General features: G+C 61.8%; 53 protein-coding genes and 1 pseudogene (1 of these 54 only partly in view). 16 read left to right on the top strand and 38 right to left on the bottom strand.

The genetic code is table 11. From position 1 onward, the window contains the following. Window positions 1-368: 368 nt before the first annotated feature. Complete coding sequence (locus ASE71_RS08920) at window positions 369-2,336, top strand: M23 family metallopeptidase (protein WP_060518351.1); 1,968 nt, start codon at window positions 369-371, stop codon at window positions 2,334-2,336. 83 nt (window positions 2,337-2,419) lie between these two features. Here the strand turns inward: ASE71_RS08920 and clpB are convergent, their stop codons facing one another. Both clpB and ASE71_RS08930 read right to left on the bottom strand, forming a co-directional pair. Then, window positions 2,420-5,026, bottom strand: coding sequence for an ATP-dependent chaperone ClpB (clpB, locus tag ASE71_RS08925; protein WP_060518353.1), 2,607 nt, complete (start codon window positions 5,024-5,026; stop codon window positions 2,420-2,422). A gap of 240 nt (window positions 5,027-5,266) precedes the next feature. Next, window positions 5,267-6,286 (bottom strand): hypothetical protein, encoded by a 1,020-nt coding sequence (locus ASE71_RS08930; RefSeq protein ID WP_060518355.1) that lies wholly within the window; start codon window positions 6,284-6,286, stop codon window positions 5,267-5,269. A 130-nt stretch (window positions 6,287-6,416) separates the two neighbouring features. Between ASE71_RS08930 and ASE71_RS08935 the strand changes: the two genes are divergently transcribed. Further along, window positions 6,417-7,001, top strand: a complete 585-nt coding sequence (locus tag ASE71_RS08935; RefSeq protein WP_060518357.1) for a TetR/AcrR family transcriptional regulator — start codon at window positions 6,417-6,419, stop codon at window positions 6,999-7,001. Between the two features lie 105 nt (window positions 7,002-7,106). On the opposite strand, the gene ASE71_RS08940 is transcribed toward ASE71_RS08935, so the two are convergent. The 5 genes from ASE71_RS08940 to ASE71_RS08960 form a co-directional block, all read right to left on the bottom strand. Then, on the bottom strand, window positions 7,107-7,769 hold the full coding sequence (locus tag ASE71_RS08940; protein ID WP_034797687.1) for a DUF4167 domain-containing protein: 663 nt from the start codon (window positions 7,767-7,769) through the stop codon (window positions 7,107-7,109). Between the two features lie 327 nt (window positions 7,770-8,096). After that, a complete protein-coding gene (gene prmC, locus ASE71_RS08945) occupies window positions 8,097-8,966 on the bottom strand; it encodes a peptide chain release factor N(5)-glutamine methyltransferase (RefSeq protein ID WP_060518359.1) in 870 nt (289 codons plus the stop codon). A 3-nt stretch (window positions 8,967-8,969) separates the two neighbouring features. Further along, complete coding sequence (prfA, locus tag ASE71_RS08950; RefSeq protein WP_060518361.1) at window positions 8,970-10,052, bottom strand: peptide chain release factor 1; 1,083 nt, start codon at window positions 10,050-10,052, stop codon at window positions 8,970-8,972. A gap of 69 nt (window positions 10,053-10,121) precedes the next feature. Then, window positions 10,122-12,389: a phosphoenolpyruvate--protein phosphotransferase gene (gene ptsP / locus ASE71_RS08955; protein ID WP_034797694.1), complete on the bottom strand. Its 2,268-nt coding sequence runs from the start codon at window positions 12,387-12,389 to the stop codon at window positions 10,122-10,124. Window positions 12,390-12,476: 87 nt separating this feature from the next. Beyond that, on the bottom strand, window positions 12,477-13,751 hold the full coding sequence (locus tag ASE71_RS08960; protein WP_034797696.1) for an aspartate kinase: 1,275 nt from the start codon (window positions 13,749-13,751) through the stop codon (window positions 12,477-12,479). A 327-nt stretch (window positions 13,752-14,078) separates the two neighbouring features. Between ASE71_RS08960 and ASE71_RS08965 the strand changes: the two genes are divergently transcribed. From ASE71_RS08965 to ASE71_RS08975, 3 genes are all read left to right on the top strand, one after another. Further along, window positions 14,079-14,879 carry a hypothetical protein gene (locus tag ASE71_RS08965; protein ID WP_060518643.1) on the top strand — a complete coding sequence of 267 codons (801 nt, stop codon included), beginning with the start codon at window positions 14,079-14,081 and terminating at the stop codon, window positions 14,877-14,879. Between the two features lie 136 nt (window positions 14,880-15,015). Beyond that, the gene (locus ASE71_RS08970) at window positions 15,016-16,032 is read left to right on the top strand and encodes a linear amide C-N hydrolase (RefSeq protein WP_413814631.1); all 1,017 of its coding nucleotides are present in this window, start codon (window positions 15,016-15,018) and stop codon (window positions 16,030-16,032) included. A gap of 389 nt (window positions 16,033-16,421) precedes the next feature. After that, window positions 16,422-17,954 (top strand): ABC-F family ATP-binding cassette domain-containing protein, encoded by a 1,533-nt coding sequence (locus ASE71_RS08975; RefSeq protein ID WP_060518365.1) that lies wholly within the window; start codon window positions 16,422-16,424, stop codon window positions 17,952-17,954. A gap of 64 nt (window positions 17,955-18,018) precedes the next feature. Here ASE71_RS08975 and ASE71_RS08980 read toward each other — a convergent pair whose 3' ends face one another. Continuing rightward, window positions 18,019-18,591, bottom strand: a complete 573-nt coding sequence (locus ASE71_RS08980; protein ID WP_156400701.1) for an SAM-dependent methyltransferase — start codon at window positions 18,589-18,591, stop codon at window positions 18,019-18,021. Window positions 18,592-18,681: 90 nt separating this feature from the next. Here ASE71_RS08980 and ASE71_RS08985 point away from each other — a divergent pair, with 90 nt between their 5' ends. Next, the gene (locus tag ASE71_RS08985) at window positions 18,682-19,230 is read left to right on the top strand and encodes a dihydrofolate reductase family protein (protein ID WP_060518369.1); all 549 of its coding nucleotides are present in this window, start codon (window positions 18,682-18,684) and stop codon (window positions 19,228-19,230) included. A gap of 211 nt (window positions 19,231-19,441) precedes the next feature. Further along, window positions 19,442-20,188, top strand: a complete 747-nt coding sequence (gene ubiG, locus ASE71_RS08990) for a bifunctional 2-polyprenyl-6-hydroxyphenol methylase/3-demethylubiquinol 3-O-methyltransferase UbiG (RefSeq protein ID WP_060518371.1) — start codon at window positions 19,442-19,444, stop codon at window positions 20,186-20,188. 16 nt (window positions 20,189-20,204) lie between these two features. Here ubiG and ASE71_RS08995 read toward each other — a convergent pair whose 3' ends face one another. From ASE71_RS08995 to ASE71_RS09015, 5 genes and pseudogenes are all read right to left on the bottom strand, one after another. Next, window positions 20,205-20,771, bottom strand: coding sequence for a GNAT family N-acetyltransferase (locus ASE71_RS08995; RefSeq protein WP_060518373.1), 567 nt, complete (start codon window positions 20,769-20,771; stop codon window positions 20,205-20,207). A 104-nt stretch (window positions 20,772-20,875) separates the two neighbouring features. Continuing rightward, window positions 20,876-21,304, bottom strand: a complete 429-nt coding sequence (locus tag ASE71_RS09000) for a DUF1178 family protein (protein WP_034797716.1) — start codon at window positions 21,302-21,304, stop codon at window positions 20,876-20,878. Continuing rightward, window positions 21,301-22,158 (bottom strand): carbon-nitrogen hydrolase family protein, encoded by an 858-nt coding sequence (locus ASE71_RS09005; RefSeq protein ID WP_060518645.1) that lies wholly within the window; start codon window positions 22,156-22,158, stop codon window positions 21,301-21,303. The genes ASE71_RS09000 and ASE71_RS09005 overlap by 4 nt, the downstream gene beginning before the upstream one ends. Window positions 22,159-22,224: 66 nt before the next feature. Then, window positions 22,225-22,482 carry a glutaredoxin 3 gene (gene grxC, locus ASE71_RS09010; protein ID WP_034797718.1) on the bottom strand — a complete coding sequence of 86 codons (258 nt, stop codon included), beginning with the start codon at window positions 22,480-22,482 and terminating at the stop codon, window positions 22,225-22,227. A 47-nt stretch (window positions 22,483-22,529) separates the two neighbouring features. Continuing rightward, window positions 22,530-23,260: pseudogene (locus tag ASE71_RS09015) on the bottom strand (ComF family protein). A 101-nt stretch (window positions 23,261-23,361) separates the two neighbouring features. Here ASE71_RS09015 and ASE71_RS09020 point away from each other — a divergent pair. Next, the gene (locus ASE71_RS09020; RefSeq protein ID WP_060518375.1) at window positions 23,362-24,240 is read left to right on the top strand and encodes a methyltransferase domain-containing protein; all 879 of its coding nucleotides are present in this window, start codon (window positions 23,362-23,364) and stop codon (window positions 24,238-24,240) included. A 32-nt stretch (window positions 24,241-24,272) separates the two neighbouring features. On the opposite strand, the gene ASE71_RS35015 is transcribed toward ASE71_RS09020, so the two are convergent. The 6 genes from ASE71_RS35015 to ASE71_RS09045 form a co-directional block, all read right to left on the bottom strand. Next, window positions 24,273-24,440, bottom strand: coding sequence for a Flp family type IVb pilin (locus ASE71_RS35015; protein WP_082566310.1), 168 nt, complete (start codon window positions 24,438-24,440; stop codon window positions 24,273-24,275). A 69-nt stretch (window positions 24,441-24,509) separates the two neighbouring features. Next, window positions 24,510-24,830 carry a hypothetical protein gene (locus ASE71_RS09025; RefSeq protein ID WP_034797725.1) on the bottom strand — a complete coding sequence of 107 codons (321 nt, stop codon included), beginning with the start codon at window positions 24,828-24,830 and terminating at the stop codon, window positions 24,510-24,512. Between the two features lie 179 nt (window positions 24,831-25,009). After that, window positions 25,010-25,423, bottom strand: a complete 414-nt coding sequence (gene mutT / locus ASE71_RS09030; RefSeq protein ID WP_060518377.1) for an 8-oxo-dGTP diphosphatase MutT — start codon at window positions 25,421-25,423, stop codon at window positions 25,010-25,012. Between the two features lie 4 nt (window positions 25,424-25,427). Then, window positions 25,428-26,246 carry a GNAT family N-acetyltransferase gene (locus tag ASE71_RS09035; protein WP_060518378.1) on the bottom strand — a complete coding sequence of 273 codons (819 nt, stop codon included), beginning with the start codon at window positions 26,244-26,246 and terminating at the stop codon, window positions 25,428-25,430. Window positions 26,247-26,302: 56 nt separating this feature from the next. After that, window positions 26,303-27,544, bottom strand: coding sequence for a bifunctional glutamate N-acetyltransferase/amino-acid acetyltransferase ArgJ (argJ, locus tag ASE71_RS09040; protein WP_060518380.1), 1,242 nt, complete (start codon window positions 27,542-27,544; stop codon window positions 26,303-26,305). A gap of 211 nt (window positions 27,545-27,755) precedes the next feature. After that, on the bottom strand, window positions 27,756-28,622 hold the full coding sequence (locus ASE71_RS09045) for a peptidylprolyl isomerase (protein WP_034797733.1): 867 nt from the start codon (window positions 28,620-28,622) through the stop codon (window positions 27,756-27,758). A gap of 243 nt (window positions 28,623-28,865) precedes the next feature. Between ASE71_RS09045 and secA the strand changes: the two genes are divergently transcribed. After that, window positions 28,866-31,574, top strand: a complete 2,709-nt coding sequence (gene secA / locus ASE71_RS09050) for a preprotein translocase subunit SecA (protein ID WP_060518382.1) — start codon at window positions 28,866-28,868, stop codon at window positions 31,572-31,574. 119 nt (window positions 31,575-31,693) lie between these two features. On the opposite strand, the gene ASE71_RS35685 is transcribed toward secA, so the two are convergent. Next, complete coding sequence (locus ASE71_RS35685) at window positions 31,694-31,837, bottom strand: hypothetical protein (protein WP_156400702.1); 144 nt, start codon at window positions 31,835-31,837, stop codon at window positions 31,694-31,696. Between the two features lie 186 nt (window positions 31,838-32,023). Between ASE71_RS35685 and ASE71_RS09055 the strand changes: the two genes are divergently transcribed. Next, a complete protein-coding gene (locus tag ASE71_RS09055; protein ID WP_060518384.1) occupies window positions 32,024-33,415 on the top strand; it encodes a lipopolysaccharide biosynthesis protein in 1,392 nt (463 codons plus the stop codon). Then, entirely contained in the window at window positions 33,412-34,686 is a 1,275-nt protein-coding gene (locus ASE71_RS09060) for a GNAT family N-acetyltransferase (protein ID WP_034797746.1), read from the top strand. The genes ASE71_RS09055 and ASE71_RS09060 overlap by 4 nt, the downstream gene beginning before the upstream one ends. Window positions 34,687-34,770: 84 nt before the next feature. Here ASE71_RS09060 and ASE71_RS09065 read toward each other — a convergent pair whose 3' ends face one another. Continuing rightward, entirely contained in the window at window positions 34,771-36,432 is a 1,662-nt protein-coding gene (locus ASE71_RS09065) for an AMP-binding protein (RefSeq protein ID WP_060518386.1), read from the bottom strand. A 496-nt stretch (window positions 36,433-36,928) separates the two neighbouring features. On the opposite strand from ASE71_RS09065, the gene ASE71_RS09070 reads away from it, so the two are divergent. Together ASE71_RS09070 and ASE71_RS09075 are read left to right on the top strand one after the other, a co-directional pair. Further along, a complete protein-coding gene (locus ASE71_RS09070; RefSeq protein WP_060518388.1) occupies window positions 36,929-38,035 on the top strand; it encodes a protein kinase domain-containing protein in 1,107 nt (368 codons plus the stop codon). 100 nt (window positions 38,036-38,135) lie between these two features. Further along, window positions 38,136-39,578 carry a tetratricopeptide repeat protein gene (locus tag ASE71_RS09075; protein WP_162251839.1) on the top strand — a complete coding sequence of 481 codons (1,443 nt, stop codon included), beginning with the start codon at window positions 38,136-38,138 and terminating at the stop codon, window positions 39,576-39,578. A 185-nt stretch (window positions 39,579-39,763) separates the two neighbouring features. On the opposite strand, the gene ASE71_RS09080 is transcribed toward ASE71_RS09075, so the two are convergent. Both ASE71_RS09080 and ligD read right to left on the bottom strand, forming a co-directional pair. Next, window positions 39,764-40,603, bottom strand: coding sequence for a DNA adenine methylase (locus ASE71_RS09080; protein ID WP_060518392.1), 840 nt, complete (start codon window positions 40,601-40,603; stop codon window positions 39,764-39,766). Window positions 40,604-40,798: 195 nt separating this feature from the next. Next, the gene (gene ligD, locus ASE71_RS09085; protein ID WP_060518394.1) at window positions 40,799-41,782 is read right to left on the bottom strand and encodes a non-homologous end-joining DNA ligase; all 984 of its coding nucleotides are present in this window, start codon (window positions 41,780-41,782) and stop codon (window positions 40,799-40,801) included. A gap of 57 nt (window positions 41,783-41,839) precedes the next feature. Here ligD and ASE71_RS09090 point away from each other — a divergent pair, with 57 nt between their 5' ends. Beyond that, window positions 41,840-42,103, top strand: a complete 264-nt coding sequence (locus tag ASE71_RS09090) for a hypothetical protein (RefSeq protein ID WP_060518396.1) — start codon at window positions 41,840-41,842, stop codon at window positions 42,101-42,103. Between the two features lies 1 nt (window position 42,104). On the opposite strand, the gene ASE71_RS09095 is transcribed toward ASE71_RS09090, so the two are convergent. The 6 genes from ASE71_RS09095 to ASE71_RS09115 all read right to left on the bottom strand — a co-directional run bounded on the left by ASE71_RS09095 (window position 42,105) and on the right by ASE71_RS09115 (window position 45,285). Beyond that, on the bottom strand, window positions 42,105-42,398 hold the full coding sequence (locus tag ASE71_RS09095) for a hypothetical protein (RefSeq protein WP_060518398.1): 294 nt from the start codon (window positions 42,396-42,398) through the stop codon (window positions 42,105-42,107). Window positions 42,399-42,751: 353 nt separating this feature from the next. Beyond that, window positions 42,752-43,609 carry a hypothetical protein gene (locus tag ASE71_RS09100; protein ID WP_060518402.1) on the bottom strand — a complete coding sequence of 286 codons (858 nt, stop codon included), beginning with the start codon at window positions 43,607-43,609 and terminating at the stop codon, window positions 42,752-42,754. A 98-nt stretch (window positions 43,610-43,707) separates the two neighbouring features. Further along, on the bottom strand, window positions 43,708-44,034 hold the full coding sequence (locus ASE71_RS09105; RefSeq protein WP_060518404.1) for a phage holin family protein: 327 nt from the start codon (window positions 44,032-44,034) through the stop codon (window positions 43,708-43,710). Window position 44,035: 1 nt separating this feature from the next. Beyond that, the gene (locus tag ASE71_RS36880) at window positions 44,036-44,281 is read right to left on the bottom strand and encodes a hypothetical protein (protein WP_082566312.1); all 246 of its coding nucleotides are present in this window, start codon (window positions 44,279-44,281) and stop codon (window positions 44,036-44,038) included. Then, window positions 44,178-44,396: a hypothetical protein gene (locus ASE71_RS09110; protein ID WP_060518406.1), complete on the bottom strand. Its 219-nt coding sequence runs from the start codon at window positions 44,394-44,396 to the stop codon at window positions 44,178-44,180. Before ASE71_RS09110 ends, ASE71_RS36880 begins: the two co-directional genes overlap by 104 nt. Before the next feature lies 1 nt (window position 44,397). Continuing rightward, entirely contained in the window at window positions 44,398-45,285 is an 888-nt protein-coding gene (locus tag ASE71_RS09115; RefSeq protein WP_060518408.1) for a hypothetical protein, read from the bottom strand. A gap of 251 nt (window positions 45,286-45,536) precedes the next feature. On the opposite strand from ASE71_RS09115, the gene ASE71_RS09120 reads away from it, so the two are divergent. Then, window positions 45,537-45,791 (top strand): hypothetical protein, encoded by a 255-nt coding sequence (locus ASE71_RS09120; RefSeq protein WP_060518410.1) that lies wholly within the window; start codon window positions 45,537-45,539, stop codon window positions 45,789-45,791. Window positions 45,792-45,797: 6 nt separating this feature from the next. On the opposite strand, the gene ASE71_RS09125 is transcribed toward ASE71_RS09120, so the two are convergent. Further along, window positions 45,798-46,277, bottom strand: a complete 480-nt coding sequence (locus tag ASE71_RS09125; RefSeq protein WP_060518412.1) for an NUDIX hydrolase — start codon at window positions 46,275-46,277, stop codon at window positions 45,798-45,800. A 423-nt stretch (window positions 46,278-46,700) separates the two neighbouring features. Here ASE71_RS09125 and ASE71_RS09130 point away from each other — a divergent pair, with 423 nt between their 5' ends. Continuing rightward, the gene (locus ASE71_RS09130) at window positions 46,701-47,168 is read left to right on the top strand and encodes a hypothetical protein (RefSeq protein ID WP_060518414.1); all 468 of its coding nucleotides are present in this window, start codon (window positions 46,701-46,703) and stop codon (window positions 47,166-47,168) included. A 115-nt stretch (window positions 47,169-47,283) separates the two neighbouring features. Here ASE71_RS09130 and ASE71_RS09135 read toward each other — a convergent pair whose 3' ends face one another. The 8 genes in view from ASE71_RS09135 to ASE71_RS09170 are tightly spaced (at most 21 nt apart) and all read right to left on the bottom strand, a layout consistent with a single transcriptional unit that may run on beyond the window. Next, window positions 47,284-47,814, bottom strand: a complete 531-nt coding sequence (locus ASE71_RS09135) for a hypothetical protein (protein ID WP_060518416.1) — start codon at window positions 47,812-47,814, stop codon at window positions 47,284-47,286. Window positions 47,815-47,824: 10 nt separating this feature from the next. Continuing rightward, on the bottom strand, window positions 47,825-49,018 hold the full coding sequence (locus ASE71_RS09140) for a hypothetical protein (RefSeq protein WP_060518419.1): 1,194 nt from the start codon (window positions 49,016-49,018) through the stop codon (window positions 47,825-47,827). A 12-nt stretch (window positions 49,019-49,030) separates the two neighbouring features. Further along, a complete protein-coding gene (locus ASE71_RS09145) occupies window positions 49,031-50,569 on the bottom strand; it encodes a hypothetical protein (protein WP_060518420.1) in 1,539 nt (512 codons plus the stop codon). Next, window positions 50,569-53,196, bottom strand: a complete 2,628-nt coding sequence (locus ASE71_RS09150; protein ID WP_060518422.1) for a DUF1983 domain-containing protein — start codon at window positions 53,194-53,196, stop codon at window positions 50,569-50,571. Before ASE71_RS09150 ends, ASE71_RS09145 begins: the two co-directional genes overlap by 1 nt. After that, window positions 53,197-53,604 (bottom strand): DUF6950 family protein, encoded by a 408-nt coding sequence (locus ASE71_RS09155; RefSeq protein WP_060518424.1) that lies wholly within the window; start codon window positions 53,602-53,604, stop codon window positions 53,197-53,199. It lies immediately after the preceding gene. Then, window positions 53,605-54,249 carry a DUF2163 domain-containing protein gene (locus ASE71_RS09160; RefSeq protein WP_060518425.1) on the bottom strand — a complete coding sequence of 215 codons (645 nt, stop codon included), beginning with the start codon at window positions 54,247-54,249 and terminating at the stop codon, window positions 53,605-53,607. Continuing rightward, window positions 54,246-54,863, bottom strand: coding sequence for a hypothetical protein (locus tag ASE71_RS09165; RefSeq protein WP_060518427.1), 618 nt, complete (start codon window positions 54,861-54,863; stop codon window positions 54,246-54,248). The genes ASE71_RS09160 and ASE71_RS09165 overlap by 4 nt, the downstream gene beginning before the upstream one ends. Before the next feature lie 21 nt (window positions 54,864-54,884). Then, on the bottom strand, window positions 54,885-56,328 hold the 3' portion of the coding sequence (locus ASE71_RS09170) for a tape measure protein (protein ID WP_060518430.1). The gene runs 1,340 nt beyond the window's last position; only the last 1,444 of its 2,784 coding nucleotides appear in the window; the start codon falls outside the window, past its right edge; its stop codon occupies window positions 54,885-54,887.

Genomic DNA, 56,328 nt, shown 5'->3' on the forward strand with positions numbered 1-56,328 from the left:
GCCGCCCTCGTCAGTGATCGGGCTTATAGACCCCCATCCTCACAGACGTCAACAGGGATTTTCGGAAAAAATGACAGATTTCTGACAAAGCCCACAAACGCAGGGCTTTGCGCCCCCAAAAAAGTTTTACCCCCTCCCCCGGGCCTGTGGAGACACAATTTGGCCCTACCTTTTTCACAATCGGCCTATCTAAGCGAAAACGAAGATGCGTCGCGGATGCGGGCGCGCGGACAGGCTTGGGATATATAGGATATCGCCCTTGCAGCTCCGCGCGTGATTTGACTCCGCCGCGTGAAAGATGCACACCTTCGCGCAACGTATCGCAGGCAAGAATACGGTTTAGAGAAATCGGGGACCCTCAGTTCGGCATGATCACCGACAAGAACATGGTCAGGTCGCTTGGCGACCAGCCACCGATCCTGGCGCATGGCCGGCGCGCGCCCGACAGGCGCGAGATTTCGCTGCGCTGGCTATCCGGCACCTTCCTGACGGGGATCACCTCGAGCCTTCTGATGGGTGTCGCGCTCTTTGCAGCGCTTGACGGACGCCAGCAGCTGGCAATCCCGGCCGAAGCCTATGCCGCACTCGATGCCGGTTCGAATGGCGACGAGCAAGCGATCGCCGTTCGCGGCGGCCGCATCCTGTCGCCAAAGCTCGTTGCCAAGCCGGCCGACAAGACGATCATGGAAGTCTCGACGATGACCCATGACGGCGAGAAGGAAGTGGTGCGCAAACAGCCCTTCGTTCACGTAAAGATGGCGCTCGCCGCCAATCATCAGGCCTCGGAAAGCTACCCGGACTTCGATCCTCTGGCGATCTTCTCGACGGAAGAGGCCGAGGAAGAATCCCCCGTTTCGCGAACCGGCACGCTTTACGGCTCGAACGTCGATTCCGAAGTGGCGCTGAAAACCGTCGACTTCCCGCTGCGCGGCGGCCCCACCTTCGACAGTTCGATGTCGCTAGAAGAGGTCGAGGAAAATGTCCGCACCAACGGCTCTGTCCTGACCGAGGGCAGCACCCAGGTCGCCTCGCTCTATTATGTCGATCCGCAGCGCTTCGCCTCGGAGAGTGACGGGCTCGATCTTCTCCAGGGCCTGACCGCGCGCATCGTCGAGCAGAACAAGAGTGACGCCGCCTACGAGACGATCGACGAAGAAACCACCGAATACGCCGACGACATCATTCCGGTGCGGCGCCAGACCGACATCGCGACAGTCATGAGCAGTGCCGGCTACACCAAGGCGCAGGCCGAGGACGCCGCCAGCTATCTCGGCCAGGCGCTCGGCGCCAGCGAGCTTTCCGAAGGCGATGTCCTGCGCATCGGCATCATCCAGAACGGCGAGACGCAGAAGGGCCAGGACGCACGCATCGTGCGGGCCACGATCTATTCGCGCAACCGGCATGTGCTGACGATGGCGGTCGATGACAAGGGCCGCTTCGTCCCCGGCGCCGAGCCACCGAGGCTCGACGCGGTCGCCACCGCCTTCGACGACAACGGCGCGCCGGTCATGACCAGCAGCCACGACCTGCCGCGGGTCTATGACGGCATCTACCGTGCGGCACTTTCCTACGGCATGAACGCCGACATGGTCGGCCTCGTCGTCAAGCTGCTCGCCAGCAATGTCGATTTCCAGGCGCAGCTAAAGCCGACGGATTCTCTTGAAGCCTTCTTCTCCGTGACCGACGAACGCGGCATGGCGACGGAGGAATCCGAGCTCCTCTATGTTCGCGCCAAATTCGGCGATGCTGTTACCGCCTTCTACCGGTTCCAGGATCCGAGCGACAACACGATCGACTATTTCGACCAGGACGGCAAAAGCATCCGCCAGTTCCTGCTGCGCAATCCCGTGCCGAATGGCCATTTCCGTTCGGGCTTCGGCATGCGCCGGCACCCGATCCTCGGTTTCTCGCGCATGCACACCGGCGTCGACTGGGCAGCCCCGCGCGGCACACCGATCATCGCCGCCGGCGGCGGTGTCGTCGAAAAGGCCGGCTGGGATTCCGGCGGCTATGGCAACCAGACGCTGATCCGCCATGCCAACGGCTACGTGTCCTCCTACAACCACCAGAGCGCGATCGCCAAAAACGTCAAGGTCGGCAACAAGGTCGTTCAGGGCCAGGTGATCGGCTGGGTCGGAACGACCGGCCTTTCGACCGGACCGCACCTGCACTACGAGCTGATCGTCAACGGCAACAAGGTCGATCCCTTGCGCATCCGACTGCCCGGCGGCAAGTCGCTTTCTGGCGACGCGCTGGCGAAGTTCGAGAAGGAACGCGACCGCATCGACGAATTGCTGAACAAGGACGGCACGGGCGCAGAGGTCGCGAGCAACTAACCGCTCCCCTCCCCTGGTCGAAAATCGGCACAAACAGAAAGGCCGCCCCGAAGGGCGGCCTCTTGATTTGTGCGCTGCTGGACTTAGGCGGCTTCCTTGTCCGGCCCCGCCCCACGCTTGAAGTTGAGGCGGTCCGAGCCCGAAAGCACCTTGACGGTCGAACCATCAGGGAACTCACCCTGCAGGATCTTCTCGGCGAGCGGATCCTGCACGAACTTCTGGATCGCCCGCTTCAGCGGACGGGCGCCGTAGGCCGGGTCGTAGCCCTTGTCGGCCAGGAACGCGCGGGCATCGTCGTCGAGTTCCAGCGTGATCTTGCGCTCGGCAAGCAGCTTGCGCAGCCTTTCGAGCTGGATATCGACGATCGCCCCCATCTCCGACCGACGCAGCCGGTGGAACAGGATGATCTCGTCGACGCGGTTCAGGAACTCCGGCCGGAAGGCGGACTTCACCACCTCCATCACCTGGTCGCGAACCGCATCACTGTCCTCATTTTCGCCAAGCCCGACCAGATACTCCGCGCCGAGGTTCGAGGTCATGATGATCATCGTGTTGCGGAAGTCGACAGTGCGACCCTGACCATCGGTCAGGCGGCCGTCGTCGAGCACCTGCAGCAGCACGTTGAAGACATCCGGATGCGCCTTCTCGATCTCATCGAACAGCACGACCTGATAGGGCCGGCGCCGAACGGCTTCGGTCAACGCACCGCCTTCCTCATAGCCGACATAGCCCGGAGGCGCACCGATCAGCCGGGCGACGGAGTGCTTCTCCATATATTCCGACATGTCGACACGCAGCAACGCGGTCTCGTCGTCGAAGAGGAACCGGGCAAGCGCCTTGGTCAGCTCCGTCTTGCCGACGCCGGTCGGGCCCAGGAAGATGAACGAGCCGATCGGCCGGTTCGGATCCTGGAGACCCGCACGGGCACGCCGGACGGCACGGGAAACTGCCTGCACGGCGTCACCCTGGCCGACGACCCACTTCGCCAATTCGTCTTCCATGCGAAGCAGCTTGTCGCGTTCGCCTTCCAGCATCTTGTCGACCGGAATGCCCGTCCAGCGCGAAACGACATGCGCGATGTTGTCGGGGGTCACGACCTCCTGCACCATCGGGTTGGCATTGGCGTTCTCCTGGCTTTCGGCGTCCGAGAGCTCCTTTTCGAGCTTTGGAATGACACCGTAGGTCAGTTCGCCGGCACGCTGGAACTCACCCTTGCGCTGGACGATCGCCAGCTCGTTGCGAGCTTCGTCGAGCTGCTTCTTGAGATCGGCGGCACGCCCGAGCTTCTGCTTTTCCGCCTGCCAGCGGGCCGTCAGCGCGGATGCCTGCTCTTCGAGCGAAACAAGATCAAGCTCGAGCTTCTCGAGCCGATCCTTCGACGAGACATCCGTTTCCTTCTTCAGGGCCTCGCGCTCGATCTTCAGCTGGATGATGCGACGATCGAGCTCGTCGAGCTCCTCGGGCTTGGAATCCACCTGCATGCGCAGCCGCGACGCGGCTTCGTCCATCAGGTCGATCGCCTTGTCCGGCAGGAAGCGGTCGGTGATGTAGCGGTTCGAAAGGGTCGCGGCGGCAACCAGCGCCGAATCCGAAATCCGGACCTTGTGGTGCTGCTCGTACTTTTCCTTCAGACCGCGCAGGATCGAGATCGTGTCTTCGACCGTCGGCTCCTCGACCATGACCGGCTGGAAGCGACGGGCAAGGGCCGCGTCCTTTTCGACATGCTTGCGGTACTCGTCGAGCGTGGTCGCACCGACGCAATGCAGCTCGCCGCGCGCCAGCGCCGGCTTCAACAGGTTGGAGGCGTCCATGGCGCCATCGGCCTTGCCGGCCCCGACCAGCGTGTGCATCTCGTCGATGAACAGGATGATCTCGCCGTTTTCGGCCTGCACCTCGTTGAGCACGGCCTTCAGCCGCTCCTCGAACTCGCCGCGGAACTTCGCACCGGCAATCAGCGCGCCCAGGTCGAGCGCCATCAGCCGCTTGTCCTTGAGGCTTTCCGGCACGTCACCATTGACGATGCGCAGTGCCAGGCCCTCGGCGATCGCGGTCTTGCCGACGCCGGGCTCACCGATCAGAACCGGGTTGTTCTTGGTGCGGCGCGACAGCACCTGGATGGTGCGGCGGATCTCGTCGTCGCGGCCGATGACCGGGTCGAGCTTGCCTTCTCGCGCGTCGGCCGTCAGGTCGCGCGCGTATTTCTTCAGGCTGTCGAAGCCCTGTTCGGCAGTGGCGCTGTCGGCGGTGCGGCCCTTGCGGATGTCGTTGATCACCTGATTGAGCTTGGTCGGCGTGACGCCGGCCTTCTTCAGGATGTCAGCAGTGGCCGCAGAGCTTTCGATCGCCAGCGCCAGCAACAGGCGCTCGACGGTGACGAAGCTGTCGCCAGCCTTCTTGGCTGCGTCTTCGGCGCTCGAAAACACCCGCGCAAGCGGCTGCGACAGATAGACGGAACCGTTGCCGCCGGAAACCTTGGGAAGCTTTGCAAGCGCTGCGTCATTGCCGGCGCGCGCTTCACGGGCATCACCACCGGCCCGCTCGATCAGCGAGGCGGCCATGCCTTGGTCGTCATCGAGCAGTACCTTCAGCACATGCTCCGGCGTGAACTGCTGGTGTCCTTGCGCCAGCGCATAGGTCTGCGCCGACTGCAGAAAACCGCGCACGCGCTCGGAATATTTTTCGATATTCATACTCTACCTCCATAGCCCGGCAGGCCCATCATGGCACCCGTCGGTGTTTCAGGATCAGGCTCCCGCATTCGGCAAGCCTGTCAGTGTGGCGCGATCCCCGCTTTGCGTCGGATCAACGCGTCCGAAGCGAATATGGGGCAGCGATTTTGGAAATTAAAGAGCCTCCCGGCGCTCGTGAGACGGAAATCTGCAACCACGAGGCGGCCGCGCACCGAAAGGGTAACGCGGCCGCGGGATCGTCTATGCCGCGGGGGTCCGCTCGGCGAAGGACGCGCCGAATTCCTTCATCCGCCGCACATAGTAGGCCGGCTCGATCAGGACCTCCGGCAGATAGAGGCCCGGCGCCGGGGCGGCCCCTCCTTCAAGGCCGAGCATGCGCTCGACCGCAAGGGCGACGCCAAGCGCCGTCAGTGGGGCCTGGCCCTGAGGGTGCACGATCTCATAGCGACGGTCGACCAGTTCGCCGTGTTTGTCGCGGCCCTTGATATCGATGGCGATCTCCGTCGAGAACGGTTCGCCGCGCCGCCTGCTCGCGGACACGCTATAGGCAAGATCCAGGCGGATATCGCTGGCGTTGGTACGGGCCGAAAGCGCCATGACGTCGAAGGGCGAATAGGCGGTCGCTTCGAGTTCGACGCCGTCAACGCTTCTGAAGCGCGCCTTGGAATCCTCGCCGCCGGCCCAGTGGAACTTGCCATCCGCGACGGTCAAAGCGGCGGGCGCAAGGCCGGTGATGCGGTTGTAATCCGCAAGTGCTGCCGGCCCACCCATGTCCTCTTCGTCGAGCAAGACGCCGATGCGGATCGTGTCGATCGCCTCATAGGCTTTGGCAAAATCGAGGATCGGGAAGATCGCGGCGCCGGCGAGCCAGTGGCTGGCGAGCAGGATCGGCGCACTGTCCGGCGCGTGGATATACTGCGCCATCTCCGGACCGACCTCGAAGGTGCCGCTCGATAGGCTGATATAGGGAATGCCGTGGCGCTGGGCGTAACGCATCGAACTCAGCTTTTCGTCTTTCAGGAAGATGACGACGGCGCTGAAGCGGGGCGCATCGCCAAGGCCGAGATCCGGGCGACTGAGGTCGACGCTGACCCCGACCGCGCCGCCAACCTCACGTGCGACCGCCTCGGCCCTGCCAAGATCGCGGCCACCGATCGCGATCGGCAACGTCGGGTGCAGACGACGAATGATCCTTGCGGCCTGCGACCCGACGACACCGGAACCACCGACAATCAAAACGGGCAGAAACTTGCTCGACATCTTCCTATCTCCTAAACGAGAGGTAAGCGGCACCTACCGAACTTACCATTAGTAACTTACTATTGGTAAGTAAGATGCCGAATACCACTTTCAAGAGGCATGGGCCGACGCGAAAAGAGGATTGTGATCGATGAGCCGGACGAAAGGCCGAAAGCTTGCGAAGCCCGAGCGGCGCGCCCAGCTGCTCGAGACCGCCAGGGAGATCCTGCGCGAACGGGGCGCCGACGCGCTGACGCTTGGCCATCTCGCCGAAAGCGCTGGCGTCAGCAAGCCGATCGCCTATGAACATTTCGGCACGCGCGAGGGGCTCTTGATCGCGCTCTCCCAGGAAATCGAAGACCGGCACACGGAAAAACTGAAGGTCGCGCTGAAGAGTGCATTAAATCGGCTCGAAGCGGTCGCCGATATCATCAGTTCCGTCTACATCAACTGTGCTGTCGAAAGCGGCGAGGAATGGCAGGCGATCTCCGGCGCGCTGCGCGGCAATGCGGACATGATCGCCACGCAGCAACAGCAGGCTGACGATTACGTCGCCATGATCAAGGCAGCCCTCTCTCCTTTCTCGGAAGTCCCCGAGGACGATCTGAGGCTTCGCTGCACGGGTATCGCCGGCGCGGCCGAGGCGATCGGCCGCGAACTGATCCGCGGGCGCACAAACGAGACCGCTGCGAGCAGCAACCTAACTGCACTCATCATCGACAGTGCCAAAAGCTGACCAGTGCAACTGGCTGATCAGCGTTTGCCGTGCAAAGAAAAACCCGGCCGCGATGGGCCGGGTTTTTGATGCCTGCACCGGGCAGGCTGACTAAAGCGACTTCGCTTACTCGGAAGCAGCCAGAGCCGGCGCTTCCGGAGCGTCATCGCCTGACGGCTGAGCCTCGTCGGCAGCACCTTCCTGGGCGCTGCGGCGGGGACGGCGCGGACGCGGCGCGTTGCGGCGGCGCGTTGCGGCACGGCCGGAAGCGGCAGGAGCTTCTTCTTCCATCGCAACTTCGGCCGGCGTGCCTTCGATCACCGGCTGCGGGCCGGTACCGTCGATGACAACGGGCTGCGGCTCGGCAACAGGCGTTACGGCTGCGGCACCCGAAGCCGGCATGTCGTCGGCGTAGCCCTGATCCAGATCGTCCTGGTCCTGGTCGGCTGCGTCGTGGCCGCGGAAGTCCTGACGGTCGTCACGCTGGAAACGATCCTGCATCTGCGCCTGCGCGGCAGCAATGATGCGGTTGTAGTGTTCGGCGTGCTGCAGGTAATTTTCCGCCATGACCCGGTCGCCGGAGCTCTGGGCGTCGCGCGCAAGTGCAGAGTACTTCTCGGCGATGTGCTGGGCCGTACCGCGAATCTTCACATCCGGACCGGAGCTGTCGTAGGTCCGCGTCAGCGGATTCGAGCCCTTGCGGTTGTGATTGTTGTTGCTTCCATTGTTGTTGTTATTGTTGTTGTTATTTCGCCCGCGGCCGCGCTTGTTTTGCTGTCCTGGCCTCATAGTACATTCACCCGAATTCTCTTGATAATGATGATCATGTGGTTTCGTCTTCCGGCCGGATCCGCCCGACAGAGCACGCACCGTTGCGCTCGCACAATGGCGGCTTCGGCGCCGACTGACGTCAAATTAACAGGTACCCGCACAAGGCACGTGTTGAACCCTAGCAACTCTTTCTTGAGAGCAATCCCCGTGGCCAGGTCATACCGGAACGAATCTTAGGTCCATGACCTTCTGCCCAGTGCGCGGGCAAACTAGCCCGCTTCCTCTGGGATTCCAAGCCCTTTCTTTGCCTCTGCAAGAAAGAAGATGCGCCAGTGCAGCATTTTTTCAACGGTTTGTGTCGCGTTCGAAGATCAGGACGCGGTCATTGCCGCCGAGATCCTTCGCCTCTTCACGCAGACGGAATTTTTCGGCGTAAAACAACGCCGTTACCGCCTCTTTCTGGTCGAAACCGATTTCCAAGCCTATCACGCCGTTTGTCTCAAGATGATGACCAGCTTGAGAAGCGATGGCGCGATAGGCATCTAGCCCATCTTCTCCGCCATCAAGCGCTGCGACCGGGTCGTGAAGTCTCACCTCCGGCTCAAGCTCTTCGACCACACTGGACCGGATATACGGCGGATTTGAGACGATAACGTCGTAACGACCGTCCACCTTTTCGTACCAGTTGCTGAGCAACGGCCGAAAGCGATCCGCAAGTCCGAGAGCGACGGCATTTGCCGTCGCCGTTGCCAGCGCGTCTCCGGATATATCGGTAGCCGTGCCCCTGGCTTCAAGAACCTCAGACAGAAGCGCGAGACAAATCGCGCCCGTGCCGGTCCCGAGATCGATGATCTCGCAACCTCCCTTTCGCGCGACCACCGCGCGCAGATAGGGGATCATGCGGTCGACCAAGGTCTCGGTGTCCGGGCGCGGCTCCAGGGTTTCCTTCGACAGCCTCAGCGGCAGACCGAAAAACTCGCGTTCACCGAGGATGCGATAGACCGGCTCGCGCGCCAGCCGGCGCGCAACCGCCGCCCGGATCCGCTGGGCATCCTCATCCGAAACCGGGTCCCTGCCCCGCGACACGACCGCGCTCAACGACAGGTCGAGCAGGCCCGAGATGAGGTGCCGGACGTCGAGCGCCGCATGCTCGATGCCGCCCGCCTGCAGGCGATCGCGACTTTCGGCAACCAGGCTCGCGAGCGTCTCGGCCATCTCTTAGCCCCGCTGCTCGCCGAGCTGCGCCAGCTGGCTCGCCTGGTAGTCGGCAAGCAGCGCATCGACGACTTCGTCGATCTCGCCCATCATCATCCGGTCGAGCTTGTATAGCGTCAGGTTGATGCGGTGGTCGGTAAGGCGTCCCTGCGGGAAATTGTAGGTGCGGATGCGTTCGGAGCGGTCGCCCGATCCCACCTGGCTCTTACGGTCGGCCGAGCGTTCGCTGTCGGCGCGCTGGCGCTCCATGTCGTAGAGGCGCGAGCGCAGCACCTGCATCGCTTTCGCACGATTCTGGTGCTGCGACTTTTCCGAGCTGGTGACGACAAGCCCGGTCGGCAGGTGGGTGATGCGCACGGCCGAGTCCGTCGTGTTGACGTGCTGTCCGCCGGCGCCCGACGAGCGCATCGTGTCGATGCGGATATCCTCGGGCCGGATCTCGATATCGATGTCTTCGGCCTCGGGCAGCACTGCGACGGTTGCCGCCGAGGTGTGAATGCGACCGCTCGCCTCCGTCTCCGGCACGCGCTGTACGCGGTGCACACCAGATTCGAACTTCAGCCGCGCGAACACGCCGCGCCCGGAAACTGTAGCGATGATTTCCTTGAAACCGCCGGCTTCGCCTTCGCTCGACGACAGCACTTCGACCTTCCACCCCTTGCCCGCCGCATAACGCTCGTACATCCGGAACAGGTCGCCGGCAAACAGCGCCGCCTCGGAACCACCGGTTCCGGCGCGGATTTCAAGGATCGCGCTCTTTTCGTCGGCTGCATCCTTCGGCAGGAGCAGGATCTGGATCTCCTGTTCCAGCTGTTCGATCGCGTCGACGACCTCGGGCTTTTCCATTTCGGCGAGATCACGCATCTCGCGGTCGGTCGATTTGTCGGCGAGCATGGCGGTGATGTCGGCAAGCTCCGCCGTCGCCTTTTCGTAGGCGCGGATCTTCGTCACCACCGGCTGCAGTTCGGAATACTCCGAGGCGAGCTTGACGTAGACGTCCGCGGCCGGGCCGGCGGACATGCGCGCCTCGATTTCACCGAACCGCCGTTCCAGTTCGCGCATCTTTTCAACGGGAAGCTTTGCCAAGTCTCACTCCAATGCGTCTCGCCCCGGCCGGATCAGCTCCGGACGAGGGTTGCGACGCGTCACTTCAATCTAAACCGGAATGCCGTTTTCCGCGGCGAAATCCACCAGCATCTGGCGAACGGGCGTCTGATCTCGCGTGTCGTCCAGTGCAGCGTTGAGCAGTGCGCCGAGCTTGGACGCGTCAAGCGCCAGAAGCATCGCCTTGATCGGTCCGACGGCCGTCGGCGACATCGACACCGAACGGAAGCCAAGACCCAGCAGCGCCATGGCCGAGAGCGGCTTGCTCGCCATCTCGCCGCAGAGCGTCACCGGCGTATCGTGCCGGTCGCCGGCGCGCACGATATCACGCAGGATCCTGAGGAACGGGCGCCCGAGCACGTCGAAACGATCGGACACGCGGGCATTGCCGCGGTCGACGGCCATCGCGAACTGGAAGAGGTCGTTGGAGCCGACCGAGACGAAGTCCACCTCGGTCATCAGCTCGTCGAGCTGCCAGAGCAGCGCCGGCACTTCCAGCATGGCGCCGAATTGCAGCTTGCGCGGCAACTGTTCGCCGAGCTTCGACTGCCGCTCGATTTCCTTCTGCAGGAGGTCGCGCGCGATCCTGAGTTCGGAGACCTCGGTGACCATCGGCAGCATCAGCTTGAGCTCGGCACCGGCCGCCGCCCGCAGCATCGCGCGGAGCTGGGTGCGCAGCAGACCCGGCCGGTCGAGCGAAAGCCGGATGGCACGCCAGCCGAGCGCCGGGTTTTCCTCTTCCGCAGCGCGGAAATAGGGAACCACCTTGTCGCCGCCAATATCGAGTGTGCGGAAGGTTACGGGCTTGCCGCCCGTCTGCTTCAGCACGCTGCGGTAGAAGGCTTCCTGTTCCTCCGCCTTCGGCATGGTCGAGGCGATCATGAACTGGAGTTCGGTGCGGAAGAGGCCGATACCTTCGGCACCCGCCTCGTTCAGATGCGGAAGGTCGACCAAGAGGCCGGCATTCATCTGCAACGTGATACGTGTCCCGTCCCGGGTCAGCGGTTCGACGTCCTTCAGCGCGCGGAACTGTGCCTGACGCCGCGCCCGGAAGCGAACCTTTTCCTCATAGGCGCGCTGCAGGTCGGCGAGCGGCCGCAGATGCACCTTGGCGTCATCGCCATCGATGATGATCGCGTCGCGGTTTTCCGCAAGCGCCACGGCACCGGTCGCCTGGCCGATCACAGGAATGCCCATGGCGCGGGCAACGATCACCACGTGGCTGGTGACGGCACCCTCTTCGAGCACCAGGCCGCGCACATTTTCGCGCGGATAGTCGAGCAGCTCGGCAGCGCCCATGGCGCGCGCGACGATCACCGCATCGTTCGGGAAGTCGCTCGCCGAAAGCTTGGCGCCGTAGCCCGAGAGCTGGCGCAGCAAGCGGTTGGCGAGATCGTCAAAATCATGCATGCGCTCGCGCAGATAAGGGTCCGTCAGGCGGATCATGCGCGCTTTGGTTTCGCTCTGCACACGCTCGACGGCGGCTTCCGCCGTCAGGCCGTTGCGGATCGCTTCTTCGAGCTTGCGCACCCAGCCGCGGTCATGCGCGAACATGCGGTAGGTCTCGAGCACGGCTCGATGCTCGCCCTCCATCGACACCTCGCGGCGCGACAGCATGTCGTCGATCGAGATGCGCAGCGACCCGAGTGCCTCGGCAAGCCGCTGCAACTCCTGGTCGGTATCCTCGTTGAGGAGATTGGTGACGACGATCCTTGGTTCGTGCAGGACGACATAGCCAAGGCCGATGCCTTCGCCGTAGCTGTTGCCGTCGATCGAGACGGGACGCGAGAGATCGAGTTCGAGCCCTGGCTTGGTGATCTTCTTGAGCTCGCCGGTTGCCACCATCTCGGCGAGAACCATGGCGGTCGTTTCGAGCGCCTCGACCTCGTCCTCGCGATAGTTGCGCATCGCCTTGTTCTGGACGACGAGAACGCCGAGCGCGCGCCCTGTGCGCAGGATCGGCACGCCGAGGAAGGAATGATAGATCTCTTCGCCGGTCTCCGGCAGGTAGGTAAAGGCCGGGTGAGACTGGGCGTCGGACAGATTGAGCGGCCGGGCCGAAGCGGCGATGGTGCCGACGAGGCCCTGCCCCATCTTCAACTGCGCCAGGTGAACGGCGGCCTTGTTCAGACCTTCGGTCGCATAGAGTTCGAGCACGCCGTCGGAGCGCAGCACGTAGACCGAACACACTTCCGCGACCATATTCTGCGCGATCTGGCGCACGATACGGTCAAGGCGCTCCTGCGGCTCCAGCGGTTCCGCCATCAACTCGCGCAACCGCTTGAGGAGAACGCGCGGACCTGCGGAAAGGTCTCTCATCGCGTGGGGTCTCCCGAAATAGAGGGGACGGCAGCAAAGGGGATGCGCGGCCAAGTCGCCGCGAATCCCAAATCGGTCGTCTGTCGATTAACTCTTATCGAGACCGTAAGCGGAATGCAAAGTGCGAACCGCCAATTCCGCATAGGGTCCATCGATCAGGATCGAAATCTTGATCTCGGAAGTGGTGATCGCCTTGATGTTGATGCCCTTGTCGGCAAGCGCACGGAAGGCCGACGCTGCAACACCGGCGTGGCTGCGCATGCCGATACCGATGACCGATACCTTGACGAGGCCGGCTTCGGACTGGACGACGTCGTAACCGATCTTGTCCTTGTTGTCGCCGAGCACCTTCAGTGCCTTGTCGACATCGCCGGAGGGAACCGTGAAGGTCATGTCGGTTTTCGAACCGTCCTCGGAGATGTTCTGGACAATCATATCGACGTTGATATGGGCTTCAGCCAGCGGGCCGAAAATCGCGGCGGAGACGCCCGGCCGGTCGGCGAGACGGCGCAGCGAAATCTGGGCTTCATCCTTGGCATAGGCAATGCCGGTTACGACTTCCTGTTCCACGATCTCATCCTCATCACAAATCAGCGTACCGGGCGGATTGAGAAGGTCACCCATGCCCGGCGCATCGGGATCTTCGAAAGACGAACGCACGAAGGTGCGGACCTTGTGCACCATGGCAAGCTCCACCGAGCGCACCTGCAGCACCTTGGCGCCGAGCGATGCCATTTCCAGCATTTCCTCGAACGCGATCTTCTTCAGACGCCGCGCCTTCGGCTCGATGCGCGGGTCGGTGGTGTAGACGCCATCGACGTCGGTGTAGATGTCGCAACGGTCGGCCTTGACGCCGGCGGCGATCGCAACCGCCGAGGTGTCGGAGCCGCCGCGGCCGAGCGTGGCGACGCGGTTGTCGGGCCCAAGCCCCTGGAAGCCGGCGATGACGGCGACCTGGCCCTCGCCCATGCGGCGGATGAGCTCGGCACCGTCGATGTCGAGAATGCGGGCAGCGCCGTGGGCGTTGTCGGTGCGGATCGGGACCTGCCAGCCCTGCCACGAGCGGGCGTTGATGCCCATCGACTGCAGCGCGATGGCGAGAAGACCGGAGGTCACCTGTTCGCCGGACGCGACGATCGCGTCGTATTCGCGCGCATCGTAGAAGGGCGAGTTGGCGCCGGTTGCCTTCGGCATGTTCTGCACCCAGCCGACCAGCTCATTGGTCTTGCCGGACATCGCGGAAACGACGACGGCAACTTCGTGGCCGGCATCGACCTCGCGTTTCACATGGCGGGCAACATTGTGGATGCGTTCCAAATCAGCGACGGACGTCCCGCCGAATTTCATCACGATGCGTGCCATGTGCCTCTACCGGTACCCAAATTGCGCGCGCTTGCGCGCGTGACAGGAAAGCCCCCCGCCGGCGCCCGACGGTCAAAAAGCTTGGGAGACTTCTCGCACATCGGCAGTCACCGCTTCGGGGAGCGGAAAGTCGCGGCGTCTCTTAGCGGATCAGGGGCCTGCGCGCAATGGCAGGGCGGCAGGAATAAGGCTCTATACGCACGGTGGGGAAACGTGCGCGGTCGCGGTTTGCGCCACTTGAAATTGCGGCAGCGCCGGCTAGGCTGCCAACGGACGCTTGAGGGGGCAGACATGCAAGCACATCGCATACCCGCAACCGCACGAATGATGGCCCGCTGTGCCGTCGCGCTTTCCGTGACGCTCTTGTGTTCGACACCGTCGAACGGCGCCGATTTCGACCAGGCGCGCATGGCGCCGCAAGGCGACTGGACGGTGATCGTCAGCCCCTATGTCTGGGCGGCGAGCCTCAAGGGGGACGCATCGCTTGCCGGCTTCGATACCGATGTCGACGTGCCCTTCAAAGACACGCTCGACCATCTCGACCTGGCGCTGATGGGCAACATCGAGCTGACCAACGGCCAATGGGGTGTCTATTTCGACGGCCAGGACGTCCGTACCAGCCAGGATGAGGAGCTGCTCAGCCATGAGATCGGCCTCGACATCAAGATGACGACGCTGGCCTTCGGCGCGTTCTATCAGGTCTATGAGCAGGAACTCGGCGGCAACACCGTCTTCGGCAAGCCCCGGACGCTGTCAATCGAGCCGACGATCGGTCTGCGCTGGACGAAGCTCGAGGCGGACGTGTCCGTGGCCGGCTTCAACACGAGCAAGAGCGCCGACTGGACCGACCCCTTCGTCGGCCTGCGGCTCAACGCCGATCTCGGCGAGCGCTGGAACCTCGTCGCCGAGGCCGATGTCGGCGGCTTCGATGTCGGCTCAAAGCTCAGCGTCAACGCCCAGGCCTATCTCGGATACCGGACCGAAATGCTTGGCCAGCCGACAATTTTGCGCGCCGGGTACCGGTTGCTCTATCAGGATTACGAAAGCGACGACTTCACGGGCGCGAACAAGTTCCGCTGGGACGTGAACCAGCACGGCCCGGTGATCGGCTTTTCCATGTTGTTTTAGAACCTTGGCCTGCTTCAACGCTCAAGGACCGACTGGCGGATACCCAGCATACGCTTTGCCCGCGAAGGAGAATGGTATGACGTTCATCGTAAAGCCGGCCGTCCGATCGGTCACATCCGCACTTGCCGCCCTTCTCATGCTCGGTCAGACGACGGCGGAAGCCTGCACCCGCCTCGTCTATCTCGGCCCCGATGACAACATCATCACTGCCCGATCGATGGACTGGAAGAGCGACGTCGCGACCAACCTCTGGGTCCTGCCGCGCGGCATCGAGCGCAACGGTCAGGCAGGGCCGAACTCGTTCAAATGGACGGCGAAGTATGGAAGCGTCGTGGCCACCGGCTATGATGTCTCGACCACCGACGGCGTCAACGAGGCCGGCCTCAATGCCAATCTCCTGTGGCTGGTCGAATCCGAGTACCCTGACTTCAATGACAAATCGAAGCCGGGCCTGACGATCGCCGCCTGGGCGCAATATGTGCTCGACAGCTTCGCCACTGTCGAGGATGCGGTGAAGGCGCTTGAGAAAGAACCGTTCACGATCGTCACCGACAACGTACCGGGTGAGAACCGGCTGACGACGCTGCACCTTTCGATCTCGGACAAGACCGGCGACAGCGCAATCGTCGAGTATATCGGCGGCAAGCAGGTGATCCATCACGGTCGCCCGTATCAGGTGATGACCAATTCGCCTGTCTTCGACCAGCAACTGGCCCTGAACGCCTACTGGAAGCAGATCGGCGGCACGGTGATGCTGCCGGGCACGAACCGCGCGGCCGATCGTTTCGCGCGCGCCTCGTTCTACGTCAACGCCGTTCCGAAGGACGAGAACCCCGACCGTGCGCTGGCCAGCGTCTTCAGCGTCATTCGCAATGTCTCGGTTCCCTATGGGCTCAACACGCCGGAGGAACCGAACATTTCCTCGACCCGCTGGCGCACCGTGGTCGATCACAAGCGCAAGCTCTATTTCTTCGAGTCGGCGCTGACCCCGAACACCTTCTGGGTCGACCTGAAGAAGATCGATTTTACCAAGGAGACCGGCAAGGTGATGAAGCTCGATCTCGGCGAAAATCAGGATCACACCTATTCGGGCGACGCGACCGGCGACTTCAAGCAGGCCGAACCGTTCAAGTTCCTCGGGTTGCAGATGTGAGCACACCGGCTCGGGGCCGGCGCGAAGCCATTGAAAATTGCGCGCGACGGTGTTATTGACGCTGCCGCAAGTTCAAATTCGAGAAAGGGGGGCTGCACGTGATGACATTTTTCCGGCACCACCGCCAGCGTGGCCCCGTCCAAGCCCTGCAGATGCGTTTGCAGGGCTGACCAGACATCCTTTCGCGAAGATCGCGAGCCTATTCCTGGTCTGCCCAGAGTGATGCAGTGCGGAACCGTTTCGGTTTGAACGCCTGCATCGTCTTCCAATACCGAGCCGATGCGGCCCGAGCACAGCATGTCTGTGTTGCGGGCTCGACCATCCGAATCCCCGGCCTGAAGTGCCGCCCCGGATGATCCGCCGTCGCTCGTGCAGTCCAGAGAACGACCATGGCCTTGATCAATATCCGCAACCTCGGCGTCAGCCTGAGCGCACCGCTTTTCTCCAGTCTTAGCCTGTCCGTCGCATCCGGTGATCGTATCGGCATCGTCGCTGCCAACGGCCGCGGCAAGTCGACCCTGCTGAGATCAATCGCCGGCAGCTTTGATCCGACCGCCGGCGAAATTACCCGCTCGCGCGGGCTGACGGTCGGTCACGTCGAGCAGAACGTGCCTGCGTCGCTTTTACCTCTCTCCTTCCACGACGCCGTTCTTTCGGCCCTCCCGGCCGACCAGGCGGAAAACGAAAGCTGGCGCGTCGATATCGTGCTCGATTCCCTCGATGTACCGGAGGTTCTGCGGGCTCGCGCCGTGTCGGAGTTGAGCGGCGGCTGGCAGCGGCTGATGCTGCTTGCCCGCGTCTGGGTCAGCGAGCCAGACGCGCTGCTGCTGGACGAGCCGACCAACCATCTCGACCTCGCCAAGATCGGCCGGCTGGAGGCCTGGCTGAATGCGCTGCCACGCGACGTGCCGGTGCTGGTTGCCAGCCACGACCGCGCCTTCCTGGACGCAACCACCAACCGCACGCTGTTCCTGAGGCCAGAGCAATCGCCGATCTTCGCGCTCCCCTATTCGCGGGCGCGCGCCGCTCTCGATGAGGTGGACGCATCGGAGGAGCGGCGTTACCAGCGCGACATGAAGGTGGCGCAGCAACTGCGTCGCCAGGCCGCCAAGCTCAACAATATCGGCATCAACTCCGGAAGCGACCTGCTCACGATAAAGACGAAGCAACTGAAGCAGCGCGCAGAACGGCTGGAGGATGCGGCAAAGCCCGCGCATCAGGAACGTTCCGCCGGCGCGATCCGGCTCGCCAATCGAGGCACCCATGCCAAGATCCTGGTGACGCTCGACGACGTCCAGGTCGAAACGCCCGACGGCACCCCGCTTTTCCGCACCGGCAAGCGCTGGATCTGCCAGGGCGACCGCATCGTGCTGCTTGGCGAAAACGGCGCCGGCAAGACCCGGCTCGTCAACCTGATCCGCACGGCGATCGAGGAGCCCTCCCGCGCGCCGGAGACGCTGAAGGCAACACCCTCGCTGGTGCTCGGCTACAGCGACCAGGCGCTTGCCGGCCTGTCGGACGAGGAGACGCCGCTTGCCGCGCTGTCCCGCCGCTTCTCGCTCGGCGACCAGCGCGCCCGTAGCCTGCTCGTCGGTGTCGGCGTCGGCATCGACATGCAGGAAAAGGCGATCGGCCGGCTGTCGGGCGGCCAGAAGGCGCGTCTTGCCATGCTGGTGCTGCGCTTGAAAGAGCCCAATTTCTACCTGCTCGACGAACCGACCAACCACCTGGACATCGAGGGCCAGGAAGCGCTCGAAACGGAGCTGTTGAGAAACGAGACGAGCTGCCTGCTCGTCTCCCACGACCGCAGCTTCGTGCGCAATGTCGGCGACCGCTTCTGGCTGATTGAGAAGCGCCGCCTCGTCGAGGTCGAGGATCCCGAGGACTTCTTCGCCTCGGCGGCGGCAGGCGACGTCGGCTGACATAAAGCGCAATCATCGCATTTGTGACGCCCGCAACAAGCGGGCGTCACAAATGCCAACATCATCAGGCGGGCGGCCGCGCAATCAGGCATGCGACTTCGCCGCTGTCAAATATCTGCGCCGACAGTGCCTCGACCAGCCAGCGGTGGCGAAGGGCCGCCGCCGCGAGCCGCGCGCCAACGTCGTCCGCCCCCGTGGACGGCTCGTCATGAAAAAGAAAAAGACGTCCCTCAGGCTTCAACAGCTGCGCCAGCGCCGCAAACTCTCGAGCGGGATCGCCCCGCGTGAACACGCCGACGCGCATGGCGAACGCCTTGTCGAAGCGACGGCCACCGAGATCGAACGAGCTAAGCTCCGCAACCCGCAAGGTCGCCCGGCCTGCAGCAACATGTTCAGCATTTCTGCGTGCTGCCGCCGCGATCATCACAGCCGAGCGGTCGATAGCGACAATCTCCCCTTCGTCGAGCCGATCGCAAACCTTCGTCACGGCAATGCCATGGCCGCAACCGACTTCGAGCAGATGATCGGACGGCTGCGGCGCGATGACGCCGACCGCCCAGTCGATCCTGTTCAAGCCCATGTGGATTCCTCCCCTCGCCAGCGCAGAAACTAGCACGCGGAAGAGCCGCAGCGCCAACCAGTCCGATGCAACAATAAAACCACTTGCAAAACAATATCAGATTTGCCACCCTTTCCGTGACAGGCATGCCGCAACGGGAGAGATACAATGCGCAAGGTCATCATGTGGGACATGGTTAGCGTCGACGGCTTCTTCGAAGCACCGGGGCACGACATCGAGTGGTTCGTCTTCGAGGACGAGCTCGCCGCCTATATCGGCGAAACGCAGCTCGAGGCCGACACCCTGCTTTTCGGCCGCGTGACCTATGAAATGATGGCGGGCTACTGGCCATCCGCCGAAGGCGACATCGCGACCTTCATGAACGGCGTCGAGAAATTCGTCTTCTCGCGCACGCTGACCTCCGCCGATTGGGCCGGCACGACGCTCGTAACCGGCGACGCTGCAAGCGAAGTCGAACGACTGAAGGCGCTGGATGGCGGCACGATCTTCGTTTTCGGCAGCGCCGACTTCGCGAGCGAACTGATCGAGAAGGGCCTCGTCGACGAATATCGCCTCGGCATCAATCCGGTGCTGCTCGGCGAGGGTGTGCCGCTGTTCAAACCAGGGCTGAAGCGGACGAAACTCAAACTGACCCACACACGCCCTCTGACGTCCGGCGTGGTTATCCTGCACTACCAGCCAGAAGCGGACGCCTAGCAGGACGGGCGCCACGCACGCGTGTGCGCCGATCTGGCCCAGCGCCGCCTCTTGACTTCCTTGTCCGATCGTCCGACTTCACTGCTGCACAAGTCCCTAAATCGGGATCGATTTAAGGATAGAATTTTGCAGCACTTTAAAGTGCTACAGCGTCCTTAGCGCGCCTTGAAAGACGCGCGGCGCTGTCGGGACGATGCAAGGAGACGGCGACATGAGCGAGACCGCACGCACGACGATTGACCAGAGCGAGGTTGACCGCTTTTCCGCCATGGCCGCGGAGTGGTGGGATCCGACCGGCAAGTTCCGGCCGCTGCACAAGTTCAATCCCGTTCGCCTCGCCTATATCCGCGACAAGGTGGCCGAGCATTTCGGCCGTGATCCAAGGGGCCCGCAGCCGCTCAAAGGTCTGCGGCTGCTCGATATCGGTTGCGGCGGCGGCCTCCTGTCGGAGCCGATGGCACGCATGGGCGCCGATGTTCTCGGCGCCGACGCCTCCGAAAAGAACATCGGCATCGCCAAGACGCACGCGGCCGGAAGCGGTGTGGCGGTCGACTATCGCGCCGTGACCGCCGAAGCCCTTGCCGAAGCCGGCGAGAGCTTCGACATCGTGCTCAACATGGAAGTGGTCGAGCATGTCGCCGATGTCGATTTCTTCATGACCACCTGCGCCCATATGGTTCGCCCCGGCGGTCTGATGTTCGTCGCCACCATCAACCGCACCATGAAGGCAGCGGCGCTTGCCATCTTCGCAGCCGAGAACGTCTTGCGCTGGCTGCCGCGCGGTACGCACCAGTATGAAAAACTGGTGCGCCCGGAGGAACTGGAAAAGCCGCTCGTGGCCAACGGCCTCGAAGTGACCGAGCGGACCGGCGTCTTCTTCAATCCGCTTTCCAATCAGTGGAACCTGTCCAAGGACATGGACGTCAACTACATGATCGTCGCCAAGCGGCCGCTATGAGCAGCTGTCGGCGGCCTCAGCCAGCCTGCCGACGCTCCTGCCACTCGCGCTTCAGCAGCGCATAGACGTATTCGTCGCCCCAGACATCGTTGAAACGGTCGTTCTCGATCAGATGCGCTTCGCGGCGCATGCCGAGACGCTCGACGACGCCGACGGACCCCTTGTTGAGGGCATCAAGCCGGGCAAAGATCCGGTGAAACTTCAGCGTCGAAAAGCCGAGATCAAGCAACGCCCGCATCGCTTCCGTAGCGTAGCCCTTGCCGGCAAAGTCGGGATTGAAGATGTAGCCGGTCTCCGCCTGTTCCGCCGCACTGCTTGCGAGCTTCAGCAGGACTTCGCCGATCAGTACACCATCCTCGCGGCGCTCGACGGCAAACACCGCGACGTCCCCATCGTCAACGAGCTTTGGCGCCGAAGCCTTGGCGAATTTTGTCCGCGCTGCCGTTTCGTCGAGCGGGTGCTGATAGAGATAATGGTAGACCTCCGGCAGGCGGTGATAGGCAAAGAATGCCGGAAAATCGCCAGGCGCGAAGGGCCGGATAACGAGGCGATCAGTGGAAATGTGAACATCGGACAATGCCATTGGCTGGAAAACTCCCATTGCAAAGCTGCGAGATGGGAGCCAAGGCATTGTATTTAAAGGGCGGGAACCAAAGTTTAGACGCGCAGATGCGAAAGTGCCCCGCGTCAGTTGACCTCGTCGGGCAAGATCGGCAGCGGCGCGACCGCGATCCCTTCCTCGAGCAACGCCACGGCCTCTTCCGCCGTCGCCTTGCCGATCAGCCCGCGCTCTTCCGCCTCGCCGTAGTGGATCTTGCGGGCTTCCTCGGGAAAGCGCTCGCCGACATCCTCGGCGTTCTCGCGTACGGACTTCACCAGCTCGCGGATCTTGGCGACCGTTTCCTTCTGCGCCTGGTCCATGATCACCGCCCGCGTCGCCTCCTTCTTGCGCGCGGTCGCAACCGAGGGCGCCATCAGTTGCTTGGCAACGGAGGTCGAGTTGCAGCTCGGACAGGAGACCAGCTTGCGCTCGACCTGGCGGTCGAAATCGTCACTCGACGAGAACCAGCCCTCGAAATCGTGGCCGTTGTCGCAGGAAAGGGTGTAGCGGATCAAGCGGCAACGCCTCCCTTCCCGGTCGGCGCTACTTCATCGAGCACGAAGCTACGGGCATTCTTCAAGTTCGGTATCTTGGCGCGCGCCGCGTGCACGGCGGCGACATCGATGTCGGCAAGCACAACCGCCTCGCCCGTAGGGCCAGCCGAAGCGAGCACGCGCCCCCAGGGATCGACGATCATAGAATGGCCGAACGTCTCACGCCCATCCTCATGCGTGCCCCCTTGCGCGGCGGCAATGACGAAGAGGCCGTTCTCGATCGCGCGGGCGCGAAGCAGGATTTCCCAGTGCGCCTCGCCCGTCTGCCGCGTGAAGGCGGCGGGCACCGACATGATCTCGGCGCCGGCAACGGCCTGTTGCCGGAAAAGCTCCGGGAAGCGCACGTCGTAGCAAATGGAAAAGCCAAGTTTGCCGAAGTCGAGTTCGGCCAGGCGCGCAATGCTGCCCGGCTGATAGGCGGCACTTTCCCGCCAGCTCTCGCCGTTGTCGAGATCGACGTCGAACATATGGATCTTGTCATAGTCACAGATCTTTTGGCCATTCGGGCCAAACAGCAGGCCGCGATTGGCGATCTTGCCGCCGGCAAGCGCGATCGGCGTCGAGCCGACATGGAGGTAGACGCCAAGTTCGCCGGCAAGCTGAGCTGCCGCCGCGGCAATAAGATCGTTGGCCTCGTCCTTCAGGATCGCGCGCAGCGCCGCCCGGTCCCGCTGCAGCGCCCCGGTCATTTCCGGAGTCTGGATATAGGTCGCGCCCTGGGCTGCCGCTTCGCGCGCGAGCCGCACCATCGTCTCCGCATTCTTGCGCGGATCGACGCCGGAACACATCTGAATGGCTGCGGCCTTGAAAGTCATCTCGTCCAACTCCTAAGCGCTCACCGCAGATAAACGGGACGTCGCCTCATGCAAGGGTACGGTGCCTCAGGCAGCCAGCATCGCGTCGAGTTTGCCGGCGCGTTCCAGCGCGTGCAGGTCGTCGCAGCCCCCGACATGAATGTCGTTGATGAAGATCTGCGGGAACGTCGTCCCACCGTGCGACTTGTCGATCATCACCTGCCGAACGTTCGGATCATAGGTGGCATCGTGCTCGAGGAAGGAAACGCCCTTGGTTTCCAGGAGTTTCTTTGCGGCCGAGCAATAGCCGCAGAACTGACGCGTATAAATGACCACCGAAGCCATGATCCTGAGCCGCTCCTTTGCCGGCGACCGTGCCGGACATCTGATTGTCATATAAGACCGGATACGGCTCTTGCAAAGGTCAAAACCGTGACCGACCCGGCTCCCGCCCGCTTCAGCGCACGGGTCGCTGCGGCAACGGTTGCGCCGGTCGTATATACATCGTCGACGAGAACCACGCTTTTCCCACTGAGACCCGCCCTGCCGCTTTCCGAGACGGCGAAGGCGCCGCGGACGTTCTCCTCGCGGGCGCGCAATCCCAAGCGTACCTGCGGGCTCGTGCGCCGGATGCGCCTCAAGATGTCGGGCTGATACGGACGACCGGAGAGCTGCGCAATGGCTCGCGCCAATTCCGCCGACTGATTGAACCGCCGCTTCCACAGCCGGAAGGCATGCAGCGGCACGGGGATGATCGCGTCGGCGGAAGCGACGGCACCGTCGCTCGCCCGGATCATCCATGTCGCCATCATCGGCGCGAGATCCGTGCGGTCGCGATATTTCAGCCCGTGGACCAGATCGCGGCAACGCCTTCATGGATCGCCACCGACCTTAACCGATCGAATGCAGGCGGATTGGCGATCGCCTCCGGTGACACCGCTCCGGCGCCGTGATCGACCGAAAACGGCATGCCGAGAATATCGCAATAGGGCCGTTCGATCAGCGGCAGCGTCGCCCAGCAGGAGGCGCAGACCGCGCGATGATCGCCGACCAGCCGGCCGCAACCGCAACAGACAGGTGGAAAGACGAGATCGACAAGCCCCAGTCCGAACCGTCTCAGCATGCCCGCACGCCACGCCTGCGGAATACGCAACCTCTCCCATGCCATGCGGTTGACTTTGTGCCTCCGAAGGTCTCTTTGCTGCCCATCGCGGAGAGACTATCGTGGAAAAAATCTTTGACCAGAGCCTCGTCGAGGCGCACCGGGCAAGGGCGCTCAGAAACGCCGATCCGAAGGCCGGTTTCCTTCTCGACATCGTTGCCGAAGAGCTCGCCGAGCGTGTCGGCGTGGTCGAGCGTCATTTTGATCGCGCACTCGAACTTCACGGCTATACCGGAGAAACGGCCCGCCAACTGATGGCGACCGGCAAGATCGACGCCATCGAGCGCGTCGAGACCGACGCCCGCTTCAGCTCGACCGAGGCGCCGGTGACGATCGCCTCGCTCGAGGAAGTTCCGGCCGAACCGGAAAGCGTCAACCTGATCGTCTCGCCGCTGTCCCTGCATCTGACCAACGATACACCGGGCGCCTTCATCCAGGTGCGGCGGGCGCTAAAGCCCGATGGGTTGTTCCTCGCCGCCATCCCGGGCAGCGGCACGCTGCAGGAGCTGCGCGAAGCGCTTCTGGCTGCAGAGGCCGAGCTGACCGGCGGCGCCAGCCCGCGCGTCATTCCCTTCGCCGATGTCCGTGACGTCGGCGCTCTGCTCCAACGCGCCGGGTTCGCACTGCCGGTCACCGACACTGAAACCTACACGGTGCGCTACGATTCGCTGTTCGCGCTGATCCGCGACCTGCGCGCCATGGGTATGACCAGCCCGCTTTCGGCGCGCAGCCGCACGCCCGTTTCCAGGCGGTTCTTCCTCAGGGCTGCGGAAATTTACGCGGAGCGCTTCTCCGATCCGGACGGCCGCGTTCGCGCTACCTTCTCCATCATCTATCTGTCCGGCTGGGCGCCGCACGAAAGCCAGCAGAAGCCGCTGAAGCCGGGTTCAGCAAAGCAACGGCTTTCGGCAGCGCTTGGCACGAAGGAGCAGCCGCTCTAGGGCGGCATCCACCCCAGATCCGGTTTTAGTGCTTATGCGCTCGGGAACGCTGCGGCGAGCGAGTCGTAGACGTAGGTCAGGGCGTTGCCGATCTGGTTGGCCCCGAAGATTAAGCTGAGGGAGACGAGGGCGGCGATCAGCGCATACTCGATGGCGATGCCGCCGTCCGTGCCACCAAACAAGCGTCTAAGCGTTTCCATGCGTCCCCAGCCAGATTTGTGTTCAATCCGAATCGGACGCCAGCGCCAAACGGGCCGATGGCGTTCGCCTCAGCAGCCGCTCTTGCGGCCGTCGGCATCGATAATGCAAACCGCTCCGGGCATTTCCTGAAGGACGCTGCGCCGAACCGTGTAGCGCTTGGTGGTCCCCTTCGAAGGGATGGAGCCGGTGGAAATGTTGTCGTAATCGACGGGCGTGTTCGCCATGATGCGCTTGTCGGTCTTGGATGACAGCATGGGCGTCAGGATCAGCGTCAGCGCGATCACCGCCGTTCCGAACAACAGCGACAGATTGAGCACACCTGTCCGGCGGGACTGATTATTCATCAGATCCTTTTCCTGAACCGTGTTCCAGAAATCGTCGTCCACCATCCCAGCCTCACAAACGCGCAAAATACGGCGAACGCAAGCGCCCTTCCCAAGCTTGGTTCCACCGCACTGCCTGAAATCGATACGCCGTTGCCAACGATACGTACCAAAACTGAATTGGAGCTATCTTTGCGCCAGGGAGATAAACGATCGATTAATAATCAATCAGATTTCGGGTAGGTTCAGAGCAAATCCATAAGAAACGGGATAAGCGGTTCGTCTGCCGGCGGCATCGGAAAATCGCGCAGGGCCTTTGGCCGGACCCACTTGATCGCCTGGCCTTCCCGCCCGATCGCAACCCCTTCATAGCGGCGGCAGACATAGAGCGGCATCAGCAGATGGAAGTCGTCATAGGTGTGGCTGGCGAAGGTGAGCGGCGCCAGGCATGCGACCTTGGTGCGGATGCCGAGTTCTTCCTCAAGCTCGCGGATCAGGGTTTCCTCCGGCGTCTCGCCGGCTTCAACCTTGCCGCCCGGAAACTCCCATAGGCCGGCAAGCGATTTCCCCTCCGGCCGCTGCGCGAGCAGGATGCGACCATCGGAATCGACAAGCGCGCAGGCCGCGACAAGCACGATCTTCTTTCCGTTGGCATCCATGGCCTCAAGCTCCCGGCGTTCGATAGATGTAGCTGTAAACCTCGGAGAAACCGGCGCCGCGATAAAGCGCCATAGCCGCGCTGTTATCCGCTTCCACCTGCAGCCAGGCCTTCTTGGCTCCGCGCAGACGCGCCCAGCGCAGGCAGACGTCGAGCATCGCCTTGCCGACGCCCCGGCCACGGACCCGCTCGTCCACGGCAAACTGCATGATGCCGGCAAGATCGTTGTCCTGGACGACGAGCGCCACGGCCGTCGGCCCCATCTCGGCATCCTCGAACAGGAAGAGGCCACTCTCCGGCTTGATCGCGTTGATGATTTCGGCCAGCGCCGCCTTGCGCTTCGGATCGCTCTTCGCAATCCCGATGCAGGCGTCGACGAACCGGCCGACGTCCTTGATCGGCAGGTGATCGATGCCGTCACCGAACTCGCGCTCGACCAGGTCGACGCTCATGACCAGGCTGCGGCTGAACGCATTCCAGCCCTCGGCATCCATATGGGCGACAAGCTGCGGCGGCGTCAGCGGCGTCTGGCGCACAGTCAGCGGCCGGCCGTAGTCGGCAAAGCGCCGGGCAGCCTTTTCGAGACGGACCGGGATGTCGCGATAGTCGGACGGATCAAGCGGATTGACGGAATTCAGCCGCTTGGAATCATGGCCTGCATTGAGCCGGATCAGCCAGCTGCCATCATATTGCACGGACGCTGCCGGCCAGGCGCGGAAACCCACGGCCTCGAGACGGCGCACGTTTGGAAGATCCACCATTGCCACTTCCCCAGCTTCGGCCTGTGCCTTGCCCGCCACGGGCCGAATATCATTCGATGTCATCTTGCTACCTCTACGGCCTGGCGCGCCAGGCCGCTCACCATCACATAACCGGTGCCTCAGCTCCGGTAATCGCCGTTGATCTCGACATATTCCTTCGTCAGGTCGCAGGTATAGACAGTGGCCCGACCGGAACCGAGGCCGATTTCGACGCGGATCGTGATGTCCTCTTCCTTCATCACGGCCGTGGCCGCGGCTTCAGAATAGGTGGGATCGCGCTCCCCCTCGACGGCGACGCGCACGTCGCCGAACCAGATCGCCAGCCGGTCGCGCTCGGCCATTTCTCCGGACTTGCCGACGGCCATGACCACGCGGCCCCAGTTGGCGTCTTCACCGGCGACCGCCGTCTTGACGAGCGGCGAATTGGCGATCGAAAGCGCGATGCGCTTGGCGGCCGCATCATTCTCGGCGCCTTCGACAGTCACCTCGACCATCTTGCGAGCGCCTTCGCCGTCGCGCACGACCTGGAGCGCGAGATCGCGCAAAAGGTCGTTCAGTGCGGCGCGGAAGGCATTAAGACGCGGGTCGGTCGCATCGGAGATTGCCGGCTGGCCGTCGGCCGATGCCGCGCCCGTAGCGAACAGCATCAGCGTATCGGACGTCGAAGTGTCGCTGTCGACCGTGACCGAGTTGAAGGTCGGGCCGACGCCGGCCGAAAGCAGGGCCTGCAGCGCCGAAGGCGCAATGTCGGCATCTGTGACCACGAAGGAGAGCATCGTCGCCATGTCGGGCGCGATCATGCCGGCGCCCTTGGAGATGCCGTTGATCGTCACCTTGACGCCGTCGATTTCGGCGCTGCGTGTCGCTACCTTCGGATAGGTATCCGTCGTCATGATCGCCTTGGCGGCTTCGAACCAGAAGTCCTCCTTGCCGGCAACAGCCAGATCGTCGAGCACGCCGGCAAACTTGGTCGCGTCCAAAGGCTCGCCGATGACGCCGGTCGACGCCAGGAAGACTTCGCTCTCCGCGCAGCCGACAGCCTTTGCCGCCGACTTTGCCGTCAGTTCCGTCGCCTCGCGGCCCTTCTTGCCGGTGAAGGCATTGGCGTTGCCGGAGTTGACGACGACAGCGCGCGCGACACCGCCGGCAAGGTTCTTGCGGCAGAAATCGACAGGGGCCGAAGGGCACTTGGAACGGGTGAAGACACCGGCCACGACGGCCGGCCGGTCGAACACCATCATCAGCACGTCGGTGCGGTTCTTGTACTTGATGCCGGCGGCTGCGGTCGCCATGCGGACGCCGCGCACGGAGGGCATTTCGGCAAAGGTTTTCGGAGCGAGCGGAGAAACGGAGCCGGACATGGGAAACCTGCTGTGACGTGTTGGAGCCAAAGCACTTCCAAAAGAGCCTGGCGGCCTTCAGGAAATGCCTAAGAACAAGGATCCGGAGCGGTCTATAACCGAAACGGCTCCAGATCCATCTTGCGACAAATGCCCGAACGGTTTTCACCGCCGGGCATCGACAAAAAGCGGTGACGACAGGCCCCGCCAGTGGCAGGGCCCGCCGATCGAATTACTTGGCTTGTTGCGCTTCCTGCGCCTTGTTGGCCTCGTCATAGGCCTGCTTCAGCGCCGGGTCGGAAATTTCGACGCCTGCATCCTTCTTGGCGGCGGCAAGCAGCTCGACATACTTGTCACGCATGACAAGCTGACGAACCTGCTGCTCGACCTGCTCGAGCGGCGGCGGGGCCTGCGGGCGCTTGTCTTCGACCAGGATTACGTGGAAGCCGAACTGCGTCTTGACCGGGGTCTTGGTGTAGGCGCCCTTCTCGAGAGCGAAGGCAGCCGTTTCGAATTCCGGCACCATGCGGCCCTTGGTGAAGTAACCGAGGTCGCCGCCGTCGTTCTTGTTCGGATCGGTGGACTTCGCCTTGGCAAGCTCGACGAAGCTCTTGCCAGCGTCGAGTTCCTTGATGATTTCCTTGGCTTCGTCTTCCGTCTTGACCAGGATATGGCGGGCCTTCACTTCGTCCTGAACCGGAATGGCCGCGACTTCCTTGTCGTAGCGTGCCTTCACCTCTTCCTTGGTGATGGCGTCGACGACATGCTTCTTGAAGTAGGCGTTGTGAAGTTCGCGCTCGGTGAGGTACGCGACGCGCTGCTTGAAAGTGGCGTCGTCCTGCAGGCCTTCCTTCTCGGCCGTGGCGGAAAGAAGCTTAACGTCGATGATCGCCGACAGTGCTGCGGCGCGCTTCTGCTCTTCCGGCATCTGCTGCAGCTGCGGGTCGAGACCACCCAGAGCAAGATTGAGTTCGGACTGACGCACGTCCTCGCCGCCAACCTTGGCGACCACCGGATCGGCGTCTTCCGCCCGCGCGCCACCATGTACGGCCATCGCCGCAACCAGTGCCACGGCGGCCAGGGTTTTCAACTTGGTCATGCTCACTAACCTTTCACATTGGCCTTCGGCGCAATTGCCTGCAGCTTGTAGCGGCTGCACAACACCAGAATGTGGCGGTTCTGTAGCCGTCCGGCAGTGCAATTGCGTTGACATAATTCGACCCCCCTCTTATCTGTCACGCAACCTCGCGTCCAGAACAGTTTCCGGGCGTTTCACGGCATTGCGCGGTTTTCGCGGCGCGGCCATGAGACCCAAGGCAACAAAAATGAAAGGACCATTCGTATGGTCAGTCTCGGCGGCCTAGCCCGCAAGTTGTTTGGCTCCTCCAACGATCGCCGCGTGCGTGGCTACAAGGCACGGGTGGACGCCATCAACGCACTTGAAGCCGACATGAAGGCTTTGTCGGATGAGGCGCTCGCCGGCAAGACGGTGGAATTCCGCAAGCAGCTGGAAGAAGGCAAGACGCTCGACGACCTTCTGGTTCCGGCCTTTGCGGTCGCCCGCGAGGCGGCCCGCCGCGTGCTCGGCTTGCGCCCGTTCGACGTCCAGCTCATCGGCGGCATGATCCTGCACGAGCGCGCCATCGCCGAAATGAAGACCGGTGAAGGCAAGACCCTCGTCGCGACGCTTCCGGTCTACCTCAACGCGCTTGCGAGCAAGGGCGTGCACGTCGTTACCGTCAACGACTACCTCGCCCAGCGCGACGCCGGCACCATGGACCGCATCTATAGCTTCCTCGGCATGACCACGGGCGTCATCGTCCACGGCCTGACCGACGAGCAGCGCAAAGCCGCCTATGCCTGCGACATCACTTATGCCACCAACAACGAGCTCGGCTTCGACTATCTGCGCGACAACATGAAGTACGAGCGCGGACAGATGGTCCAGCGCGGCCACTTCTTCGCCATCGTCGACGAAGTGGACTCGATCCTCGTCGACGAAGCGCGCACGCCGCTGATCATCTCCGGCCCGCTCGACGACCGCTCGGATCTCTACAACACGATCAACGAATTCATTCCGCTGCTTTCGGCTGAGGACTACGAGATCGACGAGAAGCAGCGCTCGGCCAACTTCTCCGAAGAAGGCACCGAGAAGCTCGAAAACCTGCTGCGCGAGGCGGGCCTGCTCAAGGGTGAATCGCTCTACGACATCGAAAACGTCGCAATCGTCCACCACGTCAACAATGCGCTCAAGGCCCACAAGCTGTTCCAGCGCGACAAGGACTACATCGTTCGCAACGGCGAGATCGTCATCATCGACGAATTCACCGGCCGCATGATGCCGGGCCGCCGTTATTCGGAAGGCCAGCACCAGGCGCTCGAAGCCAAGGAAAAGGTGCAGATCCAGCCAGAGAACCAGACGCTCGCATCGATCACCTTCCAGAACTACTTCCGCATGTACTCCAAGCTCGGCGGCATGACCGGTACGGCCTCCACCGAAGCGGAAGAATTCGGCAACATCTACGGCCTGGAAGTCGTTGAAGTTCCGACCAATCTGCCGATCAAGCGTATCGACGAGGATGACGAGGTCTACCGTACGCAGGGCGAAAAGCTGAACGCCATCATCGACGAGATCAAGTCGGCGCACGAGCGCGGCCAGCCGATGCTGGTCGGCACGACGTCGATCGAAAAGTCCGAGCAGTTGGCCGATCTTCTGAAGAAGTCCGGCTTTGCCAACTTCCAGGTTCTCAACGCCCGCTACCACGAGCAGGAAGCCTTCATCGTCGCCCAGGCAGGCGTGCCCGGCGCCGTCACGATCGCCACCAACATGGCCGGTCGCGGCACGGACATCCAGCTCGGCGGCAACGTCGACATGCGCATCCAGCAGGAGCTCTCGGAAGTCGAGCCCGGCCCCGAGCGCGAACAGCGCGAACAGGCGATCCGCGCCGAAGTGCAGCAGCTGAAGGAAAAAGCGCTGGCCGCCGGCGGGCTTTACGTTCTGGCTACCGAGCGCCACGAAAGCCGCCGCATCGACAACCAGCTTCGCGGCCGTTCCGGCCGTCAGGGCGACCCGGGTCGATCGAAGTTCTACCTGTCGCTCCAGGACGACCTGATGCGCATCTTCGGCTCCGACCGCATGGACGGTATGCTGCAGAAGCTGGGCCTCAAGGAAGGCGAGTCGATCATCCATCCGTGGATCAACAAGGCTCTCGAACGCGCCCAGAAGAAGGTTGAAGCCCGCAACTTCGATATCCGCAAGAACCTTCTGAAGTACGACGACGTTCTCAACGATCAGCGCAAGGTGATCTTCGAGCAGCGCATCGAGCTGATGGATGCCGAAAGCGTCACCGAAACCGTGACCGACATGCGCACCGAAGTCGTCGAAGACATGGTCAGCAAGCGCATTCCCGAGAAGGCCTATGCCGAGCAGTGGGACGTCGCCGGTCTCAAGGCCGACGTGCAGCAATACCTCAATCTCGACCTGCCGATCACCGAATGGGCTGCCGAGGAAGGCATCGACGAAGCCGATATTCTCGAGCGCGTCATGACCGCTGCCGAAAAGGAAGCCGCCGACCGTGCCGAACGCTTCGGTCCGGAGATCATGCAGTATGTCGAACGCTCGGTCGTGCTGCAGACGCTCGACCATCTGTGGCGCGAGCACATCGTCAACCTCGATCACCTGCGTTCGGTCATCGGCTTCCGCGGCTACGCCCAGCGCGATCCGCTGCAGGAATACAAGTCCGAAGCCTTCGAGCTGTTCCAGGCCCTGCTCGGCAACCTGCGCCAGGCCGTGACCGCACAGCTCATGCGCGTCGAGCTGGTGCGCGAAGCAGCCGAAGCGCCGCAGCCGGCTCCGCCTGTCATGCATGGCCACCATATCGATCCGCTCACCGGCGAGGACGATTTCGGCGACGGCACGCTGCTGGCCGCCCCGCCAGTGCAGCGAGACGCAACCAACCCATTGTCCTGGGGCAAGGTCTCGCGTAACGAGCTCTGCCCCTGCGGTTCGGGCAAGAAGTACAAGCACTGCCACGGCATCTACGAGGCATAAGCCAGCCGCGGAATGCAGGTACTGTCTGCGCCCCCTGCCCTTCAGAAATGCCGCCTCCGGGCGGCATTTTCGTTTCCTGGAGCCTGTTTGCTAGCGATCGCTCGCCCTGGCGTGGGCGATCAGGTTTTCGAGCGCGCGAATGCCGGTTGCTGTTGATGGCGGCGGCCGAGCGTGGCGTTGATACGGAGTGCGAGATCTTGCGCGTCGGAAGCTTTCAGGTCCTCCAGCCGCTCGATGCCGATCTCCTGGAGATCGCCGACCATGCGCGGCCAATCGATTTCGCCTGCATAATCCGCTGCCGCTCGCTGTCCTCAATCGGCATGGTTGCCCCCATTCCTTACAACCGCGCTGCACCCTTTGTTAACGCTGTTCTGGCAGTACTGAAACCCTGTATTGCGTAATCTCAGGGTGTTCTCGTGTTCATGGCGGTATGTCAAACGGCCGGACGAATGCTGCCGTCGGCACTGAGACACCGCCTGTCCGCAATAATCGCCGGGCTTCTCCCCATCCTGACCAGTTCGGACGCCAAGAACGCCGCGCGCCGCATGGCGCTCGTCGCCTTTTCGGTTCGCATCGTCAGCGCCGCCATCGCCTTTCTGTCGCAGATCATCCTCGCGCGGCTGATGGGCGAGTTCGAATATGGCATCTTCGTCTTCGTCTGGGTGCTGGTCATCCTGTTCGGCAGCCTCTCCTGCGTCGGCTTCCACTCGGTCGTCATCCGCTTCCTGCCGGAATACCAGGCATCGGCGGCCATGGACGAAATCCGCGGCGTGACGACGACGGTGCGCATCTTCGCACTTTCCTCCGCCACCACGGTCGCCGTCCTCGGCCTTGCCGGCCTCTGGTTCTTTTCCAGGCACATCGAGGCCTATTACCTTGTGCCCCTCTATCTCGGCCTCTTCACCCTGCCGATGATCTCGCTGGGCGACGTCATGGACGGAACGGCGCGTGCCCATGGCTGGCCGATTGCCGCGATGAGCCCCACCTTCATCATCCGGCCGCTGCTCGTGCTCGTTTTCATGGTGCTCGCCGTCACCGCAGGCGCGCCCCACACCGCGCAAACCGCCATGATGGCAGCCATGGCCGCGGCCTATGTCACCAGTGTCTCGCAGTTTCTCGCGCTCACCTACCGTCTTCGCTCGCGCTATGTTCCGGGACCGCGACGCATCGAGCTTCGCCGTTGGCTCAAGGTCTCGATCCCCGTCTTCCTGGTCGATGGCTTCGGCTTCCTGCTGACCAATTCCGATGTGGTGATCGTCGGCCTCTACCTGGAGCCGGACGACGTCGCGATCTATTTCGCTGCCGCCAAGACCATGGCGCTTGTGCATTTCGTCATGTTCGCGGTCAAGGCAGCCGCGGGCCCGCGCGTCTCCAACGCGATGGCCCGCGATCCCGGCCATATCCCCGGCATCGCGATCGAAAGCGCCCGCTGGGCCTTCTGGCCGTCGCTTCTGGTCGGCGCGCTGGTGCTACTGGCAGGGCCGTTCCTGCTTTCGCTCTTCGGCCCGGCCTTCGTCACCGGGCTGCCGCTGATGATGGTGCTTTTCGCGGGCATCCTCGCCAAGGCTTTCGTCGGCCCGGCCGAAACGCTGTTGACGATGGCCGGCCAGCAGACGCTGTGCGTGATCCTCTACGCCGGCGCGCTGGTGGTCAACATCGCACTCAACCTCAGCCTCATCCCTCTTTTCGGACTGAACGGTGCTGCTTTTGCAACCGCTGGTGCTATGTTCGTAGAGGCGATGCTGCTGCACCTCGCCGTCCGGCGTACCTTCGGCTTTGCACTCTTTGCCTTCGCAAGAGCGCGGGCCGGCAATGAAAACAACGGGGCTGTCCATCCATGATCGGCAATACCAATCTTCCGAGCGATGCAAACAGCCGGGCCGCACGGGTTCTCGGCGGTCTGGCGCAGGACGGCGAAAGCGGACCGACCGCAGAGCATCTGATCGAGGTCGGACGTCCCGGACGGCATCTTGCCATCTATCCGGCAAGGGCCGGCTACGAGTTGCAGCGCGAACTCGACTTTCTGTCGAACCGGGCGCTGGAGCCGAACGTCTTCTTCACCGGACGCTTCCTGGCGCCGGCCATGCCACGCCTGGAAGAGCGAGTCATCCGGCTCGCGATCATGCGCGACAACGACGAGCGCCGCAGCCGGCTGCGTTTCCTGATGCCGTTCTCGATCGAAAAGCCCGGCTTCTCGATCGGCGCGCCGATCATTCGCGCCTGGTCGAACCCGTTCGGACCACTGGGCGTGCCACTGCTCGACGCCGAGGATGCGGCCGAGACCATCGACAACCTGTTCGAAGCCTTTGCCGCGCCGGCAACCGGGCTGCCCTCGATCCTGGTGCTGCCCGACATGCGGCTCAACGGCAAGGTCGCCCGCCTCACCCGCGCCGTCGCCATCGGCCGCAACCTGCCTCTGACGGTGACCGACACCTTCAGCCGGCCGATGCTCGAAAGCCTGCTCGACGGCCCGACCTACCTGCGCAAGGCAATCAGCCCGGCGCATTTCCGCGAACTGCGGCGGCAGTGGAACAATCTCGAAAAAGAGGGCGAGCTCGTCTATTCGGTCGCCCGTCAGCCCGCCGACGTCCGCCTGCGCATGGAGGAATTCCTGGCGCTGGAAGCATCCGGCTGGAAGGGCAAGGCGCGCAGCGCCATGGTGCTCGACCGCTTCCGGGCCGCCTTTGCCCGCGAGGCGATCACCAATCTGGCCGACGGCGACAGCGTGCGCATCCACACGCTCGATCTCGACGGCAAGGCGATCGCCTCGATGGTCGTCTTCCTGATGTCGGGCGAGGCCTATACCTGGAAGACGGCCTATGACGAGCGCTATGCCAGGTTCTCGCCGGGCAAACTGCTTCTCGCCGAACTGACGGAATGGCATCTCGACGACGCCAACATCGCCCGCTCCGATTCCTGCGCGGTGCCGGACCACCCGATCATGAGCCGTTTCTGGCAGGAGCGCGAAGACATGGGCACGATGGTGATCGGCCTGCAGCAGACCCGAGACCGCGAAGTGCGCCAGGTGGCAGCCCAGCTCCACCTCTATCGCAACACCCGCAACATGGCGCGGATCCTGCGCGACAAAATCAAGGCGCTTGCCGGACGCTAGAGCGGGATGAGGAACAAGGGTGCGCCGTTTTCCGCCCGCATCCTGCTCCGGCCAATTCAAATCAATCGCGCGGCGGCCGAGGGACTACGACGCTTCGGAAACCTCGATCGCCCCGCGCGCTTCCGCCGCCGCCTCCTCGCGCAGGAACCGTCTGATCACCTTGCCCGAGGTCGTCAGCGGCAGGCTGTCGACGAAGGCGATCTCGCGCGGATACTCGTGCATCGAGAGCCGGGTCTTCACCCACTCGCGGATGGAGGTTGCCACACGCGCGTCGCCAACGACGCCCGGCCGTAGCACGACATAGGCCTTGACGATCTCGGTGCGCACCGGATCGGGCTTGCCGACAGCGGCGGCCAATTGCACGTCCGGATGGCCGGCGAGGCAATCCTCGATCTCGCCCGGGCCGATGCGATAGCCCGACGAGGTGATGACGTCGTCGTCACGCCCGAAGAAGGTGAAATAGCCCTCCTCGTCCATCACGCCCTGATCGCCTGTCGTCATCCAGTCGCCGATGAACTTCTTCTCCGTCGCCGCCGCGTTGCCCCAGTAGCCGAGGAACATCACCGGGTCCGGCCGCTTCACCGCCACCTGCCCGACGCTGCCGGCCGGCAGTTCGCGGCCTTCGCCGTCGATGATCGCCACCCGGTGGCCGGGTGCGGCCTTGCCCATCGACCCCGGCTTGACGACGCCGAGATCGGCGGCTGACGAAATGACGATGTTGCACTCGGTCTGGCCGTAGAACTCGCTGACCTCGAGACCGAGCGCCGCCTTTGCCCATTCATAGGTCTCGCGGCCGAGGGACTCGCCAGCCGAGCCGATGGTTCGGAGATTAAGCCGATAGCGCTCGCGCGGATTCTCGACCGCCTTCATCAGCCTGAGCGCCGTCGGCGGAATGAAGGCATTGCGCACGTCCATTTCTTCCAGGATGCGAAAGGCGGTATGCGGGTCGAACTTCTGCGCCGGCGACGACACGACGGGTACGCCGTGCAGCAGCGACGGTAACAGCGCGTTGAGCAGCCCTCCCGCCCAGGCCCAGTCGGCCGGCGTCCACATGCGGTCACCCGGCTGCGGCAGGAAGTGATGGTGAAACTCGAAGCCCGGCAGATGGCCGAGCAGCACCCGGTGCCCGTGCAGTGCCCCCTTCGGCGGCCCTGTCGTGCCTGACGTATAGATCATCAAGGCCGGATCGTCGGGGCCGGTATCGGCCGCAACAAAGCCAGAGGGATCACCCGACGCCAAGTCAGAGAAGACAATCGTGCCCGGACGCGGCTGATCATCCGCCAGCACCACCAGCCGCAAGTCAGGCAGCCGCTCACGGATCGCCGCGATGCGTTCATAGCCAAAGCCGTTGGTGATGACAGCCGCCACGCCGGCGTCGCGCAGCCGGTATTCGAGCGCCTCGACGCCGAAGAGCAGTGCCAGCGGCAGCGCGATGGCACCGTGCTTATAGATCGCTGCATGGGCAATCGCCGTCTCGAACCCCTGCGGCAACAGGATCGCCACCCGTTCGCCGGGCATGATACCCTCCCGCGTCAGCCCCTTGGCAAAGGCCGAGGATTGCCGGGCGAATTGACGATAGGTCAGCGATTGATGCGCACCGCCAGGATCGAAATGCTGGAGACAGACACGCTCCGGCGCCCGCTCAGCCCAGGCGTCGCTGACGGCAACGCCGATGTTGAACTTTTCCGGAATCTGCCAGCGGAAGGCGCGGTAGAGTTCGTCGTAGGTCTCTATTCTCGGTAACATGACGCTGCCATGACAGTTTTGTGCTGCAGCGCAACTAACACCTTCGCAAGCGACAGTTCAATGACTGCGGCGGCGTTCAGGCATGTCGGACTATAGATGTGAAGAAAGTGTATGTGGTGGTGCCCCATGCCGAAGCAAGGTAATGGCCTCAAATCAACGGCTTGCCGCCGTGTGAGACAAATGGCTGGATGCAATTTCATTATGTTTTTCATGGTCCATGTCTCACTGCTCGACCCCAGGTTTGAATGGTAGTGCTGGCCCGTCTCACGGCATCCCCCCGTTTTTCGATCCACCGATCCGTCTCGTAGCTTTTGCCGCGCGTGTCTCGCTCGCCGCGCGTCATTCGGCCTTGCAGCAGCCCACTTGTAGTCCCTGAGGGAACGGACGCCGAAAGAAACCCTTCGCCGTACTATCAATTTCCGTTGACATGGTGGGTTGCCGTACTCAACTAGTGCTTGAGGAAGAACCCATAAAATTAGCCAGTCATTGGAGAGTGATGGTGGACAGATTTGCATATCCGGATGACCACAAAGAGAGCGTCTTGGAAGACTTGCAAGGCGCTGAACTGCCGGGTGGATGGAAAGTGACCCAGCGCCTGTCACGGAAATCCTTTCAATCCGGATCCTGCTTCTCGGTCGGATACATCGCCGAGAAAGGCAATGAACGAGCCTTCATGAAGGCGTTTGATTTCTGGGATGCGCTCAAAAAAGATGACCCGATTGCTGCCCTCAATGAGCTCACCCAAACGTACCTTTTCGAGCGTGAACTGCTCGAAATGTGTGGGGCAGCGAAGATGACGAAGGTTGTAAGGGCCATCTCCAACGGGACAGTTGCGGACGCCCGCGCGCCTCTAGGCAGCATCTTCTATCTTCTATTTGAACTTGCAGACGGTGACGTGCGGACGCAACTCGTAGAGCAAAAGAGAGATTTTGCTTGGCGTATGCGGTCTCTCCATCATATCGGGGTTGCGCTACAACAGCTTCATCAAAGGGGAATATACCACCAAGACCTAAAGCCATCTAACGTTCTCGTATTCACTGACGAGTCGAAGCTTGGCGATCTCGGTCGCGCGCATTGTGTAAACAAGGCGGCTCCTCACGATGCAGCTCAAATACCTGGCGCTTTTCGCTATGCTCCACCGGAGTTGCTGTATGGATCACCAATGTCGGATGCGCTAGCTCAGAAGCGGTCGAATGATCTTTATCTGTTTGGATCTATGATGTGCTTCTTTGTATCCGGCATGCCTGTGACTCCGTTTCTGCTAACCAAATTAGACCAGCAGTACCGACCGTTTATCAGCCACGGCGGATGGCGCGGTTTCTATCGTGATGCTCTTCCTTTTCTTATCGTCTCGTATGAGGATGTAATTTCCGATGTACGAGATGTCCTGACGGACGAATTGCCAAAGTCTGACGGAACAAATCGTATCATTACCGACTTCATCCAGCTTCTGCGCTACGCCACCAATCCGGACCCTCAACTCAGGGGCCACCCTGCCAACCGGAGAATGGCATATGGGAACAGCCTTGGTCTCGAACGATTTGTGAGTTCCGTCGATTTGATAGCAACCCGCGTCAGTATATTGAGTAAGTCACATGCATGAGCAGCCCGAAGAAGTTGCGCGTAAGGTAATTCCTCGATGGCGAATGCTGTCTCACACTCCGGCTGCGGAGCTCCAAGCCAACGGGACAAGCAACAGGCCTTTGCTCATTGATACGTCGGTTGAGCTAAGCGAAGTATCTGCCACCTTCGAACGCGACCGAAATGTCGCCCACGCGATGGAACTGCTTTTTCTCCGCCCGTTGACTGAGCCCAGCCAAACAATGGTTGCTGCAGCTCGTCTAGTTCTTGAAACTATGGATCTACCCAAGGCCGTGTACACCTCGGCCAAGTCGGTATTGGGGATGCAGCAGAGGCCCATAGTCCCGGACGACGAGCCGACAAATCTCATCAGGCTTTTCCGAAATGAGCTTCGCCTAAATCCGAGGAACTCGGTGGCCCATGTTGAATTGGCTCGATCATGGGCCACCACAGGGAAACCCGAAAAGGCACGCGATCACTTTCGGATCGCTTTGAGCTTGGCGCCGACGAGCAGATTTGTGCTTCGAGCCGCCGCACGATTCTTCGTGCACCTCGGTACACCCGAATATGCATGGCGGGTAATGAAGGACGCTGCAAAGTATGATCCTTGGGTCGCGGCCGCGAGCATTTCGGTAGCACAGCTGACCAATCTCCCTATGCCCCGCTCCCGCGAATTGGTGGGAATGATTGAGCGGGTGGCTGATCCGCAGCAGACGAGCGAACTCGCTGCAGCACTGGCGACAGCCGAACTTGAGGCCGGCAATGTCAAACGCGCGAAAAAGCTATTTCGGGAAAGTGCGCTTGCTCCCACTGATAACGTTGTTGCGCAGCTTGAATGGGCCTGGAACCGACACGGAATAACGTTCGACAATGCCCTTTTGCAGAAGGAGTTAGCTTTTGAGGCACGCGCGGCCCACCTTGCAAAAGACGAGCAGTGGAGCGGAGTGGTCGATGCCTGTGAAATGTGGCTTCAAGACGAACCGTTTTCGGTGCGCCCCGCTTTCGAAGGGGGATTCGTAGCTTCGGAATTGCTTCACGATACGCAAAAAGCCCTCGAATTCGTCCGCCGAGGACTATTGGCGAACCCCTACGACCCGGGCCTGTTAAACAACTATGCGTTCTTTCTCGCGCATCAAGGTGACCTTGATGCCGCAGGACGAACACTGGCACAAGCGCGAAAGCTTGTAATTGAACAGCGCTCCCTTATTAGCATCGACGCGACGCAGGGCTTTATCGAATTTCGGAGAGGTAATCACGACGCGGGCGCCCAATTGTATGGTGTTGCGATTGATCGAGCGAACAAACTCGGAATGGTCAAAGCCAAACAGCTTGCGTTCATCCGATACGTCACCGAAGAAGTGCGCGCCGGAACGCTAGTCGATCCCGAGTGGATAGACAAAATTCGACGGACATACAGTTCCCCAAAGATAGACGACCAAATTAAAGCAGTTTTCAAAGCACAATTTGAACCCGCGATTAAGGAAGCCGAAATCCATCGTTCAATCGCAGCTGCACAGGCTGCAACCCGAGCGTTCCTTGAGACATGGAACACGCTCCAAAAGTGACCCGAGCCTGATGATATCATCGCCAGCATGTAGTCTGGAGGCGGGCCACCTAAAGTGACTAAAATCAAAGACTTATGCAAAGGCTGGACACTCGACTGTCCAGCCGTTTCATTATGTTTTTTCCCAACAGTGTCCAGCCCCTACACAAGGCCCGGCCTCACAGCTGGGCCGTCGGATCGGCCCGCTTACCTCACCGGCAGGTTCTGTATCGCCGGCTGCTTGCCATCCATAATCACCACCTCTCCAACCTCCTTCCCCTCGCCGCCGGTGACGGTGTAGGTCAAATCGACGCGCGCGATCGGAAACGCTGAGAAGATCTCGCGAACTTCGGGCCGATCGTTAAGCGAGATCATGAAGCGCCCTTTGATCGTCGCCAGCCGATCCGCCATCTCAGCAAACCGCGAACGCGTGAAGGCATCCTTCCCATAGTCCGCTTCGTTGCCGAAGTACGGCGGGTCCAGGTAGAAGAGTACGCCCGGCCGGTCGTATCGATCGATGAACTCTCGCCAATCGAGGCTCTCGATCACCACGCCGCTCAGCCTCTCATGCACTTCCTCCAAGACGATGCCGAGTCGGCCGATGTTGAACCGCGCTGGCCCGGTCGTGTCGACGCCGAATGATCGGCCCGTGATCTTACCGCCGAATGCCAGGCGCTGCAGGTAGAGGAAACGGGCAGCACGTTCGAGGTCCGTCAAAGTCGACGGATCAGTCGCCGCGAGCCGCTCGAACTCGCGTCGGGAGGTAAGTTGGAATTTCATCACTTCCATGAACTGCGGATAGTGCCGCTGCAGGATGCGGAAAAGCGTGATCACGTCTCCGGAGCGATCGTTAATCACTTCCGCCCTCGGGATCAGCGATCGGCGTAGGAACACTCCGCCCATACCGACGAAAGGCTCGGCATAGAGCGAATGCGGGATCTGCTCAATCATCGAGGCGATGCGTGCCGCGAGTTGCTTTTTGCCGCCGAGGTAAGCCGCCGGCGGGGACACGGGCCGAACGGCCGTGAACTGAAAACTGTCTTGCATTGTCGAGGACCATTTTTTCTGGCACACCGCCGAGCGCCTGCGCAGGCAGCGGGTGTGGCAATAATCCGGTCAGGATTGCCAGGCGGGAACGACGCCAATCAGCTCCGCCGTTGCAGCTCTAGGGCTGCGACCACCCGTGGCCGGGCAGCCAAAGGCCGGAGGGCATGCCCTCCGGCCAATCTCATTTACGCACCGTTACAGGTCGCGATTGATTTCGAAGACTTCGGTGGGTCCTTCCATCTCGCGCACGCCCTTGAAAGAAGGGTGCCGAAGCTTTCCGTCTTGCGTCCAGGCGCGATACTCGACGTCCGCGACGAGCAGCGGCCGCGCGAACACGGCGCCCTTGCGCTTCAGGGCTACCGGCGGTCGATCGGCCGGGATCGCGTTGAGCAACTCGCGAAGCGTCATCGATTCCTGATTGCTCCACCCTGTGCCGCAACCTCCGACGTAGACGAAATCATCGCCCTTCCTCGCGGCCAGCAGCAGCCTCCCAATAGCGCCTGGCATGGTCGACGGCTCGTAACCGACGATCACAAAAGTATCGCGTCGAACGCATTTGATCTTCAGCCATTCCGGCCGGCGACCAGAGCGATAGGGCTTATCCCGACGCTTCGCGATGATACCTTCAAGGCCGAGCTCGCATGCGACGCGGAAGAACTCGGCGCCGTCGGCGTGCACCTCCTCCGAGAAGCGTATCGCGCCAATCCTTCCAGAGACGATCGGTTCGAGCAGTTGCCGGCGTTCGACAAGCGGCATCATCCGGAGGTCTTGGCCGTCGAGGTAGAGAAGGTCGAAGGCATAGAAGATGATCTCGGCGGCATCGTGCAGGCTCGGACGCCTCCCGACGGCGCGCTGCAGCAAACCAAAATCGGAGCGGCCCTGGTCGTCGAGCACGACCGCCTCGCCGTCGATGATCATGGTCGTATGGCCGAGCTCGCGCGCTTCGGCGACGATCGAGCCGAACTTCTTGGACCAATCGTAGCCGCCCCGAGTGATCGCCCTCACCTCGCCGGGCTCGACATGGACAGCCAGGCGGTACCCGTCCCACTTTACCTCGAAGGTCCATTCCGGACCTTTCGGCGGCTTGTCGACGAGCGTAGCAACGCAAGGATCGACGCGACGGGGCATCGGCTCGGACAATGTCGCGGGAACAGATTTCTTTCTGAGCGTTTTAGCCATGACGAATTAACGCATGAAACAGCGAAAACGTCTAAGCTGGAGCACCGGAGGAAGATAATGCCGAAGTCATCGATTTTTGCGTCGCCGAAGAGGAAAGACTCGTACCCCGATCGGGATCTGGATTGCCAGTTAGCGCTTGAGGAAATCTTCCACGCGGTAGTCGAGGAAGCTGAGGACGCCGGCTGGTCTGAGCGAGAAGTCTGCGACGCCCTAATCGAACTCGCGCATAACCACTGGCTCGCGCTCGACGCCAAAGATACGATGTTCGAAGATGCGGTCGGCGTGATCCTTCGAAAGCCGAAGGCACCCCTGCTCAATTGACCTATTCGCCCTGCATCCGTCGCAGGCACCAATCCCGATAGGTCTCGACCATCTCGGTGGCCTCGCGCGCAGTATCGCAATAGCCTTGGTTCGGCGTGGGTGGCGATCCTTTAAAGGTCCGGGGGACAGACCCGGCCCAGTTCCAGCGGCCAGCCGTCGGGCCGCCCATTTCTTTCCGGATGCGGCCGATGTAGCCGAGGCCGTCGAAGCCGAGCCAATCGAAATCGGTCGGCGGGTCGTTGGAGTCCAGTTCGGTGCGGCGCCACTGGTAACGGGGCTGGTAGGGCTCGGTCATAATCTAGGATGTGATCGCGACACGGATAAAATCAAGCGAGTGCATTGGTCGGTTTACGGTCAAAAACGCGAAACCTGTTGACGCGATCTAAAGAACTGTGGCCTATCCAAGGTGATATCATTACGTGATCGGCCCTACGAAACAGGCTTGAACATTCGCCTCGGAGCCACATCTGCTTTGTTCATGAGCACAAAGTTATGGCGCCTGGTCGCGACCACCGCGGAAGTGGTAATCACGATCGGGCTGACATGGTTGATTATGGAAGCGGTCACCGCGCTTGCCGGACGCCCTGTCGCGTGGCTTGTCGGCGGCGTAGCGCTCGCCGTTGTAGTCGGATTACTGCTCCGGCGCGACTAGATTTCCATTTCCTGCTGGTTAGGCGCCGGCACCACTTCAAGAACCTCCTCGACGATCCGCTCTTTAACATGCCAGACCTCGTCGATCATTTCTTCCTTCACGGTGAGCTTGACCTTTAGAACGATGCCAGCCGCCATCGGCAATTCGCGACCAGCCAACACACGCTGGACAAAGTCCGCATCCTTGACGGTCGCGCCGAACTCGACTTGGCCAGATCGGAACTTCCACTTTCGCGGACCTTCCACAAGTACCGGGCTAATCAACGTCAAAGTTTGGACGCCCGTGGTAGTCCGGGCGCTGGTTACTTCTTGAGTCTCTGAGATCGAGCGGCTGCGCTCCTGAAACTGCGAGCGAGGTACCACGTAACGGGGTTTCTTATCCTTGTTCGTGGTGACGCCGACGCCTCGCACGGCGGGGTCTTTTTCAAGCTCCTTGAAGATGTCACCGACCTGTCGAGCGCCGACTTTGCCTTCACAGATTTTTGCTACCTGTTCCGACATCTCTTTAATCTGTTCTTCAGATAGCTGCAGAGCCTGCTCGTCGCCCTTTATCTGATCAAGAATGGCGGAATAGACGTAGCTTGCAGTTTCCGCCCCGAACCAGGTCAATAGCGCAAACGCGATCGCCTGCAACCTCACGCGGTTCATCGGGCCGATTGCGCTGATGATCGAATTAAGCGACAGGCTTCCTTCAGTGCCGCTCTCCAGCTCAACACGGATTACAGCGCCGGGATCCAAGACAAACGCGATTTCTTTGACCGCAGCATCGAAGGCCAGCGCCGCCTTTGCCACGACCTCCAAGTCAGCCTTTTGCCCTTCATTCAGATCAAGGTAGAGACAAATCGCCTGCTGCACGTCATTCCCCCAGTTACTTCCCAGGGGAATGTGTTAACACATCGAAGGTGAATTAAAAGTAGTGAAATACTCTGTCACAACGCAGCATCTTCCGTTGCTCAGCCCCTCTCCACCTTCGCCCCGAACCACCGCATGAACAGCACCTCGGAACCACGCGGACCGAGGTAGGCAAGCGCGGCTATCATGCCGGTTGCCATCGGCTGCCCGAGAGCAAGCCAGGTCGCCAGCCCTTCCCCGATGAAAGCCATGCCGACCGCGATCGGCATTTCCCAAAGTAATTCCTTGCCAAAAAACTTGCGTCGCATCTTTCGCACCTCGTTTGTGTGCCACATGAGGCGACCGGCGAAGACTGCGATAAGGGTGGTCGCCGCGCCGCCGAACCAGGCATTGAGCAGCTCGATAAGTGACGTGTACTTGTCCTGCATGTCAGCGATTTTCCCCGTGCCGCTCGCATTCCGCCTTTGCCCAGATCGCCGCCGCGCAGATGCCGACGGCGGTCCGATCTATCTTTCTCTGATCTTCCGGTGTCGCCCCTCGCGCACCGACTAGGTCTGTCCCGACAATACTTCTAAGGGCCGTCACACTCGCCGGCGCGGAAGTTCCACAGCCCGCCAGCATCAAGGCAGGAATCGTAATCAATGCGCTTCGAATGAGCGCGGCTCGCCGCTTCATTGTTCTGCCTTTCAATCTTGGTGATGACCGACCGGGCGCCGTCCTCACGGATCTCGGCAACCAGCCACACGATGCCGGCGAGCACGAGCCCGCCGGCGAGGATACGCGGCCACATGTCAGCGGGCCGGCGCGCGGTTCACAGACCAGCGGCCGGTGAGGAACATGAAAGCCGCGATCGAGCCGATAACGATCAGGAGCGCAGCAATCCCGAAGGCATAAGGATTGTTGACGCCGAGCACCGCCGAAAGGCCAGCGCCGCCGAAGAGCCCGCCAACAGTCGTGACCGCCGTGCCACTCCTCTCGACCGGCATATCGTCGGCCTTCGCCGCTTCGGGCTTCACGTCCGGCAGTTCGGCCGCCGTTCGCGCCACCTCGAGCGCGTCGAGGAAGTTGCGATAATAGCCCGCGATCAGCTTCGCCTTGTCGGTTCCGTTGACGATCTTGCGGGCGCCGACGGGATCGTTGTCGACTTGGTTGAAATAGTCGGCGAGCTTCATGCCGGTGAACATGCCGCCGATCATGCCGTCTAACAGGATGCGGATTGCGGTTACCATATCGGCCGCCTTCTCCGGCGTCTTGGCGAGGCCGAACTTGTCATAGTTCTCCTTGCCGGTGATCTGCGGCAGGCCCCGGCCGCGATAGCGCCAGCCGTCGTCAGGCCCGGTATTGCCCATCCGGCCGCCATAGACCTTGTTGGCCAGCTTGCGCGGGTTTCGGGCGAAGGGCTTGGCGCTGGCGATCGTCGGGAAGCGAGACGGCCACACCTGCGTGAGACGCTCGGCCGAGTAGCTGAGGTTTTCGGTCACCGGCTGCATCCTGCCGCCGGTCTCGTGAAAGACGGTCGCCAGCATGTAAGCGAGCCACCGGTTGTCGATCACCTTGCCGGTTGATTGCCGCCGATCCCACTCGTCCAGGATGGCATTCATGCCGTCAATCTGGGATAGCATCAGGCGGCCGCCAAAAGGCGCGCGCCTCGCATAGGCGAGGAACGTCGTTCTGTTCATCGGGTTTTCCTTCGGTTGGGGGAGTGATAGATAGTTGTGATGTGCGCGCGGAGGGAGCCGTGGATTGCTCAAACAGCTTCGAAATTCAGTGCCTGACGTGCAGCGGGCGCGAGAGGGTTACTTTGGCTCAGATGGAGACCAGGGAGCTGGTTCAGTGCCCCCATTGCGGCACTACCCGCAGCATGCAAAAAGAAGACATTCTGGAAATCTGTCATGACGCGACAAAAATGACGCGACAAAGGCTGTGACAAATGTCGTTGGTCAAGCTCGGACGGGCGCGGCTCTCCCTGGTCTTGCCTCATCACCGTGAACAGTTGCGAGCCGCCAGGAACCCGACGCTTTACGATCTGTTCGAGTCTTACGCGTTGGCCGCGCAGACCCTCGACAATCTGCTGAAGGAGCACCCCCGCCGCGAGGAATTGATCAACGAGTATCAGGCGCTGTGCCTGGACATGCAGTCCGAAGTCGTATCACTCCTGGACCGGATTGAATTGCAAAGTCACTAAGGAACTCTACCGCGCGAGGCCGGCCACGCGGCTCAACAATCCCTTGAGTTCGGGCTCAGCAACCATCGATGCCGCCTCCGCCGGCGCCATCCAGGCAAGCTTCCGCTGCCGGCGCTCGGGAAATCGCTTCTTCGTCCGCTTTACTTGCACGAGATGAACCTCGACCACGGACGGCAGCTTACTGCCATCATCCAGCGCTTTGATGTAGGTGTAGTAGCCAAAGGCCCTCTTCTTGGCGCGGCCCTTGACGCCAGCCTCTTCCCAAGCCTCGCGCTCCGCGACCTCGTGAGGTGAAAGCCCCTTGATCGGCCATCCTTTGGGGATGGTCCAGCGTCCGGTCTCTCGGGTTGTGATCAATAGGACTTCGTATTCACCAGGATGTTCCCCACGCACACAAAGCGCACCGAACTGCTCCACGGCACCACCGCTAAGGATGGTCTGCACGTGGCGCGTGAGGCGGGAGAGATGGGACAGCGCTCTCTTCATTCGCAGAAATTTGGAGCGAAGTTTGATTCCCGGCAAGTGGGTGACGACATCGACAGAGAGCTAAATTATCGCGGTTTGCCGCTGTCTCTACCTCGACCTTGGCATTCAACACCGTGATCATCATGGGTCTCGGTTTGCTTAGGCATCCACCTGCGCCTAGACATCCTCGCTCGGCATGATGCCGGCTGGGACCGACAGCCGCCAAGGGGTCGCGCGCCTCATATAGGCTAGGAACGTCGTTCTATTCATAGGTTATTTCGTTTACTTCTGAGAAAAGCGCATTGGCCAAATGCCGCAGGATGCGGAAAAAGATTCGCCAAGTGCGCCTTAGCGGCGCATACTCCGCCCATCGCGGGACACTAGAACGGGCTCCGGCGACTGAGAGATCATAAGCGCTTTCGCCCTAAGTGGAGGAGTTGCGCTATGCTCGATCAAACGCAATCCGGATACATTCTTCCTGAAGGTTTTACTGTCATCGCCACGGCCTTCGAAAAGGTCGTCAACGATCGCAACCTCGGTCGTCAGAGCGACGAGGCAGATTGTCTCGCTCGTCGGGCCGTCAGCCTTTACATGAGTGGAACCCGCGACGAGCGGGCGCTTGAACTAGGCCTGAGAAATGCCTGCCGGCACGCCTTTGATCACTCCTCGCGTCACGCCGGCAGCAGCACCCAGGTCGTGGATCTGCTGCCGGAGTTGGTGTCATGGGCACGGAGTCTAACGGGATCGCCGGAGGGAGCCACAAGTCTCACCGAACGAACACTTGAATATGCGATCGATCATATGTCCGAATTCGTTGACACGTCGGACGTAAGAGGATGGCTGGTGCGGGTGATGGTAGAACTTCGCCTCGGTCGCAGCCGACGCCGGCCCAGGTCCCACGATGAGCTATGACTGGAATGGCGCCCGCGGGCGCCTAAAAGATCGTACGATTTGGAACGGCCGTCGCCCTGGCGGCTTTGGTGATGTCGGTTGCGGCTCAGGTGGTGATGCGATCGATTGAGGTGACCTAAATCTTCAGCGCTTCAGCCCACATCGTTTCGAACTGCTCGGCCAAGATCCCGAGCTGGGTCGCGATCGTAACGAGAAGCGGATGGTCGCGCTTGAACTCACCGGCATATTGCCACTCGATCCGAGCCTTCTCTTTTTCCGGGCCATCCGGCAGCGCGTCGATCGCCGCCTCAACCTGGGCAAGGGCAAAGCCGTTATTGACGAGGCCGAGCCGCAGTTGCCTTGCCGTCAACGGCTGATTTTTCTCGAATTCGACCTGCTCCTGCGCAATCCTGATCAAGGTTTGAGCTTCGCGGGCTTCGGCGTCCGGCGCGGTTGCGGCGCGAATGATGGTATCGTCATCGCCGCTAAGGAGCCGGCCTTCGCTTGCAGCGGCCTCGCGCTCGAACCTGACGAGCTGGTCACGGGCGGAATTGACGACGCTTCGTGCCACCGAGTTGAGAGCGAACTGGGCGCCGCCGCTTCGATAGACATGTGCCAGCGCCTTCTCATCCTCTGGCGACGTTTCAAGATTGACGATGTACCCCATGGGGACCTCCTTAGAACTGAATGAATTCGATGCTCAAGCTTGAGTTTTCCAAGCTCATCACAGTTGAACCAGTGATGCCGCACCAAGTGATGTAGGAGTTGGCGTTCGTGTAGGCGATCACCGACCGGGTCATGCTGACCCACGCATTTGTCGGGCAGTACATAGCCACCCACGAATTGCCGTTTACGCCCAGACCGAACACGGATGGCGACGGCGAGTTTACGACAGCGCAAGCGGTGAACCTGTACCACCCTGCGACCGGGATATGCACGGCGCGACCGCCGATGCCGGGATTGCCGCCGATGGTGAACGCCGAGCCGCTGCCGCCTCGTACGAAGTCGAAGCCGAACGTCGAGCCTAGGATCCCGTGATGCTGCCCCGCGCCGAGGGTTGCTACCCCCTGTCCCGCATAGCCGTGCATCAGAGGGTTTTCCTTCGTTTCCACGATCCCGTAGCGGCGATTGAAAATCACCGGTGTACCAAGATATCCGCCGGCGTCGTCGTAGCGATTAAGGTTTAGGTTCGCACCTTGGTTGCTTCCCGGTTCACCGATGCCATAGCCTGCTTTGTACAACGCCCACCTGCTGGACGTGGCGCCGCCAACCGCCCCGGTTTGCCAGTAGTAGCCGCTGTCATCATTGGCAGGACCCAGCGCATGCAGGTTCTTGGCAACCATTCCTGCTTGAGCGGAGATGTTACCCGTAGCGATGACGTTCCCGTTGATCGTCCCGCCGCCCGTCGAAAGCGCGCCGATCTTGTTGCGCCAAGCGGCCGCATCGCCAAGCGCCAGCGCTTCGCGGCTGAAGGTTGACAGCGCCGCCCAGGCCATCGTGGTTGGCCCGGTCGTGTAAGCAATCTTGTCTGCGCCCATTGAGGCAGACAAGGACGCCAACCCGGAAAGGGAGGCGCTATCGAGCCGCTGCAGATATGTCGAAAGCGCCTGAGCGTTGGCGACGGTCTGCTGGCCGTAGGCCGTGTCGCGCATGATCGCATAGGAGAAGGTGCCGCTTGCGCCCTTCCATTTGATCGCCGCCGTGATCTGCGTGTTGCTGTCCACCGTGAGGATCGGGAGCGGATTGCCGTCTGCCTCGACGTAAAGCGTACCGCCGGCGATCAAGGCAGTCTGCCAGGCCGTGCCGACACCGGTCACCACGGCGCTGCCGTTCGTCAGGGTGATCGACCCTGTCGTGTAAGGAGTGGTCATGTTGGGAGCTTCCTAGGCTGGAATGCCGAAAACGTAGTAACGGATGCCGGTCGGCGGGTAGGCGCCTTCAGTGCGCCACGTACCGGGGCTGTCATTGCGATTGTAGTAGTCGCCCACATTACCCCTGAAGGTGTGGAACCGGGCGTTATTGGCGGTCAGTTCGCAGTAGCTGCTTTCCCCGGCATGGCCCTGGCCGTTGTAGATGTATTTCAGCCGCTTGATGAACGGCAGCCGATACATCGCCTGCCAGCTCCCGAAGACGGTAAAGCCAAGCGTCTGATTGCCTCCCGACCCGTGGGCGGTGATGTACTTGACCAGCGGGAACATGCCGTTGCCGTCAAAAGGTACGTCGACGACAACATCGTTCCCGGCCGCCACATTGAAGAAGCCTTCGGCCAGGATCTGCACCTGCGGCCATCGGCTGTCGATGATGATGTCGGCCCAGGATGGCGGGTTGGCCGCGCCTGGTCGCAGGAACTGCACAACATTGACGCCGCCCTCATTGAATTGCCGCAGGACCTTGTTGCTGCCACCCGTCGGCGCGCTGTTATCCTCCAGATAGAGCATGAAGCGCGCGCGCATCGACTGGCTCGCGTCGAAGTAGATTTTCGTCCCATCGAACCAGTATTCCGCCCCGAAATCGAGATTGACCGGTGACGACGGGTAATTGATCACCGACCCCGTATAAAAATGCACGTCGAGCGCGACCATGTCCGGAAGCGCGATGCCGGTTTCGTAGAAGCTGACGCCGGCAGGAAGCGCGATGTCTCCTGCGGCTATCACCTTGACCGGCAACCTGATGCTATCGAACGCGAGCTGCTGCACGGTCGCCGTGTCGACGTTGTATCCCGGCTTGGCGATTTTCATCGCCTGCGCGCTGATTTTGATCGTCTTGGTGCCGTTCGGCGCCAGCGGCGGCGCCTCGTCGAGCGCGTCGCTGTTGCCCGGCAGGTTCCACACCACCAACCGCTTATCGCGCGACTGGAACTTGTTGAAAGCATCTATCGTGTCGAAGCGGGTGATCTGTGCGATCGTGCCATAGGCCATTGTGCCGTATTGACTGACGGAACCGGTAAAGCCCTGCATCCAGCCGATCTGGCGCGCGTTGCCGACTTCATAGAAGCCACCTTGGCCGCGGTAATATGCACCGCTGTCAGTCCAGGCGACCATCTGCTGATTGAAGCGGTTACTGCCGTTGCCCTTCTTTGCTTTCCAGTCGAAGAGCGGCACGTTGTATCGCAAAGTCGGGAACGCCGAGTTGCGATAGTGCCAATCGCTTTTGCCGCTGCCCGAGCCCTCGCATTTCTGGTAGTTGCCCGAGTTCGCGCCCGCCGGGTGATAGTAATACGCGGCCGAGTCGTTGAGGCCAGGCCGCGAGATGACGTTGCAAAGCTCCATGTCGGCTATGTTCGCCTGCACAGAGAACTTGCTGTTGTAGAGGAACTTGCGACGATCACTGTCCGGCGTGGTGCGCGGATCGTCGGCGTTGTTCTTCATGATCTTGATGCAGGCGGCACCCGTACTGTCGATGCCGATCATGGTGCGAACCATCAGCTATAAAACTCCAGGGTTTCGGCGATGAGGTTGAAGTCGACCCTGCCATTGGGGGAAAGAAACCGGCCGGCCCGGATCAGCCCCACATTAAGAACGTTCAGCCGGAGCTCGCCGTTCTCGAACACAAAAGGCAGGAACGCCGAACTGCCAGGGTTCCACACGACGAACTGGTCGGCCTTTACCGCGAAGCGTGATTTCAGCACGCTGCTCTCGGTGTAGATCTCGACATAGAACCCGCTATCCTTGAACGTGTCGTTCAGGTTCGCGCGTAGCATCACCGAGAAACGGGCGTTGACCCCCGACTGATCGGCAGCCGCTTCAAACCTCACCAGCCCGCCGGCAAAGCGACTGTTCATGTCAGCGCTGACGGCCTGAGTGGTTGACGCAAGGGCGCTGTCAGCCGTTGCCCGCGTCAGCTCCTCAGTCGCTAACCGGGCGAGATTGCTATCCACCTCCGCATCAAGCGAGACGATGCGACTGCTGAGGGCGGCGTCGGCCGTAGCCCTTGCGGTCTCTTCCACGATCAGACGCGCGAGGTTGCTGCCGACCGATGCCGAAAGCGCCGTGTAAAGCTGCGACAGCGCCTCGTCTTGAGACGCACGCACGCGTTGCTCCATGACGATTTGAGCGAACGCATCGCCGACCGCCGCCTTCAACTCCTGCCGCTTGACTTCACCCACGGCTCCATCGAGCGAAAAGGCCGTCGTCAACTCTTCAAGGCGCTGCCAGACGCCGTTGAATTCGCCTTGCAGTTCTTCGAAGCGGTTCTTCACGTCCTCGCCGAGGCGACCAAGGCCGATTTCCAGATCCGCATTGCCGCCGTCGACCGACTTCACGGTGATAGGCGCCACCCAGTTGGTCGGACGATCCGCAAGCAGCCTGTAGCGGAACTCGTAATCGGTCAGGCTAAGAATACCCTCCTGCAGGAAGGTCACCGTGCCGTCGCTTGCCGACACCTGCTTGGAAAACTTGTTGGCAGGCTCCGCCTTGATCCACCACTCGAAGGTTATGCCCGTCACGGTCATGTCAACGATCGGCGCCCACGCGATGCGGAAGGCCGGATAAGACCGACCATCAGCGCCGACAGCCTTCACGCCGATGACGCTGAAATCCTGCAGCTCGCTCAGATAGACGGGCTCACCAGGCGGTAGCGGAATGACCGGAGCCACCACACCGACGCCGTCATAGATCGCGCCGTCACGCTCCTGCAGCGACAGCGCCACGTTGCGCGGCCCATCGCTCGTCAACGCGCGAATGGCGCGCGCCTGCACCATGTAGACGCGATTGCCGTATCGAGCAGAATTCCAGCGCACCCAATCGCCCGCCTTGATCGTCTGGAACCGAGGGCGAAGCACGATGTCTGCCGTCGCTTCGTAGCGGTTCTCATTGAAGTAGATCGACGCCAACTGGTTTGCCTGCGCCTTGTAAGGCACGGTCGGAAAGTCGAGCGGCACGTCGCGCGTGCGGCGATCGAGCGCCACATAGGCCGGGTTCGTCTGCACGTCGTAACCGGCCGGCGACCACATATTGGCCGGCTCCGGATAGGTGCCCGAAACGATGTTGACGAGATCCGCCATCGAGCGCCGGCGCTGATACCGCACCGGCTCCCCGGAGACCAGGTCGTCGTCGGTGAATGTCTCGACGATCGGCTGATCGGTTCCGACGAGCGGCCACGAGCCTTCGACGCTGTCGATGACGATACCGCCGCAAGCGCGCATGACGGCCTCGATGTTGTCGCCATGGTCGACGTCCGCATCAAACATCACCGAGCAGCGATAGCGCTTGCCGTGATCCGTCGCCTCGTCGCAGATGTTGGCCGCCATCGCATAGCGATCGAACGGAAGATCCGCCGCATCCATGCCCATGCCGCAGAACATGTCGTCGTTGACCGAGAAGCCGCGCCGGTAATTGTATTCAGCCAGGATCGGGCTTTCGGTGAACTCATACGTCGAGTAGACGCCCCAGCGATGCGGGCCAGATCCACCGGCCGTGGAATCCTTGCGGATGTCATAGAGACGGGCACCGCGTATCTCGAAAAAGAAGTCCGGAAACTGCCCAAGCTTCTCGCTGTCATAGGTCAGGCTGACCTTGATCCAGGCAATGCCCGTGCCGATGTGGTCTGCCGTCCAACGACCAGGCGGATTGGCGTTTGCCACCATGCCGGCATCAGCCGCCGTCTGCGTGCCGTCGTAGAAGGTGAAGACCATCAAACCCGCGTAAGTGCCGCTGACGACGCGGTAGCTCTTCGCATGCGGGATCGACGGCAAAATCTCCTCGAGCTGCAGCAGCGCACCGCCGGCCCAGATCCGCGACAGGCCATCGCACGGAAAATCAGCAAGTGTGTAGGCTTGCTCCAGGTACTTGTTCGACGAGCCGTACGTGTTGACGTAAGTGTCGTGCCCCGACAGCCCGACCAGTCCGCACGCCACCTTGCGGCTGACATTCTCGCCATACTGCCGTTCGAACTCGACGCCGCCGACCTGCTTCTGGTTCTTCTTGGCGCGCCGTTCCTCCATCTTCCCAACGATGAGATTGAGGCCAACGGCGATCACCATCTTGCCGACGATGCCGATCGAACCGATCGCGCTGACGATGCCGCCGATGATCGGAGCAAGGAAGCCCATTTATTCCACCCTGAAAGCTGCTGTCACGGCGCTTGCCGGAATGAACTCGACCGCGCCACCATGGGCACGCGTCATGAAACCAAGGACGGTGAAGACACCGCCGGAGAAGGCGCCGTCGCGCTCGATCACGCCTATGTCGCCGCGCTGCGCCATCACTGGCGAGATCTCCGAAAACCGCGCCGCGAACGCTTCCCGGACATTGGCGAAGCCGTGTCGGCGCAACGCCTTTGCCGCGCCCGTCTCTGTCCGATAGCTTCGTGCCTTCGGATACATCACAGCACCCGTCAGCGCTTCGACCGCGTCATCCGGAATGACGAAGCAATCGGAGACGCCCCAATCAGACGGCAACACCTGATGCTTCGCCACAACCGCGTTGAGGCGTTTTTCCCAACCAGAAATGCGAGACATTCAAAGCCCCTTGAAGCCTATGGCCCGAGCAGCACCTGCAGCGGCGTTCTTGGCTGTGTTGACGGCCGATCCGACGACGCGCCCCCATGCGATATCGACGCGGCCTGCGGTGGCCGCGTGCTCGAAGAACCGATCGCCGGGATCTCGGCGCTGCTGGTCGACGAGCGTGCGCTTTCGACCGTTGCGACGACTATAATCGAGCTGCCGCCCCTCGCATTTCGCTTCGAGATAATAGCCGCGCGTGTCGTCGGCATAGTGCTCGATGATATCGAGGTATCCCCGCGCAACGGGCTCGATCTGGATCAGCGCCAGCGTATCCGGATGAAAGTGCGCGTCGTAAACGACGACAGGCCGATCGCGGTAATCTTCGTTCTCGATCTGCGTCAGGACCGCCGGCGTGAGCCCGTCATCCTTGCTCTCAGCCAGGCGCAACGTGAAGCCACCATCGGCGGCCGTCCCGGTGCCTCCGCCTATCTCCGAGACTTCCAACAGGCCGAACGGTCGATAGGTGACGCCGCCAAAGTCGAGCGGCTCCCTTCTGGCAATAAAGCCGTAGACGCCCGACCCGAGTGTCACGCGCACCATCTGCCGCGTCGAGATCCTGCCCTGGTCGTAAAGGTCTTTGATCTCTTGTGACAGTGTCATTGGCTTTCCCGCAACTGAAACGAGACATTGTAGCGATGGCTGGCTTTCGGAGCCTGAAAGCTGCCGGGAACCGGCCTCATGATCAGGGCTGGACGTGCAAACCGCACAACTGCGCCGGCCTGCGTGACGACGCCCTGCGGCGGTGGCTCGATGGTGATTTGCCGCGCAGTGCCAGCGCCAGAAACATCGGCCACGCGGCCGATGTGGTATCGGCCGAGACGCTCAAGGCCGATCCGATCGCCGATCGACAAGGCGAGCGCGGGATCGACGCCGGAAACGTCGAGCACATTGCCGTTGGTGATGGAGACCAGCACGCCGGCAACGTCCGCCGGCGCGTGGTTCGCGCGGTGGAGCCGAGGGTAACAATCCCAAGGATGGCGGAACAACACGGCCCGCAACCCTTCACGCAAAGACAGCCACCATGCCTCAACCGCCGAATACTCGGAATAGAGCAACGGCCTGGTGACCATGGATGCCTGCCATGCGGCGTCTTCCACCTGCGTGTAGTTGATGAGCCGCGCCCCGGAGGGCGAGGCCTTGACGGGATCCGCCAGCATGACATCAGCGGTCACGAAGCCGACTTCGGGCAGCTCGCGAGGAAATACGATCGCCATTTCTGAAAACGAGCCTTTCGACTAGATGATGCGCCGTTTCTGTGCGTCGCGAACCGCCTTTACCGTGCGGCTTTCGAACTCGGCGCGATCCTGCGCCATCTGACGTTTGAGCGCCGCAATCTCCTCCCCCGTCCCGGTCACGTTGTAGCTAGGGCCATAGCTCAGAGAGATGGATTGCCCGCCCTTTGCTCCCATTCCAGCGAGGCTTGGCATGCGCGGCGCCGTCAGCTTGACCGGCCCACCATCCGCGAACCGCAACGCGCGGTTCGAGTTGATGGCATCGAGCAAGGCACGGTGCTTTTGGGTGGCGGCTGCGTTGATCACGTATTCGCCGTTGGAAAGCATCGCCGGGATGCTGTCGCTCCGGCTTGTGCCCGGCCCCGTGACCTTTCCGCCCGTGGCGGCCTTGACCGGCCCACCATTGGCAAGGCCGATCCATTTTCCGATCGACGCAAAGATGCCCCCGAACATGCCGCCCGAGGAGCTGGAGGTGCGCGGCTGAAACAAGCTGTCGAAGGCGCTATTCAGCAAGAGACTGGAAAGGCGCTTTCCAACGCTCTCCAAAGCCTCGGAAAGGCTGCTGGCGCCCGTGATGGCGTCTATGGTGCCGGACTTGAAAGCATCATAGAAATCCTCTGCCGCCTGCTCCGCCCTGTCCTGCTGCTCCTGCACGCGGCGAAGTACATCGGCTTGCTCGGCATACGCCGCCGAGGCCTCTCGGATCTTGGCCGTCTGATCAGCCGAAAGTTTGATGTTTTCGAGATCCGTCTGCCCCTTGCGGCGCGCCTCCTCTCGCAGATCCGCAAGCGCGGTCTGCTCCAGGTCGAGCGCCATGCGCCGGCGCTCCTGGTCCTGAAACGACATTCCGACAATGCGCTGCTCTTCGACCAGCGCCGCCGTGCGATCCTTGACCGCTTGAATGTCAGCATCGAACCGACTTTCCGAGGTCTGCTTTACGCCCTTCGTGCGACTGCCGCCCGACTTGCTGCGCGCCTGGTCGGCCGCAACATTAGATTCGGCAAGCGCCTTGATCTGGGCGTCGGCAAGAAAACCACCCTTTTCCTTGAGATCCTTCCGGATCGATGCGATTTCCTTTTCGACGGCGAGCTGATCTTTGCTTAGCTTGTTCTGCCTGGCCGCCTCGTCGGCGTAGGCTTTGCCGAGGCGCAACATTTCCTCGCCCTTAGAACGAGACTGGCCATATTGACGATAGGCAGCTGCGCTTTCCGGCGTAACGGCCTGACCAGACGCCAGCGCCAGCTCCTGCTGCGCTTGCTTGGCCGCAGCGACCACCTGTCCTAACTTGTCGAGCAACGGCGCAAACGCGTTCGCAACCGCCTGAAAATTTGGATTGGAGTTGGCTAGACTATGCAGCGCTTGGTTCGCATCGTCAGCCCCGATCGTCCCGGCTTTGAGCTTGTCACGCAGGTCTTCGAGTTGGCGGATTTGCTCCGGAGAAATGGTA

Source organism: Ensifer sp. Root954 (genome assembly GCF_001429005.1).
In the GTDB taxonomy this organism is placed as follows: Bacteria; Pseudomonadota; Alphaproteobacteria; order Rhizobiales; family Rhizobiaceae; genus Ensifer; species Ensifer adhaerens.

What these genes read in the sequence shown, in the direction of transcription:
- ASE71_RS09160 (WP_060518425.1), bottom strand. Translation starts at nt 54,249, where the DNA reads ATGACACTGTCACAAGAGATCAAAGACCTTTACGACCAGGGCAGGATC.
- ASE71_RS08965 (WP_060518643.1), top strand. Translation starts at nt 14,079, where the DNA reads ATGGCCCGCTGTGCCGTCGCGCTTTCCGTGACGCTCTTGTGTTCGACA.
- ASE71_RS09080 (WP_060518392.1), bottom strand. Translation starts at nt 40,603, where the DNA reads ATGCAAGACAGTTTTCAGTTCACGGCCGTTCGGCCCGTGTCCCCGCCG.
- ASE71_RS08960 (WP_034797696.1), bottom strand. Translation starts at nt 13,751, where the DNA reads ATGGCACGCATCGTGATGAAATTCGGCGGGACGTCCGTCGCTGATTTG.
- ASE71_RS09090 (WP_060518396.1), top strand. Translation starts at nt 41,840, where the DNA reads ATGCCGAAGTCATCGATTTTTGCGTCGCCGAAGAGGAAAGACTCGTAC.
- ASE71_RS09150 (WP_060518422.1), bottom strand. Translation starts at nt 53,196, where the DNA reads ATGGGCTTCCTTGCTCCGATCATCGGCGGCATCGTCAGCGCGATCGGT.
- ptsP (WP_034797694.1), bottom strand. Translation starts at nt 12,389, where the DNA reads ATGAGAGACCTTTCCGCAGGTCCGCGCGTTCTCCTCAAGCGGTTGCGC.
- ASE71_RS09055 (WP_060518384.1), top strand. Translation starts at nt 32,024, where the DNA reads ATGCTGCCGTCGGCACTGAGACACCGCCTGTCCGCAATAATCGCCGGG.
- ASE71_RS09165 (WP_060518427.1), bottom strand. Translation starts at nt 54,863, where the DNA reads ATGGCGATCGTATTTCCTCGCGAGCTGCCCGAAGTCGGCTTCGTGACC.
- ASE71_RS09120 (WP_060518410.1), top strand. Translation starts at nt 45,537, where the DNA reads ATGTCGTTGGTCAAGCTCGGACGGGCGCGGCTCTCCCTGGTCTTGCCT.
- ubiG (WP_060518371.1), top strand. Translation starts at nt 19,442, where the DNA reads ATGAGCGAGACCGCACGCACGACGATTGACCAGAGCGAGGTTGACCGC.
- ASE71_RS09135 (WP_060518416.1), bottom strand. Translation starts at nt 47,814, where the DNA reads ATGGGGTACATCGTCAATCTTGAAACGTCGCCAGAGGATGAGAAGGCG.
- ASE71_RS08995 (WP_060518373.1), bottom strand. Translation starts at nt 20,771, where the DNA reads ATGGCATTGTCCGATGTTCACATTTCCACTGATCGCCTCGTTATCCGG.
- prmC (WP_060518359.1), bottom strand. Translation starts at nt 8,966, where the DNA reads ATGGCCGAGACGCTCGCGAGCCTGGTTGCCGAAAGTCGCGATCGCCTG.
- ASE71_RS36880 (WP_082566312.1), bottom strand. Translation starts at nt 44,281, where the DNA reads ATGAAGCGGCGAGCCGCGCTCATTCGAAGCGCATTGATTACGATTCCT.
- ASE71_RS35685 (WP_156400702.1), bottom strand. Translation starts at nt 31,837, where the DNA reads ATGGTCGGCGATCTCCAGGAGATCGGCATCGAGCGGCTGGAGGACCTG.
- ASE71_RS35015 (WP_082566310.1), bottom strand. Translation starts at nt 24,440, where the DNA reads ATGGAAACGCTTAGACGCTTGTTTGGTGGCACGGACGGCGGCATCGCC.
- ASE71_RS09130 (WP_060518414.1), top strand. Translation starts at nt 46,701, where the DNA reads ATGCTCGATCAAACGCAATCCGGATACATTCTTCCTGAAGGTTTTACT.
- argJ (WP_060518380.1), bottom strand. Translation starts at nt 27,544, where the DNA reads ATGTCCGGCTCCGTTTCTCCGCTCGCTCCGAAAACCTTTGCCGAAATG.
- ASE71_RS08935 (WP_060518357.1), top strand. Translation starts at nt 6,417, where the DNA reads ATGAGCCGGACGAAAGGCCGAAAGCTTGCGAAGCCCGAGCGGCGCGCC.
- ASE71_RS09060 (WP_034797746.1), top strand. Translation starts at nt 33,412, where the DNA reads ATGATCGGCAATACCAATCTTCCGAGCGATGCAAACAGCCGGGCCGCA.
- ASE71_RS09045 (WP_034797733.1), bottom strand. Translation starts at nt 28,622, where the DNA reads ATGACCAAGTTGAAAACCCTGGCCGCCGTGGCACTGGTTGCGGCGATG.
- mutT (WP_060518377.1), bottom strand. Translation starts at nt 25,423, where the DNA reads ATGGATGCCAACGGAAAGAAGATCGTGCTTGTCGCGGCCTGCGCGCTT.
- ASE71_RS08970 (WP_413814631.1), top strand. Translation starts at nt 15,016, where the DNA reads ATGCTCGGTCAGACGACGGCGGAAGCCTGCACCCGCCTCGTCTATCTC.
- ASE71_RS09005 (WP_060518645.1), bottom strand. Translation starts at nt 22,158, where the DNA reads ATGACTTTCAAGGCCGCAGCCATTCAGATGTGTTCCGGCGTCGATCCG.
- ASE71_RS08985 (WP_060518369.1), top strand. Translation starts at nt 18,682, where the DNA reads ATGCGCAAGGTCATCATGTGGGACATGGTTAGCGTCGACGGCTTCTTC.
- ASE71_RS08930 (WP_060518355.1), bottom strand. Translation starts at nt 6,286, where the DNA reads ATGTCGAGCAAGTTTCTGCCCGTTTTGATTGTCGGTGGTTCCGGTGTC.
- ASE71_RS09110 (WP_060518406.1), bottom strand. Translation starts at nt 44,396, where the DNA reads ATGTGGCCGCGTATCCTCGCCGGCGGGCTCGTGCTCGCCGGCATCGTG.
- ligD (WP_060518394.1), bottom strand. Translation starts at nt 41,782, where the DNA reads ATGGCTAAAACGCTCAGAAAGAAATCTGTTCCCGCGACATTGTCCGAG.
- ASE71_RS08920 (WP_060518351.1), top strand. Translation starts at nt 369, where the DNA reads ATGATCACCGACAAGAACATGGTCAGGTCGCTTGGCGACCAGCCACCG.
- ASE71_RS09105 (WP_060518404.1), bottom strand. Translation starts at nt 44,034, where the DNA reads ATGCAGGACAAGTACACGTCACTTATCGAGCTGCTCAATGCCTGGTTC.
- ASE71_RS08940 (WP_034797687.1), bottom strand. Translation starts at nt 7,769, where the DNA reads ATGAGGCCAGGACAGCAAAACAAGCGCGGCCGCGGGCGAAATAACAAC.
- ASE71_RS09155 (WP_060518424.1), bottom strand. Translation starts at nt 53,604, where the DNA reads ATGTCTCGCATTTCTGGTTGGGAAAAACGCCTCAACGCGGTTGTGGCG.
- ASE71_RS08975 (WP_060518365.1), top strand. Translation starts at nt 16,422, where the DNA reads ATGGCCTTGATCAATATCCGCAACCTCGGCGTCAGCCTGAGCGCACCG.
- secA (WP_060518382.1), top strand. Translation starts at nt 28,866, where the DNA reads ATGGTCAGTCTCGGCGGCCTAGCCCGCAAGTTGTTTGGCTCCTCCAAC.
- ASE71_RS09140 (WP_060518419.1), bottom strand. Translation starts at nt 49,018, where the DNA reads ATGACCACTCCTTACACGACAGGGTCGATCACCCTGACGAACGGCAGC.
- ASE71_RS09070 (WP_060518388.1), top strand. Translation starts at nt 36,929, where the DNA reads ATGGTGGACAGATTTGCATATCCGGATGACCACAAAGAGAGCGTCTTG.
- ASE71_RS09125 (WP_060518412.1), bottom strand. Translation starts at nt 46,277, where the DNA reads ATGAAGAGAGCGCTGTCCCATCTCTCCCGCCTCACGCGCCACGTGCAG.
- ASE71_RS09115 (WP_060518408.1), bottom strand. Translation starts at nt 45,285, where the DNA reads ATGAACAGAACGACGTTCCTCGCCTATGCGAGGCGCGCGCCTTTTGGC.
- grxC (WP_034797718.1), bottom strand. Translation starts at nt 22,482, where the DNA reads ATGGCTTCGGTGGTCATTTATACGCGTCAGTTCTGCGGCTATTGCTCG.
- ASE71_RS09025 (WP_034797725.1), bottom strand. Translation starts at nt 24,830, where the DNA reads ATGGTGGACGACGATTTCTGGAACACGGTTCAGGAAAAGGATCTGATG.
- clpB (WP_060518353.1), bottom strand. Translation starts at nt 5,026, where the DNA reads ATGAATATCGAAAAATATTCCGAGCGCGTGCGCGGTTTTCTGCAGTCG.
- ASE71_RS09145 (WP_060518420.1), bottom strand. Translation starts at nt 50,569, where the DNA reads ATGGTTCGCACCATGATCGGCATCGACAGTACGGGTGCCGCCTGCATC.
- ASE71_RS09035 (WP_060518378.1), bottom strand. Translation starts at nt 26,246, where the DNA reads ATGACATCGAATGATATTCGGCCCGTGGCGGGCAAGGCACAGGCCGAA.
- ASE71_RS09065 (WP_060518386.1), bottom strand. Translation starts at nt 36,432, where the DNA reads ATGTTACCGAGAATAGAGACCTACGACGAACTCTACCGCGCCTTCCGC.
- ASE71_RS09095 (WP_060518398.1), bottom strand. Translation starts at nt 42,398, where the DNA reads ATGACCGAGCCCTACCAGCCCCGTTACCAGTGGCGCCGCACCGAACTG.